Here is a 57,671-nt window from a genome sequence, read left to right as displayed (position 1 = left end):
GCTCTGTAACGGCTTTCGCTGTAAGTGTATTTGCACCATCCTCCAGCGTAATATCTGCGGAGAACGTTCCTTCATCTGTTGTTGCCACACTCGCAACTTCTTCTCCACCGTTATAAATTTCAACCGTTGTTGTTGGTGCAGCTGTTCCCGAAACAGTTACGTTTTCTACATTTGTAAACGAACCATCTGCTGGAGACGTGATGACAGGAGCCGTCACCTCGTAGTTAACCGTTGCACGGATCATGTAGTTCCCTTCATCTTCAGGAGACTGTGACCATGAACCGCCTACCAGCTGATAGCTTCTGCCTGACCATTCTCCGTCTTCATCTGTTCCAAGTCCTGGTGTGTTCGGATTCGGATGACTTTGGATGTACACCATGTAGAAATCTCCTTCTACCATGATTCCATGCTCACTTAAGTCAACATGTGTCCATTCTCCGTTACGAAGTGCTGTTGCATCAAACGGACCTGCAAGTTTCTTTCCAGGTGTGCCGTCAGGACCGCTTGCATCGTAAACAGCTACTTGGAAGTCAGTTCCGCCTGGTACTGGCCATTCTGTATCCCAGAATCGGAACAATCCGCCAGTGACAGCTGCTTTTTCATTTCCTTCAGCAAGTGACATTTTCACTGCCCATCCATTGCCTGCATCATAGAATGCACGTGCGTTTTCAGCGGTTCCATCATCATACCCAATCTCGCCAGGATATCCGATGAAAGGTTTTAATTCGAAGTTCTGTTCAGCAGACTCACCGCCTGTAATCGTAACAGATGCTTCTTCGCTGTAGTATGAAGGCGCAACGACTTTAAGCGTGTACTCTCCTTCATAAGCTTCAATCTCATATGAACCATCTGCATTTGTTTCAACTGGTGCAATAGCTGCATCTTCCATAAGCATTACAGTAGCACCTGCAACTGGTTCTCCTGTTACTTCGTTCGTTACTGTACCTGATACTGTACCTCTTGGAATTTCTTCTAATGTAAAGTTTGCAGTGGCGGTACCATCTGCTTCAACATTTACAGTTTGTGTTGCGGAACGGAATCCATATGCTTCAGCCTGAACTGTGTATGTTCCTGCAGCATGCGTCAACCCGTAGGATCCATCTTGAGGATTTGTATAAACGGATCTGCCAGTCTCAAGTACACTTACTTCTGCACGCATCGGTAGTGCCATTGGTGCAGCTTCACCGTCTTTTGATGGTTCTTTTTCATCAACCGGTTTCATTGGTAAAATTTTTGCAGGATCCACTTTTGGCTTCGCTTCTAATGAAGGAGCCTTATCCAAAGAACCTTTGCCTAAGGTTGCCTTTTGCGCAGGTGCTAATTGCTGATCCATTAATTTCACATCATCTAAATACCATCCGGCTTTTAGAACAGAGCTGTCCGTTGTAACGTTGAATGCTACATAAACGCGCTGACCCTCATACTCACTTAAATCTACTTCTCCATCGATCCATCCGCCTGAAGTAGAGTTAACACGCAGTTTTTGTGTCCAGTTTTCCATATCTGTTGATACGAAAACATGTCCATAATCATAATTTCGCTCTAGATCATGCCATTGTTTGAACTGCAGATAGCTGTTGCCCTCTGGCAGGTCAACTGGAGGCATTACGAGTGTCATGTTAGCACTATTTTCATAGTTTCCTTCTAGATTCGTAGCATAGACCTTTTCTCCTGAATGTGCAGCACCTGGTCCACTTGTAGGTACACCATGCTCCCAGCTGTTTTTCGTACCATATGAAGTCCATCCAGTAGGGCTGCCTTCAAAATCTTCCTCGTAGCCAACTGAAATACCTGCCAGAAGGGCTACTGTATAGTTATCTGTTGAAACTTCATTTCCGCCAAAGTCATTTACGATCCACTTATAAACGATTTGGTCACCGGTTAATGCTGATCCCGGAATAGTTGCTGTATACGTACCAGACTTATAATCACCGCCTAAACGTTCAGCCGCTGCTTCTGTCCAGCTTCCATCTTCGTTCTGGTAGCTTAATAGAACAGAAGTCACACTGATATTATCTGAAGCTTGTGCCTCAAGAGTTAAAGGCATTTCTTTGTAAGACTCGCTTGGTGCTTCGTGTGTAATTGAAGGAGCTTCTGTGTCCTCTCCTTCTTTCGTAACTGTTCCTTCGATTCTTCCTAAACCTGTTACGACAGAAGATACAGCTGAAAAGGCATTTACCAATCCATGTCCGTATCCATTGTTAGGAGAATCAGGGAATGTTGCATCTGTTAGCGGTGTTGCTGTTGATAATAAAATTTCTTCTATTTCTTCAACTGTTAAACTCGCATCAGCTTGTCTTAACAATGCAGCAACTGCTGATACGTGCGGTCCAGCCATTGAAGTACCATTCCAGCCGCCTTCATAGGCACTTCCTGGAACAGAAGAACGAATATTCACCCCAGGAGCTGAGATTTCAGGCTTCGTTTCATCATAAGGCGAAGGGCCTTGAAGTGAGAAACTAGCTAAACTGTCATTGATGTCTGTAGCACCTGTTGCAAACGATTCAGGATAGTTTGCAGGTGTCGCTACAGATCCAGGACCGCCTGGGTTAAAGATGGTTGTGTTACCAGCTGAAAATTCAGGGAAGATTTCAGCCGCACGCCATGCTGCAACCATCTCGCGGTACCACTCATCAAGTCCAGGTCCGCCGCCCCATGAGTTGTTAACAACGTCTGGTGCTTTTTCAGGGTGAGGATTTCCAGCAGCATCTTTCGGAGCAAGGATCCACTCACCTGCTTCAAGCAAATCAACATCTGATCCGCCGTTTGCAGAGAATGCTTTTACAGCAATCCATTTAGCACCTGGCGCCACACCGATTTGGTTAGCTCCGTTAGCTTCAGAACCTACCATTGTACCTGTAACGTGTGTACCATGGCCCAGATCATCATATGCAGCAGCTTGTCCGCCAACTGCATCAAACCAGTTATACTCATGGTTTGCAGTGTCAGGGTTTGCTGGATCAAAACCGCGATACTTCTCTTTCAGGGCTGGGTGATTCCACTGTACACCCGTATCAATGGATGCAACCACTGTTCCAGCGCCATCTATTCCCATATTCCAAACGGCAGGAGCTCCTACACGTTCGATATTCCATTCTATGGATGATGTTTCATTTTTCGGTTCAATCTGCAATGCAGATTTTTGCTGTGGTTTTTCAGGAAGTTTAACAGAACTTACAGGTTGAATTAGCTGTCTTGTTTCGTTAGGAAGGACTTTTTCTACTTCCGGGAAAGCTGCAATTTCTTCCATAACTTCTTTTGTAGCCGTTACTGCCATACCGTTAACGACATAAAAAGATTGGATATCTGCTGCCTTTCCAGCTTTTTGTTGTTTTTCTAAGTAGGTTTTTGTGTGCTGTTGGGTTTCAAGCGCTTTTGCGCGAAGAGAGGATACTACTGTGGAACGCTTCATTAATTTTGATTGATTCGCTGTTAATTTTTGTGCCTTTGCTTCTTTAGCAGCTTTTTTAGCTACTTCGGCTGTGTTTACTTGATCTTTGAACTTGATAAGGAAAGTGACCTTATCCTTTTTGCTGAATTGTTCATTTAGTTTTTTGGAGACCTTACTTTTAGTACCTTCTAATGCTGCTTTTTTTGCCGAAGTAGAAGGTTTGTCTTTCGATACGGCATTAGCTTGAGATGGGAACATCAATGGGACAACCATTAAAAAAGCTAAAAATACGGATAGCCATCGTACTTTTTTTCGTTTTTTACTCATGTTGCTTTTCCCTCCCTATTCTTTTTTGTCGTACAGATCAAACCAGTAAAAGTAAATCCCTGTCACACCTCCTGCTTTTTTAGATAAAAATCTAGTAATTCTTTGTTGCTATTTAAAGGATAATGCATAACACCTGTAAATTAATGTAATAATATGTCACTTTTTTACCTGAATATTGGAAAATAAATCCTTTGTCTGAGACAATCTACGCATTTCCGTGACTATTGGACAAGAAAAATGTTAAAGCCTTTAATTATCGTAAATAATACAGTCATATGACTCAGGACAAACTGACTTATTTGAGTAAAATAAGAAATCTTTGCAAAAAAATGTGAATTACGTCCCTCTTTTTTTGTTACAAATCATCTATTTATCTTCCAAATTTTTCATCACACTTTCACATAAGCCTTGGAAAACCAATAATGAACGCATTCCTGTTCATATTTCCCCCTTCAGATTGCCCATAAGTATTTCAGGCAAAACGATAGATAATACCCAAAAGAGATATATAAATATTATCCCAAAGGATTTATAACAAAGGACTCATTGTTATACTCAGAATTATGTTTGTCGTTTTTTGACACAAAAAAATCTCCCCCTTTAAAGAGAGAGACTTCATTAATTATTCTGGCCGGTCTAATGAGAAGGTTTCTCCCAATTTTGCGTAATTAGTTCCGGCAAGCCTTCCAACGGGCCGCAATTTTTCTGCATCTATTCTACCGCCGCTATATAATTCTTCAGCAATATGATAATGAACCACTCTTCCGATAAGAAGGTCGGTTGCTGGCTGATCAGGTGTTCCCCCTAACGGTAAGATTTGTTCCACAACACATTCCATCCGGATTTTTGCTTCAGCAATCCCTGGAACCTTTACTTTTACAGAATCCACAGCTGTTAATTTTGCAAGATCCACTTCACTTTCTTCTGGACCAAGGTTAGCTGCTGTGAGGTTTACTGCTTCAATATAGGTTTCATCTGGAATATGAACAACAAACTCACCTAGTGCTTCTGCGTTTCGTGATGTATCTTTTTGAATACCTTTCTTTCTGCCAATAGAAATAGCGATCAAAGGCGGATTAGAAGTTAGAGCATTAAAATAGCTGAATGGTGCCGCATTTAAGACACCATCGGTTGATAAGGTACTGACAAAAGCAATAGGCCTGGGGATAATGCTTCCTGTTAAAAATTTATAGTTCTCTTTTATGGAAAGAGCGTCAGGATCGATTGATTTCATTCTCTCACCTCTTTAGCTAAAATTTGTGGCAAACCATTCTGCCGCTTCTTCTACTTCAGCTCTGGAAAGCTGATGCCCCATGTTCTCCCATTTCACATGTACTTTTGCACCAGCATTGGTGAGCAAATTCTCAAGCTCTTCCGTTTCTGCAGCAGGACAGATCGGATCATTCTTACCTGCTCCAATGAATACAGGAAGATTAGTAAGATCGGGCAGATCAATACCTCTTCTTGGCACCATTGGGTGATGAAGGATAGCTCCTTTTAACGCATTTTTATAATGGAAGATCAGACTTCCTGCAATATTGGCACCGTTAGAGTATCCGACTGCGACCACGTTATTTCTATCAAACTGATATTTATTTGCGGATTCATCAATGAATTCGTTAAGTTCTTTTGTACGGAAAATCAAATCTTCCTCATCAAAGACGCCTTCTGCTAATCTGCGGAAAAACCGAGGCATACCATTTTCGGAAACATTGCCCCGTACACTTAACACTGCAGAGTCAGGTGAAATCATATCTGCGAGAGCTAATAAGTCTTCTTCATTTCCTCCAGTACCATGCAATAAAAGAAGTACTGGCTTTCTTTCATCAGAACCTTTTTTAAACAAGTGTTTCATTTATTTGTCCTCCTCTAAGATTCTTGCCTCTGCAGGCAGCAGGTGACTTTGTATTTGGTCTCGATGAGGTTCAAGCCATGGTGGCAGAAGCAGACTCTTCCCAAGTTCCTCTTCTGTCTCATCCCGTGTAAATCCAGGAGGATCTGTTGCGATTTCAAATAGAATCTGACCTTCTTCACGGAAATAGATGGCATTAAAATATTGACGGTCAATTATCTCCGTTACATGAAAATCATTTTCCTTCACGTGCTTTTGCCACATTTCATGTTCATCAAAACTGCTGGCGCGCCATGCAATATGATGGATAGTGCCTACCCCGCTCACGCCTCGAACTTCTGGTGATAATTTGATATCAATGACATTTCCAAGATCACTTGCTGCTTTAAAACGAAGGTAATCCCCATCTTGACCGATTTTTTCAAGCCCCATAACGTCTGTTAATACCTTTTCCGTCTTATGAGGAGCTGCTGAATATAAAACAGCACCGCCAAAACCTTTTATGGCATATTGTGGTGTTACTTTACCGAACGACCACGTGCTGTTTTCACCTTCACTTCTTGCAACAATCTCTAGCTGCAGTCCATGCGGATCAATGAATTCAAGGTATTCTTCCTTAAAACGTACAGTTTTCTTATATTCTATATGAAATTGAAGAAGCCTTTCTTCCCAAAACGGAAGTGTCCCTTCAGGAACTACGAATGAAGTAGTACCTACCTGTCCGGAACCGACACGCCCTCGGTAAGCATCAGGCCAAGGAAAGAAGGTCATAATTGTTCCAGGCTTTCCACCTTCATCACCGAAATATAGGTGATATGTTCCTGGATCATCAAAGTTAACGGTTTTCTTAACTAACCTAAGACCAAGTATTCCAGCATAGAAGTCCACATTTTCCTGAGGATTTCCTACAATCGCTGTTATATGATGAATTCCATCTGTATGCATCGTCATAAAGATAACATCCTTTCAGTTAACTAACTTATTTTTTGTAAGTTAAGTATATAAAAATCAACTTACTTTTGTCAAGTAACTATATTTGATTGGAGTTTGGATTATAATTAGCTCAGCTTCCTCTTAATTATGTACGATAAACTCTTTACTTAGCCTTTACCCTTAATGAGAATGCGGAAACGGGCAGGTTAATAACAACCAAAAAGTCCACGTGGAATGTATTCTCCACGTGGACAAACAGTGAGGTTTTGTATTTGTATGGGGTCAGACCCCTTTTAGAAGTCGAAGTTATCTGGGTCTGGACCGATGCGGCGGTCTTCATTAAGACCATCGATCTTTGCCATATCCTCAAGAGATAATTCAAAATCAAAGATATCTGCATTCTCAACGATACGGTGCTGTTTAATTGATTTCGGAATCGTTACAACTCCATTTTGAAGATCCCAGCGAAGGATAATCTGTGCTACGGATTTTCCGTATTTTTCTGCAAGTTCAACAAGTGACGGTTCATCCAGTAATTCTCCCTGCATAAGCGGGCTCCATGCTTCCATCTGGATTCCATTATCTTTACAGAATAAAAGCAGTTCTTTTTGAGCAAGACGCGGATGGTATTCTACCTGGTTCACCATCGGCTTGATCTCACAATCAGCTAGAATGTCTTCTAAGTGATGCACCTTGAAGTTAGATACTCCAATCGCTTTTACTTTTCCATCTTTATACAACTTTTCTAATGCACGCCATGTTTCTTTGTACTTTCCTTTAACTGGCCAATGAACCAGATAAAGATCTAAATATTCAAGCCCCAGCTTTTCCATGCTTGTTTCAAAAGCTGCAAGTGTACTCTCATATCCTTGGTCCTTATTCCAAACTTTAGTCGTAATAAATAGTTCTTCACGTGGAACTCCAGCTTCTTTGATGGCTTGTCCAACGCCTTCTTCGTTTTTGTAGATCGCAGCTGTATCAATACTCTTGTATCCAGCTTCAATTGCCCATTTGACAGAATCAATGACTTCTTGTCCTTCTTCTACTTTAAATACCCCAAGGCCGAACCAAGGCATCTTTACTCCGTTATGCAAAACGGTAGTATCCTGCAATGTTTTAATAGCTGTCATCTGTTTATAGCCTCCATTTCTACATCTGTTTTTTCTTTAGGCTCTTCTCTAAAAGATTGTTGCTTTTGGGTCATATTTTTATCTCTTCCGTGGCCAGTTAATTGGAGTGCAAGATGCGAGACTCCTGCGGGATCAACGGGACAGGTGAGACTCCTAATGGTGCAATGCGCCGAGGAGACTCACCGCACGCCCCGCAGAAAGCGAGCATCCTGGAGCGGAAGTTAACCACTTTCAAGAGCAACAAAGTTTACGAAAACAGCCTTTCCTTATAAAAAGATATTGTCATATTCTGCTGTAGAAAGGAAACATTTCGACTTTTAGAAGGGATTTTAACCCTTCTATGGAAGTAGTATCCAACACATTATATAAAATGGGGTGTTATCGTGAAGGACAACTTGATTCATTTTAAATCGAAAACCGAATCACTAAAGCATATGCCTGAACAAGAAATTACCCTTATTCAGGAAATTAGAGAATTGTTATCGGAATTTCACTGTAATTATCCTTTAGTAACAAAAAAGGCCATTTTACTCCGCATCGATCAACTAACAGATGAACTCATCTTCAATAAACGCTGATTAAAAAGAGGCTTGTCTTTGAATAACATTTAATAATACATCTAATTCTTGACTGCACTTTACAGTTTCCTTGCTGGTTAATCCTTTACGGTCTGCAACTTCTACCAGCTTTTCTTTTTTTTCTTTTATGCATTCCAATAGAAGAGAGTTATTCCATTCTTTTTTCTCCACGAAAATCGGCTCCTCTTTTGTCATTTTAGTACTTCTCGATTATTATGACGGCTTTTTGCCGACTTGAAAATACTTTCCACAAAAGAAGAAGTAATGTTACAAAACCGGACATTTTTTTACACGTTTAATCGTCATAAAGACCTAAGATTTCATACAAGGTTATGCATAATTCAGCCGCATTCTGCTTTTTATGTTTAAATATTAAAGAGGTAATCTACATTTAAGGGGATTCAATAGAAATGAAAAAGTTTACTAAAGAAACAAAAGAAGAAATGATCGGAAGAATACAGTTTTTCTTTCTAAATGAACGCGGTGAAGAAATAGGAAATTTAGCAGCTGAACAATTTCTCGACTTTATATCTGATGAGATGGCATCTTATTTTTATAATGAGGGAATTGAAGATGCCATTAAATCACTACAATCTAGAATGGAGAACTTGGAGGAAGACCTTTATACACTTAAAAAAACTCACCACAAGTAAAGAAAGAAAAAAGGATGGGTTCCCCCATCCTTTTATTGTTTCCGATTGTTATAGTAATTTACAGAGTACATAGCTCCCTCTTCCACCATCTTATTATCATCGACATCCATTGGATCTGGATGACCCGCTTTATTAATTGGCAGCTGAGTCCGTTCGATATGATCCGGACGCACTTTTCGTTTAAGATCTTTAATTTTCATTTTAGTTTTTATACGGTTTGGTTTAAAAGAGAGCCAGACCAATGCACCTGTACCAAGACCGATCAAAGCCCATGATTGAGTTTTTAATAATCTGCTTGTGGTTTTCATTTGAGTTTGGGTTGCAGTTTGCATATATAACGCCTCCTTTGCTTTAAGTTACCCCAATCCACTCAAAACGTAACATGATTTTCTTTGCAAAAATATTACATATCGCCTAATTCCAAAAAAACTAAGCTTTTGTCCATACACGCTTAATACCTATCACATATACTGTATCGAAGTAGAAAGCACAAATCGTAAGGAGGAGTTTTAGAATGTATGCAAATTCACCGGTAAATGCTTCACTAGCGAACGCACCAATGTATGGTGGCGGATATGGTTATTGTGGTGGCGGAGGTTATGGCAAGAGTTTTGCGATCATAGTAGTTCTATTCATCCTTCTCATTATCGTTGGTACTACGTGGGCGCACAAAGGCAAAGATTGCTAATTTGTACGCTGCAAAAAAAGGGTGCGGTTTTTATAACCGTACCCTTTTTACATATATTGCTTCGCTTTTTTCTGAAATTGTGCAGTTCTGACATAGTCAATGATCTTTGTACTGATCCACTGACATATGACAGCAAACAAAATAATCGAAGCTCCAACGGTTAGAGCAGTGAAAAGCAGCACGATACTGTTGATCCAGAATAAAATAATACCTGGTTTCTTGCCTGTCCACTTCGCAAAAATCAAAGCAAGAATATCCATTCCTCCAGATGAAGCTCCATAACGGAACAGTATACCTACCCCTATTCCAAAAATTAAAGCACCATAAATTACATCAAAAAGTATATTATTTACAGGATTTTGAATCAGAGAAGCCAGCCAATCAACCGTTATTGAAGTTATAGCCACACAATATATCGTCCACAATGCCGTTTGTTTTCCAAGCTTCTTTACTGCAAGCAGCAGTAATCCAAAATTAATAATCCATAATGTCATGACTAGTGGTATCTGAAAGAAAAAATCGTTTAAAATCGCTATGCCTGCGACTCCGCCTGATGGAACAGCGTGTGGAAATAAAAATACCGCCATCGCAAGTCCTTGTAAAAAAGCCCCGATTGTTAACCAAATTACTTTATGCAAACTTTATCCCTTCTTTTCCTGAAGCGTCGTTTCAACTATCCATTTTAGACTCTTCTCATCGGATTGCAAGGGGGATTGCATGTATTCAGTTTTGATTTTGAAGTTTAATCAAACATATTTCGATATGATTGTGCATAGGTTTATTTTAATTTCTCCTTTTTAGAGGAATAGGGCCCTGTTCATCTCTTTTGCGGAAATAACACATTTTGAAACAGCAGAAAGGTGGACAATATATTGAGTCATCACAATTTAAGTGATATTAAAGCAATTGAACAAAAAGCAAAAGAAGAACATAAGGATGCAGACCTGGCACGATCAGCTGTGCAAGAAGTCCTTTTGCAAAAACTAGTCCAAACAAGCAGAAGCGGCAAAGATAAAAAATAAAGAAGGCTGGCTTGGAAGGACGCTTCCAATAAGAGCCAGCCTTTGACTTTTTGACTTAACAAACTAATTTAAAACTTTGGTTCCTAAACTGCGCAGTGCATCAACTGCTGTCCTGCTGTTTTCGCCATGTGCAGAAACACAGCAAACTCCTTGCATCCCATTTAATAAGCTCATGCTCAGCTGACTTTTTGCATTAATCCTAAGTGCGTTGCATTCCAAATATATCTGGCACTTTTCAAACTCATTTGCCTTTATTACCATTTCCTGAATCCAAGCTGGTTTAATTTTTTCCTGAATCATAAAGTACGTCTTCATTTTATATTCCCTCTTTTCAATCCGCCTCATTTTAATCGTACAGATAAAATGTAAACTCCGTTTAAACACTGTGTAAGATTTTTGTGGCTTATCGTTTTATCTTTATGAGAGAAATGAAAAATAATGGTATGAAAAAAGCACTAAATTGCAACATTATGTGTAGAACTATCATTTAAGGAGTTATTACAATGGCGTACTATATTGCATGTGATTATGATGAACCCGACCGTCAGACGTACAGGGGAATCGTTATCATTGATACTTTAACGAATGAAGTAGCACACCGCTTCTACTCGGGTAATTTCGATCATGATTTTCAAGAGTATCAAAGCTGGCTCGAAGATACTGAGCCCTATTATTATGAAGGAGAAAGTCTATTGAATTACATTGGAGATCTGCATGATCCTTCCCTCAATGAGGGTCCTGATATTTACCTCTTTTAAATAACTGATGTTTCGCAATCCTTGTTGTTTTATGTAAAGCAGAGGGACTTTGAGCGAAAAAGGAAGATTTTGAGCGAAAATAAAGGCAGTTTGAGCGTAGCAAGAAAATCTTGAGCGTAACTCAATAAGTCTGAGCAAACGCGTAATAAATATAAGAACACGTACCGTAAAGAGCCAAATAAAAACGCCAGAAATGGTTTACATCCTAGCGTGTTTTCAGTTTAATCTTTATTAGTAAAATCGATAATGCGGATCGGGTTGCCTGCCTCATCTTTATAGATCGCATATCTTCCTGGAGGAATGCTGCAAGGTGTTTTAACAAAATGGAGCCTTGTTTCGTTGTCATCATAGAATTGATCAACACTGTCAACAACAAATACTCCGCCTGGTCCAAGTTCCAGTTCATCTTCTTCAATCATTAACTGAACTTCACAATCAGGCATAGATAATCCCATCACTTGATTGCCTTCACGCCAGGCTTCAGTCATTCCGAGTCCTTCATAATATCGTTGAGATTCTTGTAAATCTTTTACCGGGTGAAACAAAAATGCCAGCTTCATTCCCAAACCCCCTCGTAAAAAACTCTATAGTATGTCTTAAATTGTATTCGTATCTAGTTTGTTTATACGTTACTTTCCATCTATGCTATTTATTTTCCTGCCATACAGTGAAAAATGATAAAAAAGGCTTTTTCCCAAAACTTTTTTCTCTTAGTAGTTGTAATGTCCGCATCCAAAAATGGTGAAGACTTATAAATTTTTTTGAGGACTTATATAAAAATTTGAAGACTTATAAATTTTTTTTGAAGACTTATAAGTGCTTGTTTAGGACTTATAACGGTTTCATTTCTGTTTTTTGAACCTCATCTATTAGTAGTTACTCGGCTCAACTTTATTTCTTTTATGTAACCAGCGAGTATTTTCTATAACAAAGCTTTTTAACAAATAAAAATCAGGAGAAATATGATTATTCTCCTGATTTTTATACTCCTTTATCTTTTTAAAAGGTACTTTCTAAAAGATTGTTACTTTTGATTCTTTTATGTTGAGACACTTCGTTGACAATTTTTTTTGAGAGCAAGGTACGAGACTCTTGCGGGACAGGTGAGACCCCGTCATTGGGAAGCGATAGGGAGGCTCACCGCACGCCCCGCGGAAAGCGAGCAGCCTGGAGCGGAAATCAACCACTTCCAATAGCAACAAAGTTTGCGAAAACAGCCTTTAAAAAAGACTGACCTTTTAAAAAGTCAGTCTCTTCACTAATTAGTAATATGGATACGGCGGATATGGCGGGTAAACAGGATAGATTGGATATGGGCGTGGTGCCAATGCTAATCCAGCGATGGTTCCAAGTGTTAGACCTATTAGAGCAGGAGCAAAGAAACGGTCGTTGCTCTCATCCTGCTGGTCTGAACTATAAGGCAGAATGTATGCCTTTTTCTCATCTACATGCTTTAAGACACCGTGATACCTCGTTCCGCAATGGCAATCGATATAGACAGATCTGCCAATATACCGGCGGCACAGGTGGTACGTGTGGTATGACAAAGGGTAAACCTCCCAGCTTGTTTTTGCCTTTCTCTACACCATATGTCCAACCATGTATTTTGACAGAGACAAGTGTCCTGCTGCTGTTAATTTTCTTCAGATGGCTGTAAAACGAGGCGTCTGCTTTCTTCCTCTTTTTTCGTTTTTAATTCTGTAATATGGTACTTGCCAGTTGCCCAATCTTTTACTTGATCGCTATACCATGGACTTAGGACATGCCCTGATTGACCTGGTCCTACTACATGATATGCCTTTGATGTGTCAGACATATCGATGACCATTCTCCACGCGCCGCCATGAGTAATGTTTCCTGTTTCACGATTCCAGCCAGCTACTCCGACTGTAATACGGCTGCCTCCCATCTCTTCTGTATCTGGGTTAAACAAAAGATTCAAAGGTTTAATAGCAGCTAATGGATGTTCGAAGGTTAGAGAATGAAATTTGCCCCATCTCCAATCGGAAATTTCTTCTCCATATTTATCGGAGAGCTCTGTGATCATACTTGAAAAGGATTTCTGAGCTACTTCTTCCAGACCGCCATTCTGTTCGATCCAAGGTCCAGGAGTCCCTTCATATGCTTTTCTAATAAGCTCATCAACTATTTGTTCCCGTCCGTCAAACATCTTCATCATTTCTTCACTGATCTCATCCTTAAAGAGTTCATTACTGAACGATTCCATCCAAATATGAAAAATAAGAGGAGCTGCACTGTCCTTACTGTCATTTTTGTTCCATTTTTTCAAGGCTGTTACGACTTCTGTTTCTTTATCTGATAACGGTTCGTTCATTACCTGTTCTAAAAGAATCGGAAGCATTTCCTCAGCTTGTTTATTCGCCTGGTCGAACTGAAGAGCTTTCATATCATCTATCGTCAATTTTTGATTTGTTCCTAGCACTTCAACGATTCTTTTCTGTCTGTAAGGCTGTGCGAAAGTGTCTGATATGTGATAAGGATACGAATCAGATGCTACTTTGTTGTTAGCTGTTGCAATAAACCCTTTTTCGGGATTTACGGTTGTCGGGAGCTTATCCCAAGGGATATATCCGCTCCACTCATATTGATCCGTCCAGCCTGGTACAGGAAGTGACGTATAATCTTGTTTCCTTATCGGTATAAGACCATTTGCCTTATATGCTATTGTTCCATCTGTGCTCGCAAAAACAAAGTTTTGAGCAGGAGTGTGAAATGATTCTAGAGCCTTTTCAAACTGCTGCCAATTTTTTGACCGATTCATTTGAATGACAGCTTCTAATTCCTTTGATGGCTGAAGGGCTGTCCATTTTAAAGCTAAAGCTGTTCCCGGTTTATCTTGATGAGCAAATTCTGAGATCACCGGTCCGTGCCTTGTGATCACAACTTCATGCTCGACATCGGGTTTATCTTTCACTTTAATTACTTCCTTTATCACATCGGCTTTTTCCCAGTTGGCCATGTACTGAAATTCATAAGGATTATCAGGATTCCTCTTTTCTACATACAATTCCTGAACATCAGGGCCAACATTTGTTACACCCCAAGCAATTTGTTTGTTATGACCTACAATAATTCCTGGAATCCCTGCAAAGATAACACCGCTCACTTCATAATCTGGTGCTGTTAAATGTGTCTGGTACCATATTGATGGAGTTCCAAGCTGCAGATGCGGGTCGTTTGCCAGCAATGGTTTACCCGATTCTGTTTTACTCCCAGATACCACCCAATTGTTGCTGCCATTGTGAAAGTTTGGAATCACTGCATCTGCGAAACTTTTATCGAAATCAAGACCGCTCACTTCTAAATCCTCTAATATAGACGGGGCGTCAGCCGGATAACCTGGGAATAGATCCAGTGCTTTTTCTTTTGAGAATTTCTCCATTAAATAGTAGCGAAAAGCTTGCCCTTCCCAATGTCCACCGAGATCAAAAGCCATATATTTTCCGATTACCAGTGAATCGATAGGTGTCCATTTTTCAGGTTTGTAGCCAACCAGCAAGAATTCAATCGGCAAAGTATTTTCCCCTTTTGCCTGGTCCATATAAGCATTTACTCCATCTGCATACCATTGAAGGTATTGTTTTGTTTCAGAAGAATATTCGCTATAGGAATCTTCAGCCGCTCTTCTCAATCCAAGGGTCCTGAAAAATTGGTCACGCGGAAGTGTTTTTTCCCCAATGACTTCACTTAGCATCCCAGAAGCTTGTCTTCGGCTAAGATCCATTTGAAACATCCTGTCCTGCGCGGTTACATATCCCTGAGCCATAAATAGATCCTTCATAGAGTCTGCCTTAATATGCGGAACACCATGACTGTCTCTGTACACATCTACTTTTGAAGTCAATCCATTTAAGACAAGCGTACCATTTACTTTAGGTTCACTTTTTTGCAATAAAAAATATGCCGTACCAGCTGTCGCTCCTAAAATAACAATAAGTGCTGCTCCCATAATCATTAAACTCTTTTTCCAAGATATCCTTTTACGAATGCTTTTCCTCTGAAGTGCTCCGTCCACACAGATCCCCCTTTATCTGACAAACTACCTATTTAAATTCTCCGAAAGAATGGTATTACCTGTGAAAAAAGTAAGAAAAGTACAAATGCAGAAGGAATCTACGATACTTTCCGCCTGATTTTCTTATAAACAGACAGAATTTTCAGAAATATGTCGAATGTATCAACAAGCAGTTTATTATGGAAACACTTCGTTGACAAGTTGATTGGAGCTGAAGGATGCGAGCACGTGTGAGCGGAAATCAATTACTTCCAATAGCAACAAAATATATATATAAAAGGAGAGATTTATAATGGCTAAACTTCTAGTAGATTTTGAACTCAGCCATGGCCAGGAGAAAGTCACTCAAGGCAATATTGTTATTGTGAATATCAACCCTGGAAAATCGAATCTCCATGATCAAGTAAGGAAACTGATTGCTGAACAATTTAATTGCTCTGCCGGAATCATTTCTATCAAAGAAATTAAAATGAACACATAGACGAAGAGATTCGGGTTTTTTCAATAGATTGTTGCTACTGAGAGATTATGACGAAGTTCTTCAATGAAAAGTTAATTGGAGTGGAAGGACGAGACTCCTGCAGGATGAGTGGGACAGGAGAGACCATTTAATGTCGCATGGCGACAAATGGGCTCACCGCACACCCTGCGGAAAGCGAGTCCTGCAGCAGAAATTAACCTCTTTCAAAAGCAACAAATTTTACGAAAACGGCCAAATAAAAAAAGAGGTGCTTAATCAAAAGCACCTCTCTATGTATAGGGGACTTTATTATCTCACCTATACCAAGGTAAAAAAAGTTCCATAAGTCATATAACGGTCGACCTACTTCCATACCTTTTATCGGTAATTTTTAAAAAGAAAGGCCACGCTATAAAACTTTTGGCATGTTAGAAATGAGAGCAAATAATACTCTCAATCTCGTCTTCTTTCATTTTTCCTGAAATCCCCGGAGTTTCTGCAAAATATTTCACAGCCTCTTCACAGCTCAATCCTATCTGACTGAGTCCCTTTGCGATTGTCGTCAAATAAGTTGCTGGCGGCGGATTTAGGTTCTGCTCATTAAGATCCAAATTACATGTGAATGTGACCATGGGATAACCTTCTTCCTCACCTAGATAGACCATCCTGCTGTACCATCCTGATCCAAAATGAATATACCCTTTCTCAATTACTTCTTCCAGATCTGCCTCTATTTCATCACAGCTGTTTTCTTGTGCCGTCACATCTAGGAACTGCTCAACTGTAACCAGATATTTTCTTCCATATGTTTTATATTTCTCATTTTTTTCGTGACCGATAAAAGCTACTCCACCCTCGCCCCATTTTGTACGTTCTCTTGCAAAATATAGAGGGAATGGCAGAACAGCTTTTCCATTTTTCAAAGGCATCGCTGGATTTCTGCAGCCTCTTTCTTTTTGTGATGAACCTTCAGGCTGATCGCCAAGAATGTAGCATAAAAAGCGATGCTCCATCAGATTTGATCCATAACTTACATACCATACATAAGATGTATCCAAACCTTTTTCCTCCTCGAAATTTTCCTTGAATAACTGTCATGAAGTCCCCGTTTTTTTTATACATTGGAATACACAAGGGGGATTGAATAAAATGACTAGAAAATGTTTAGTTGTCTTACTTGGTGTGTTCATTTTCCTTCTGACTCTGTTTATTGCTACTCCCGTTATATAAAACAGAATTGTATTATTTCTAGGTAATTCTGACCATTTGAAATTGATATAGAAATTATGAATAGAAATTCTTCAGGATAATATTAGGAAAATAAACCTATTGACCTAATTCAATTTATTAGAAATAGTTATTCCGATTCTTGTACGAATAACGCATTCGGGATAAAATGGAAAACATACAATACTTTTCCTTCTCTAATTCTTGTACGAGTCTTGCCTATTATAAAAAGGGGGGATTGGGATGACGGTATTTGAAGCAATGTCGCTCATGATTGGTTTTTCAATGCTTGTTCTTACCATTATCCGCTCCAAAGACAACTCCTAAGAATAGAGAGAAGTTTTTTGTTTAGATTATGCCATGCAGGCGCATGGCTTATTTTTTCGGGATATACCATCTATGTAATAGAATTACCTTCTATTTAAATTGTAAAACAAAAACCTTGCTGGAGATATACTCAAGCAAGGTTTTTCTGTTTTACGCTTTTTTCACTATTATTTGTCCATCGACAACATTTACTGCCAGCTTTTCTACATTTTCTTCATCTAGAAGTACGTCAGCAATCTTATCTTCGATGTGTTCTTGAATGATGCGGCGGAGCGGTCTAGCACCAAATGACGGGTGGTACCCTAACTTCGCCAGTTTTTGCTTAGATGCAGATGTTACTGTTAAAGTAATATTTTGTTCTTGCAGCTGTTCAGACAGTTCTTTAAGCATCAGGTCAACAATTTTCACAAGATGTTCTTCTTTTAATGATTGGAATTGAACGATGCTGTCAAAACGGTTAAGGAACTCAGGTTTAAAATATCCGCCTAATGAATCAAGGATGTGAGTTTCTTTTTCCAATTGTTCAGCGTTAAATCCAAGTTTCTTTGTTTGTTTAACAGATGCTCCTGCGTTACTTGTCATGATGATTACTGTATCTTTAAAGCTTACTGTACGCCCTTGGCTGTCTGTTAATCTTCCATCTTCCATGATTTGAAGGAACATGTGCTGAACGTCAGGATGTGCTTTCTCAATCTCATCCAGTAATAGAATGCTGTATGGTTTGCGGCGCACCTGCTCTGTTAATTGACCAGCCTCTTCATGTCCTACATATCCTGGAGGTGAACCAATCAACTTAGAAACTGCATGTTTCTCCATGTATTCACTCATGTCCAGGCGAATCATGCTGTCTTCATCCCCGAAGAGCTCTTTCGCCAATGTCTTCGTTAATTCAGTTTTACCAACACCAGTCGGTCCTACAAACAAGAACGATCCGATTGGACGTTTTTTCGCTTTTAGACCTGCACGGCTTCTGCGAATTGCTTTTGCGACTTTTTCTACCGCTTCTTCTTGTCCGATAACTTGTGATGATAACTTTGAAGCTAGCTCTTTCATTTTAGATTGTTCATCATTTTGCAGCTTGCGAACCGGAATTCCCGTTTTGAGTTCTACAATGTTTTGAATATCTTCAACTTGAATGATTGCTTCGTTTTTATGTTCTTCCTGTGTCTTCAGTTTATCCTCGAGCATTAGTTCTTCCTGTCGCAGTTTCGCAGCTAATTCATAATTCTCATCAGCAGCTGCTTTTTCTTTCTCTTTTACGATCTCTTCCAATCTCTCTTCAATGGAAGACTTTTCAATCTTAATGTGCTGAAGATTGCTCTTTGAACCTGCTTCATCCATTAGATCAATCGCTTTATCAGGTAAGAATCTGTCCTGAATATAACGGTGTGACAGCTGGACACATGCTCTTAAAGCATCTTCAGTGAACTTAACTTGATGATAGTCTTCGTATCGAGGTGACAGACCTTTTAAGATTTCAATCGCTTCATCTACTGTAGGCTCATTGACGATGATCGGCTGGAATCTGCGCTCCAGTGCAGCGTCTTTCTCGATCTGGCGGTATTCTTTAATTGTAGTTGCACCAACCATTTGAAGTTCACCGCGGGCTAGTGCAGGCTTTAAAATGTTCCCGGCATCCATTGAACCTTCTGCCGAACCTGCTCCTACGATCTGATGGACTTCATCTACAAACAGAATGACATTTTTTCGCTTTTGAAGTTCAGCAATCAGCTGCTTCATACGCTCTTCAAACTGGCCTCTTACCCCTGTATCTGCTACTAATGAAGCAACATCTAACAGATAAACTTCTTTATTTAACAGCTTACCCGGTACATTGCCTTCTACAATCTTAGAAGCAAGTCCTTCTGCGATTGCAGTCTTACCGACACCAGGCTCACCAATTAGTACCGGATTGTTTTTTGTACGTCTGTTCAATATCTCAATCACACGGCGCACTTCTTTTTCACGCCCGATAACAGGATCAATAATGCCTGCTTTAGCAGCGTCCGTTAAGTTACGGCCGAATTTATCCAAAAAGCCTCCGCCGCGTTTTTCTTTTTGAGTTTGCTGATGCTGATGATTGTCTTGATCAGAAAATGCCTGACCACTCATCATTTGCTGAAATATATCATCGAAAGAAGAGAAGTTCATGTTCATTCCTCCCCCAGTATTCATCTCTTGTTTTACTTTATGGTAACAATCAGAGCAAAGTACAAATTGCTTCTTCTCTTTATTCATGGAAATACTCATTTGGATTGTAGCAGGATTAACTTCACATTGTTCACAACGCATATTTGTAACCCCCTCAAATTATTTTATTTAGTTTGCGATACATGCTTTGCAGATCATAATATTTGATGAAAGTTTGACTTTGACTTTCTTTGACCTTTCATCTTTATTCATATTATACTTTGACCTTTTTTGACTTTCAAGTATTTTGTTTTTTCATTGAATTGAAGAAGTTGATTTCCGCTCCAGGTACTCGCTTTCCGCGGGGCGGGCGGTGAGCCTCCTCGCGCTTTGCGCCTTTAGGAGACTCACCTGTCCCACTTCATGGAAGTATTCTTGCTCCTGCGTCTACAAGTAAATGCTAACGATTTGAGCTTCCTCGTCGCATGCCTAGCGAGAAGCTTCTCATGTAATAGGCACGCACCTTACGCTCCAATCAACTTGCCAAGGAAGGGTCTTCACAAAAATCTTTTAGAAAGGAAAAACAAAAAGAGATGAGCTCTTAACTCATCTCTTCCCCAATTTAGTTCCAATTAAAAGTAATTTTTTGACGATAATCTTCTGTTTCGCCTTTTGGAGTCAGCCAGACTTCTAATTCATATGTTCCTGCTTCTAAATCTTTTACTAAAATGTCCTGTTTAAACGTATCCGCCTGCTTTAACTTTAAAGAAGATAACACCTGCATAAACATATGGTTTTTCGAATACTGGTAGACGATTTTGCCATTCTTGTCCTTGATCACGTAATCAAACTTCTGGCTTGTCGAAAATTGAAATACTTTTTCTTTCTCTGTTTGATTTTTCAATTCATAACGAAATAAAATTCCTTTTTCATTTTGCGGCTCTAACACTTTAATTGAAGACTCAATACTTCCTGCAACGATTCCATTCTGGTCTTCTTCAGGACGATCTTTCTTTTGATTTTGTTTCCCATCACCCATCACCGACTCTTCTCTCCCCTCAGATTGGTTCGGGCTGTCAGTCTTTCCGCAGCCCGTTATGGCTATTGAAATACATATTGTTAAAAGTATAACACTCAACACATTTGTGCGTTTTGTCACGATGATCACCTCATCCGTTAGTTTGGGCATATTTGCTGATTTTCATGTTTAGAAAGGATTTTTGGATATGTTTATGTAAAATAGAACTATAACAACAAAAGGGAGCGTGTTTTTCTTGAATATTGCACAAGCGGATCTTTTGCTCGAAATGAAAAAACGAACATCTGAAAAACGTGCCACACAAAATGAAACAATCCTTAGACAGCATAGCAGTGATGAATCTTACCACAGTCCTGTATTGCCTGATGTAGTAGTATACCCTTCTTCAGCAGAAGAAATTTCATCTATTATGTCATTCGCAAATGAAAACAAAATTCCTGTCGTGCCTTTTGGCGCAGGCTCCAGCCTGGAAGGTCATTGTATTCCGGTTAAAGGAGGTATCTCTCTTAACTTTCAGGAGATGAATGAAATACTTGAAATTCGCCCTGATGACTTTTTAGTAAAAGTGCAGCCAGGCGTTACACGTACTCAGCTGAACCTTGCTCTAAAAAAATATGGGTTGTTCTTCCCTGTCGATCCCGGTGCTGATGCAACCATTGGCGGTATGGCAGCAACGAATGCAAGCGGAACAACAAGTGTTAAATATGGAATCATGCGTGATCAAGTCCGAAACTTGCAAGTTGTTTTAGCAGATGGACAAATTATTCAAACCGGCGGGCTTGCGGCAAAGTCATCAGCGGGCTATCACCTGACTGGCATGTTTGTAGGTTCAGAAGGAACACTCGGGGTTTTTACCGAAATAACCTTAAAAGTATACGGAATACCTGAAGCTTTGCTGGCAGCACGATGTACGTTCCCTTCTGTCCAGTCAGCAGTTGAAGCAGCTTCTGCCGTTCTTGGGTCTGGGACAGGAGTAGCGCGTATTGAGCTAGTTGATGAGCGTTCTATTGTCCAGGTAAACAACAATAGTGATACTTCTTATACCGAAGCACCTACACTTTTTTTAGAATTCCATGGAAACCCTGCAAGCGTTACATATGAAGCTTCTCTTACAAAAGAACTTTTAGAGAGTTTCGGAGGTGTAGAATGGGTAGAGGAACGAGATTCCAAAGCACGTGCAAAACTTTGGGAAGCACGTCATCATTTAGCTTATGCATTTAAACACGGCTACCCAGGTAAATCCATGATGTTCACGGATGTCTGTCTTCCTTTGTCTGAATTGTCAGGAGCAATTGTTCACGCAAGAAAAACGATGGATGCAATCGGTGTGCCTGGAGCAGTTTTGGGCCATGTGGGAGATGGAAACTTTCATGCTATCCTGATGTACGACCCTTCACTATCAGAAGAACGGGAAAAGGCGGACAAGGTTAATTCAAGTATAGTGGAGTACGCCTTAAACAAAGGCGGCACCTGCACTGGTGAACATGGAATCGGCATTGGAAAAGCGAAGTATCTGGCAAAAGAACACGCAGATACCTTGCCTATTATGTCAGGGATAAAAAAACAATTGGACCCAAATGACATTTTGAATCCAGGTAAAATCATAGTATAGATAATGAAACTATAGGCTTGTATTTTTCGTTTAAAGAAGTATTAAATTTAGGGGGATATCATTATGATCGTTGTCACGACAGAAAACATTAAAGGGTATGAAATTAAAGAAGTTAAGGGATCTGCATTTGGTATTGTTGTACGTGCCCGCGGAATTGGCGGCGATATCATGGCTGGACTTCGAGGAATTTTGGGCGGCGAAATCAAAGAATATACAAGCATGCTTGAAGATGCTCGTAAGCAAGCGGTTGACCGCATGGTGAAAAACGCATCTGAAATGGGTGCTAACGCAATCGTAATGATGCGCTTTGACTCTGGTGAAATGGGCAACAACATGAGTGAAATTGTCGCTTATGGAACTGCCGTTGTTGCTGAAAGACAATGAATTGGATAAATATTTTAATCGGATGGCAAGTGCTCTCCATTCTAGTGCTAATCGTTCTTGCGATTTTATCTTGGCTTTATTACGATAAGCGTTATAAAAAAAGCGAGACCAAAGTCCCTTCAGGCTATATTTGGACCGAAGAAATATCAATTGATCCATCAACGGGCAAAAAAGAACGGGTCTATTATAACCCGGATACTGGAGACAGGTTTTATAAAGAAGAATAGTGTTAAAAATGCTGGCTGTAAGGTGAATTGCCTTACTGAGCCAGCATTTTTTGTTGTTTGGATTGTGATGTTAGGTTTTATAATCGACCTGGAAGGATTTATGAGCGCCATACGAATGTTATGATAAATTAAAAACCGCCTGAATTGGCGGCTTCTTTCATCTTAAACTCTAAACTTATTAATTGTTTCGTTCATTTCTTCTGCCAGCTGCGAAAGTGCATTTGAAGATGACGAAATCTCTTCCATGCTTGCAAGCTGTTCTTCTGCAGATGCAGAAACTTCTTGTGTAGAAGACGCTGCTGTTTCAGCCATTGATGAAATTACATCGATCGCTCCTGCAACATGCTCTGTACTAGCAGACATTTGCTGAGTGGCTGCAGATACTTCTCCGACTTGATTCGACACTTCTGCAACACTATCATACAGACTCTTGAATGCTTCACCAGAACGGTAAACAAGCTCACGTCCGCCTGTTACTTCCTCTGTTCCGCTTTCCATCGCCTCTACAGCTTTCTCTGTCAGTTCTTGAATCGCAGTGATAAGCTGGCCGATTTGCTGTGCTGATGCAGAAGATTGCTCTGCAAGCTTTCTTACTTCATCGGCAACTACTGCAAACCCTCTGCCTTGCTCTCCAGCTCGTGCAGCTTCGATCGCTGCATTTAATGCAAGCAAGTTCGTCTGACCAGAAATGTCTGTGATAACATCTACGATTTTTGTGATTTCTTGCGATTGTTCCCCTAAATCTTTTACTACCTGAGATGTATTTGTGATTGATGCATGGATAGCATCCATTTGCCCAACCGTTTCCTTGATTGTTTCATTGCCGCCTTCAGCAACAGAAAGGGATCTCGATGATGACTCTGACATGTTCTGCATGCTTACTGCTATTTGCTGAATACCAGCAGATAATTGATTCATCGCTTCAACAATATCTTCAACTGTTCGAACTTGTTCCTGTGACCCGCCTGCAACTTGCTGAATAGTACCTGCAATTTGTTCAGTAGCAAGGCTCGTCTGCTCGGCGCTTGCTGTCAATTCTTCTGAAGATGCAGCCACTTGTTCAGATGTTACTCTCACTTGTCTGATAAGGCTGGCAAGGTTCATCCCCATATGATTGATTCCGTCTGCGAGCATTCCGATCTCGTCTTTATTTTTCACTTTGATCGGATCCATTGTCAGATCGCCATCTGCAATTTCATTTAGCATATCTGCCATTCTTATAACTGGACGTGAAATATTTCTTGAAATGAAATAGCCAATTAAAAGAGCAGCGATTACAATAACAATGCCTAATATTGTTACTAATGTAACGACAAATTTTTCTTGAGATTTAACTGTGATCTCACCCTCATCCATAAGATTAGCTTGTCTTTGAGCCATTTCTGCTGTGACATCACGCATTTCTCTTCCTATTGGAAACAGTGAACTTTTTGCATATTCATTTGCCGCTTCCATGTTGCTCATGGAATTCTGCAGCACTCTTTCAGATTCTGTACGATAATCGTTGTTTAGGTAATAGATTTTTTCAAGTCTTTCCTTATCCGCATCAACCTTAACCAATTTCATAGTTGCATTAACTAGGGCATCTATTCGATCCGTAGATTCCAGCAACTTTGCTTTACTGTCTGATGACTGCTCAAGTAAATACTCACGCACACTATTGTTTTGGATTGTAGCATTCAGCTCAATCTCTTTCGCATTTTCATGAATGACTGCTCTTCTGTCTAAAAGCTCGCTATATGTATTCTGCATGTCTTTTAAGAAATAAAAGAAAATACCGCATGTCGCAGCGAACAACACGGAAACGATTAAAAATGAACCTACTAATTTTTTTCTTAATGTTAGTTTCATGTGTCACCTCTTCTTAAATATTGGCTGTTTTCGTAAATATTGTTGCTATTAGAAGATGTTCATTTCCGCTCCAGGATGCTCGCTTTCCGCGGGGCGTGCGGTGAGCCTCCTCACGCTTTGCGCCTTTAGGAGTCTCACCTGTCCCGCTTATCCCGCTGGAGTCTCGCACCTTCCGCTCCAATAAACAAGTCAAAGAAGCGTATTCAACAAAAAATGTTCAAATGCAACGATATTTTAGAATTGAGCCTAAAAATTTCTATTATTAAAAATCACCGGGCAGTTTAAAACGACAATCAGACGTTCGTTATGTTTAGCCACGCCTTGTATCATCGAATCTTCTTTTTGTGCAAAGCTTCCTGGAGTCTGAATCGATGCTGTGTCAATATCAATGACATCTGTTGCTGCTTCAGTCAGCAGGCCTAAAAAGTTATCATCCTTTTGCAGAACAACAATTCTTGAAGAATCCGTCCTTAATGACTTTTGGTTTTCAATCAGCTGTCCGAAATCAATTATCGGAATAACATTGCCTCTTAGATGAATAACCCCTGAAACTTCTTGAGGCATCTCTGGCATTGGTGTAATCTCCATAACACGTTCAATGGAAGCAACATATTGAATCGGCAGACCAAATTCTTCATCTCCGTTTGAAACAATAACAATTTTCAAAGTTTGAGTGCTAAGTGACATCTCACTTGCTCCTTTTCTAGGTATTTCGGCTTAACGATTAGTCTCAAGTCCCATACTTCTTATCGGTTAAAGATTGATTTTATTTTAGTTTTTAAATATGAAAATGGAAAAACCGCCCAGGCATTAACCTAGGCGGTTTTAGATTTCATTTTATCGAGTTAATTCAATATTTTTCGTGCTGTTAGCAGGCACGGTGATTTGTACTTCTACAAACTGCTTCGTGCCATAAAGCTGAGTCTCTATTATTTCACCTGCTGATGGAGTATAAGTCCCTTGCTTCATATAAAATGGAATGTTTACTGTTACAGGTTTATTTAAACGATTAGTCAAAGTCGTTGTTTGTGTAACCTGTGATCCATCATTCGGCAGCTTAAAGGCATTCTCAAATGAAACTACTCCCGCTGATGTGTTTCCATCTTGATAAACAGGCATCGATTTATCCGGACCTTCAAACACGTAAGAATTGAACTTATCTGCTGCTGCATCTTTTTCAAATAAGCGATAACCTACCCAAGGCTTTGCGGATAATTCGATCGATGCAGTTGTTGAATATAAAATTCCGTCTTGCTCTGTAACGTTATCGATATGTGTGTGGCCATGAAGTGAAATATCAACATCGTTCTGTTTCATCACATCAATCAATTCGTGTGACCCTTCCCCATGCCATTGCTGGTCATATTCTATACCAAGCTTTTCACCTTTTAAAAGTGTGCTTAAATCTTGCGGGTCATGTTTAGCATCATACTCTTTCCAGTACTCCTCGACATTTGGATCAGTCGATGGCCAGATGTCCCTGTCACGCCAGATTGGATTATGATGGGAAAACAATCCTGAAGTCTGACCTTCCTGAGCAGTTGCCTTGTTCTCTGCTAAGTCTTTTTTAATCCATTCCATCTGCTGATTCCGGATTTGGCCGCCCCATGTTGGCACTGAAACGGTTCCGTGCCCTTGACGGTCAAACTTATGCCAGTCATATGAATTATATCCAATCATATGTGCATATGGACCGTAATCAAATGAGAAATACTGTGGTCCAAAGTATTGTTCCCAATATTTTGCCCCATCAGCTAAAGTTGCATCTTGGGCATAATAATCATGGTTTCCTGGAACGATGTACACTGGGACATTAAATTGTTTCAGCATACGGTACGTCTCTTCATATTCATAAATATATTCTTGAGGATTCATCTGACCGTACATTAAATCCCCCGTCATCACAACAAAATCAGGTTTTAACAGGTTTACCTGCTTAATTGTTTTTTGCAGATAAAGCCATCTTTTTGATTTATCTGGATCCCACATTCCTGCTTCTGCTGCATTAGCAGGGTCTGCAATATTTCTTGGAGATCCAACATGTATATCAGTTAAATGCATGAATTTAAAATCTTTTTTATACTCTTTAACAACTTTTACTGAATTCGGTTCGTCATCTGTAATTCGTGTACCATCCCATGTATAAGAAACTTCCAGGTCAAAAAGTTCCTCAGGTACATCTTCTGGAATCGTTACTGTGACTTCATAAATAGAAGAGCTGTCTTTCCAATGGGAAGATCCTTTTTGAACACTCTTAACAGGAAGGTTATATTTTCCTTCCACCTGTGCAGCTTCGGTAGGGTTAAGAGAAATGTCCCAGCCTGCTGGCTCTTTTCCTTTAGAATCTACTTTAACGGTAAGTTCTGATCCATTTTTCTTAATAGCTGGTGTAGCCATAAGAGGGTAAATAATATTTTCGACTTTTGGATCAAGTGAAATATTTGGTACCTCATCTAAATAGTTCGTTGTATTCCCTATTCCGCCGTCTTTTTTATCAACGCTTGTTAAAGCGTTAGCATGTCCTGCAGGAATTGATAAAGCAGAAGCTATTGCAAAAGCGGTTAGCTTTGTTTTCCATCCCATGTGCTGCACTCCTTTCAATATATGAAACAACTTTCATATTAAAAGTAACAGCACAAAGTAAACTTAATGTGACAGCAATTTAAACTTTTTATTAACGAAACATTAATTTATATTTCCTTTAAACGCTCACGAGCTTCCTTTTCATCAAAAGAACTGTAGATTCTATGGTTGTTATTATCGAGAATCCGGTAATGCTGACTGATGACATTTTGCTGCAATCTGCAGCCATTTTGAGATTGTACTTCCTTCCACCATACATGACCGCCCCAAGTCTTTTCTTTTGGCGGTGCCACATATTCATGTACAACAACTTCCATCACATCCAGCGGATCACCGCCAAGCGAGTTATACAGAATTTCAGAGTTTCGGAAAAGAGCACATAAAGCTACAATGACTGTCCAGCTAGCTTTAATTCTTTCTTTTTCAATTTGAACCAATGTTTTCTTTGAGATCCCTAATATATCCGCCATTTTATCTTGAGTGTATCCGAGTTCTGTCCGAACAAGTTTAATCTTGCCTGTTAACAGGTCGACAATTTCATCCTGTGTCATCTGAAGATCTCCTTTTATTCTTTTAGGAACATTTTACACAAAAAAACTCCTTTCAACAAAATTGGAAAGGAGTCTAACTATACGTATACGGTTCCCAATGGGCTAGATCGTAAAGCCCGGCATTAATACGGCCGCTCTCATTCTTGAGGACAGAAAGAAGTTCTTCTGGCAGCTGTTCATGATGATTATCCACGTCGATGCGGTCGTCTGGCGATGAAACGAGAACTGTAAACAATTTTTTGTTTTCCATGTTCATTCCATGAACATGAACGTAATTTAGATCTTTAATCCTGTATACAAAAAAGATACGGTATTTTCCCACAATCTCCACACTCCCTTAGTAACAGTGTGGTCGGCTTTCCTATGGAATAAACCTCTAATTTATATGAACCGGAGCTGTAGGCAACTCAATCTCAACACGAGTTCCCTGCCCTTCAACAGAAGAAAAATGAATGGCACCGCCGTGTTCGTCAATGATTTTAAAACACACCATTAAGCCTAAACCTGTTCCCTTTTCTTTTGTTGTATAAAAAGGTTCTCCTAATGTCTTTAATCTGTCTGCAGGAATACCGCAGCCTTGGTCATTCAGTTCAATAGTGACTCTCTCGTCTTTTGTACCAATCTTTATGTGAATTTCCCCATCTGAATCCATACTTTCAATTGCATTCTTCAGCAGATTTATGAACAGCTGTTTCAGCTGGTTTTCGACACCATAAACTGGAGGTATATCATCAGCTATATTCACCCAGATTTGAATATTCCTCATGATTGCCTGGGTTTCTAAAAGCCTTACGACACTAAAGATCAGATCTCTTATGTTTGTATGTTCGAAACTTACCGCCTGTGGTTTTGCAACGAGCATCAATTCTCCGACAATATCATTGATCCGGTTAAGCTCAGATTCCATAATACGTAAATACTCTAGTCGAATTACATCGTCAGCATCTGACAAAAGCTTCGTAAACCCTTTTAATGAAGTAAGCGGGTTTCGAATCTCATGTGCAACACCGGCAGCCAATTCGCCTAGTACAGATAATTTCTCTGATTTAAGCATCAGCTCTTCTGTCTGCTTAGCTTTCGTGACATCTCTCGCGAATGTAACCAGACTCTCTACATGACCTTCTTTCGTCATGACCGGAACTCCTCTTGCTTCTAAAAGAATCCAATCACCGTTTTTATGACGAAGCCTAAATTCAGTCTGAAAAGGAATTTTTTTAACGAGCGCCTTCATAAACTGGTCTGACAGCCCTTCCATATCATCAGGATGCACGAGATCAAGGATAGCTCCCTTAATTTCTCCCTCCTCATAGCCTAAGACCGTAAAGTGTGAAGGAGATACATACTGAATCAGTCCTGATGGGTCAATAACAGTGATTAAATCCGTCGAATGTTCTGCGATCAAACGATATTTCGCCTCACTTTCCCGTAGAGCCCGCTCTACTTTTTTCTGTGAAGTAATATCACGATAAACGATAACAAACCCCATTATTTTCCCTTCCATATCACAAATATTAGAAAAGGAAGCAGACACGTCAAATACTGTTCCATCTTTATGAATTCGCTGCGTTTCATGTAGAGGAACAGACTGACCCTGCTTTAATAGGTTGATAATCTCTATCGATTCATCTTGCAAATGAGCCGGTGTAATGACTGGAATAGTATCATTTTCTTCAGAAAAGTCCTCTTCTTCCCAGCCAAACATTTGTTCAAACGCATCATTTACTTTTATTACTTCTTGTCTCGTATTTAATATAAGAATCGCATCTGTAGTACCTTTAAGAACGGATTCCAAAAGGTCTAAAGCAACGCTTAGTTCTTCTTCCTTCTGTTTATGCGGAGTGATATCCCTTCCGGTAACGACCAGCATTTGCGGGTTTCCGTCTTTTGTAAAAGTCGGCTGTTTAATCAGTTCGAGCATAACCACTCGGCCGTTCTTCATTTTTATCTTTTCAGCTGTTTTAGTAGGTTTCTTCGTTTCCCAAGCTTTCTGGTCTGACAGATTGCATCTTTCAACAACTTCACTCGAGAGTCTGGTCTCCATTTCCTCCAGACTTTTTCCTTTGTAGTCATTATCGTATATTCCGTAGATATTTAACGCGAACCGGTTTGCTTCTGCCCAAGTTCCATCAGGATATTTAATACATACAAATTCAGGCAGGACATCGATCATTTCTTTAAAGGTAGCTACTGCAAGAAGATCGTCCTGGCTTGTTATATTCATTTTTTATCCACCCTTTTTACTAAAACTTCGTACTGTTTATTATTAAATAAAAGGGGCTGGTTTCCTTTAAATTTTTTGATAATTCGCACGTCAAATTATTCTGTTTTTCGTCTAAATATGACAAAGAATACTTAACAGCGACAAGTTTTTATTTAATTTCTTTGCTGAACTTGTACGATATTCTTCAACTTATTACAACGTCGCTCTTCTATATGTCGAAAAGTTTTGATAGCCTGCAATGCAAAAAGACGCTTTCAAAATTGAAAGCGTCCTTTGTATTTACTTACAATTAAACTGCTTTTACAGCTTCTTTCAGCGATTTCCCTGGCTTAAATGCAGGAACATTGCTTGCCTGGATCATGATTTCTTCACCAGTAAGCGGGTTGCGTCCTTTTCTCGCATTACGGTTGCGTGTTTCAAATGTTCCGAAACCGATTAGCTGAACGCTCTCACCATTCTTTAAAGCATCTGTAATTGCGTTTAATACTGCATCAACAGCAAGTGCTGATTCCTTTTTGTTCATACTTGTTGCATTGCGTACTGCATCTACTAAATCCATTTTTTTCATTATTGATATCTCCCTTCAAACATTAAAAATTATTGCTTGTGTAGCACCATTATTAACGGATAATGAAGTTTTCATACAGGAAGATACAAAATTCCGAAAAATATTTATATAGTTTAGTAATTCGTTGTTTAAAAACCTTGAATCGTCATCCCGCCATCAACAAACAGCGTCTGACCATTAACATAGTTAGCTGCATCACTTGCTAAGAAAACTGCCGGTCCCACAAGATCAGGCAGCTCTCCAACCCTTTTTTGAGGTGTTACAGCTAAAATATCATTCAAGTAATCTTTGTCCGCGAGAAGCTTCTCAGTCAGAGGCGTTTTGAAGTACCACGGCCCGATGCTGTTTACATTTATGCCGTACTGCCCCCACTCAAGCGCAAGGTTTTTCGTCATCTGTATGATAGCCGCTTTCGTAGATGCATAGACTACGCCTGTCCGCAGTGCCACATGACCTGCAACGGAAGAAATCGTGATGATTTTTCCTCCGCCATTTTCCTTCATTCTTTCCCCAGCTTTTTGTGAAAACCAGAAAGCTGAACGAAGATTCGTATTCATGATCGTATCCCATTCGTCATCTGAAACCTCAAGTGCCTTAGATCGAATATTCATCCCGGCATTGTTGACGAGAATGTCGACTCTTACGTTTTGGGTATCCAGCTTCTCAAAGATTGTTTCGATATGGCTTTTGTTTGTCACATCTGCTTCAAAGGTATATGCTTTTTTACCCGCTTGCTTGATGTGTTCAGCGGTTTCTTCTAGATCTGATTGCGTTCTTGATACGATCACAACGTCAGCTCCTGCTTCTGCATAACCGATTGCGATCGCTCGTCCAATTCCTCTGCCCGCCCCTGTAACGAGCGCAGTTTTTCCATTTAGCGAGAATGATGGTAGATACATGTGTGCTTCCTCCTGCTCATTTGAGAGTTCTTTTAAGATATTAATTCGCTTTTTTTTGTGTATTTGATGATAGTTTATCAAAAATGAAGATTTAAAACTTTTTATTTGTTTAAAAGAGGTTAGTTTTGAAATTTAATTCTTAATCCCAGCTAATCCCAGCGAGTTTTGTGTCCAATCTTAGTAGACAGGTAAATAATTTCACCAGAAATGAACTTAATTTGACGAAGCTGGATCATAATTTGACACATATGGTTAATAATTTGACGAAGTTGAATGATAATTTGACATACCCCAGTAGTACAACTAAAAAAAGACATGCAAGCAGCATGTCTTTATATCCATCAAGTCTCTACCCACTCTTTGCGCAGAGTAAATAAGTCTTTCAGCTCATCAGTTGATAATTCCGTAATCCAGTTTTCGCTCTGGATCACTTTCTCTGACAGCTCTTTTTTACTTTCGAGCATCATGTCGATCTTTTCTTCGAGTGTGCCAAGCGTGATCATCTTATGCACCGTAACAAACTTCTTTTGCCCGATTCGATGAGCACGGTCAGTTGCCTGGTTTTCAACTGCAGGATTCCACCATCTGTCATAGTGGATGACATGATTTGCTTCTGTCAGATTCAAACCTGTTCCGCCTGCTTTTAACGATAAGATGAATATAGCGTTATCCCCATTTTGGAAACTGTCTATCATCTCATCACGTTTTTGCTTTGATAAGCTTCCATGTAAGAACAAAACAGGTTTTCCAAACTTCTTCTCTACGTACTTCTTAATCAGCTCACCCATAAAGATAAACTGGGTAAAGATTAAGCATTTTTCATCTTTTTCTAAAATGGCTTCTAGGAGCTCAATCGTCTTAGAAAATTTAGCTGATTGATCCTCTAGCTTTGTTAATTTGTCATTCTTCGTATAAAGGGCAGGATGATCACAAATCTGTTTCAGTTTGCCTAGCATAGCGAGCAGCAAACCGCGACGCTGCATGCCCGTTACTTTTTCAAGCTGTTCGAATGTATCCTGAACAAGTCTTTCATATAAAGAAGCCTGCTCTTTTGATAGAGGACAATATTCCTTGATTTCTTGTTTTTCAGGCAGATTCAGCTGAACAGCAGGATCTGCCTTCGTACGCCGGAGTAAGAATGGCTGAACAAGTCTCTTTAATTGCTGCAGCCTCACATTATCGTTTTCTTTTTCGACCGGCAGGACAAACTTCTTCTGAAAAGAAGGCTCACTTCCTAAATAACCAGGATTAAGAAAATCAAATATCGCCCAAAGTTCAAGCAAACGATTTTCAACAGGTGTTCCCGTTAATGCAATCTTGTGTCGCCCGTTCAGCTTGCGTATACTTCTGGACTGTTTTGTGTAGCTGTTCTTGATATTTTGAGCTTCATCGAGGACGATTGTCTCCCAAAACGTTCCACCCATTTCGGTAAAATCAAGCTGACACGTTGTATATGAAGTAATGACAACGTCGTAATTCTTATACCATGCCTCGAAGTCTTCTCCCTTTTTCCGGTTAGAGCCGTAGTGCAAACCAACTGTTAAGGAAGGAGAAAAATGCTCAAGTTCTTTTTGCCAGTTCCCAATAACAGATGTAGGACACACCAATAAAAAGGTGCCTTCCAGCTCCCCTTTTTCTTTTACCTTTAAAAAATAATCGATAGTCTGGACTGTTTTACCGAGTCCCATATCATCTGCAAGGCATCCGCCAAGCCCAAACTTTCGAAGAAAATACATCCAGGAGCTTCCTGTCTTTTGATAATCTCTAAGTGTTCCTTGCAGATTTTCAGCTTTTGGCTCAACAGGTATCGTTTTGATTTCGGAAAGCTGATCCATCCATAGATTGAGCGGCTCACCCCATTCCATATCAAGCATTGGCCCTTCAAAATCAATACCATCAAGTTCATCATCAGCAGGGTTTGTTTCCATATTTAAAAGATGCTGTTCTAATACATCTTTTAACTGAATGCCAGTACGGTCCACGTTTTTGATGAGGTGCCGGACTTGTTTCATCCATTCAGGATCTACTCTGTACCATTGACCATTCCTGCGAACAAGCCTTCTGCTGCCATCGACCAGCTTGCGGAATTCCTCCTCCGATAGCTCTTCATCTCCAGTTGAAAGCCTCCAGTCAAACTGCATAATTGCATTTAACCCTAAAAAGGACGGTGCTCCGCCACCAGTTTGTGGTTTAGTCTTAATTTTTGCTTTAACTTTCGGCTGCAGTTCCTGAACCGTCTGCCACCATTCGGGAAGAATACTTGATATACCTATCTGGCGAAGCATATCACTTTTTAAAGTAAGGAAATCCCATGCTTCTTTTTCCGTAATTTCTTCTCTAATTTCTTTGCGGCTGCCAACCTTAAGCCAGGAAATAAGCTTAGAAACAAGCTCCATATCACTTTCCAGCAGAGCTTGATAAGGTTTCCATTCATCAGGCAAGAGAGTGCTTTTTCCTTTGTAAGGAACACGAATACCTTCTTCTTTTTCCTGAAGAAAGACATTCAGGTTCCATATATCTTTATCTTCCTCATCAGCAGGCTCGGATAATTCAAAAATCAGTTTAAAAGGCTTAGGATCTTCCCTCCAGCCGATTTTGATCAGCCATTCTTCTTCATCCAAGTGCCCTAAGGCAGAGATTATCTGTCTTGAATTACCTCTAACCAGTTCTTTGTTAAAAGATGACGGCATTGCTGAATAGCCAGCATCAGGCAAAGTTGAAAGAGCCTCATTTATCCAAGGAGACTCGATGCGTTTACCCTCAGCTTTCCAGGACCAATCACCTGATTTCCATGCTTCAAAGTCAGGAGACACGAGATCGGATTTCATTAATTTATCAAAATGATTTGCCTCTTTCACCACTTGCCAAGCATCTTTTTCCCACGTATTTTCAGAAAGAAAAAAATCCGGATAGCGATTGAACAGCAAAAAAGCTTCTCCCGCGTTTATATATATATTTTGATCGTCATCTATATCGAGCAGCGTCCCATAAAAAGATGGCTGATGCCACGTAAATAAAAGAGGTTTCCAATCGTTCACATGCACTCTTTTCTTATCTTTAGTGGCCCATAAAACCATATTTCCATGAAGCCATTTTGCGTGAAGTAAAAGATTGCTTGTATCGATCATGAAATAAACTTTCCTTTCCTTAACTCTTCCTGAAACGCTCTTAACCGTCCATAGATCGTTGCAATTTGTTCAATATATAGAGAAAATCGTTCTTCTTCACCAATATCAAAGTAAATTGTCCGGAGCGTTTTTAAATGCTTAATGGCCGATTGATATGATTTTCTCGTCCGTTCATTAATCAGCCTGTCAATCGTTTGATGATAGATCGGCAAAACCGTTTCCTTTTCAAAAGAAAGAACTTCTTTTAAATCCTTTCGCTGAATGAGCTCTGGTGAGTAGCCCATGATCACTTGAAGCTCCACCCATCTCTCATGTTCACCGATTACCATTAAATATTCGCCGTACTCATAGAAAGTGATCGGCAGAAACTCAATAAGCATTTCTTCATATTGTTCTTCGTCACCAGTGTGCTGGGCATACTTCCAGAAATAATTTAAGTATTCGTGGAAAAATTCACGAGCGTCTGAATGATAATAATAAGAACTGACACCATCCAGGAAATTTGGTTTCAAATAAAGAAGCCATGACAAAAGACGCTCCCATTCCTGCTTATCAACCAAAAGTTTCATCCAGACAAGGTAATGCACCATTTCCACTTTCTTATCATTCTGACCCAAACGTTCAAAAGCAAGATCATCCTGCTGGCGTGCAAAAGCAAAATGCACGAGAGCAAGCTCAAGCATTTGAGATGCTTTGCCAGATTCTTTTTCTTCCAGCAATTGTTTTTCATATTTTTCGATCCATGTTCTCTCAGAATAAAGAAGAGACCAGCTGATCTGAAAAAGATAAAATAATAAATAACCCCATTTAGGAGGGATCTCATAAAGACTTTGAAAGTTTCGGAGACTCTCTTCGATGAGTTTCTTGTTTTCATTTAGAAGTTTTTCACTATTCATTTCTTTTAATGCCACATAGATTTGATCGGATAATTTTTCAACTGTAGCATCAAAGTTCGCCTGCATATAAGTAGCTATCCCATATTGTGCTTCAAACGAAAATAAGCGGATAAGCGTTTCAATTTGTACATGATATCTATATAGCAATGCGATATCTTCATCAAAAAATTGTCCAGCATTTAAGAGTGCGGGATAATAATCGCGGTAGATATGTACAAATGTGTAGCTCGTATCTTTTCCGTCAGCAAGATCCCGAAAGGAGACGGTTTGCATTTTCCGTTTTTCGAATGTCTCGAATCGTTCTGAAAAATACTCACGCCACAACTGAACCGAATGTGTATTTTGAACTTTCTTCTCAGGGGAATCATATTGTGTACGATTTCTTTCATCGTCTTCCTCTGGTTGCTTCATTCCGTCTCCCCTCCTTCAAGTTGTTATTACCAATTATAGCAAATTAGTCGTTTGCTCATTCATTGCATATCATTTCTATTTTAAAGGAAATTCCTTAAGTTGACCAAAAAAACAACTTTGTTCCTCTTAAACTAGACTGTTTTCTTAACCTTTGTTGCTATTGGAAGTAGTTGATTTCCGCTCCAGGACGCTCGCTTTCCGCGGGGCGTGCGGTGAGCCCCTTAGGCTATCAAGCCTGCCAGGGTCTCACCTGTCCCGCTGCTCCCGCAGGAGTCTCACACCTTCCGCTCCAATCAACTAGTCGAAGAAGCATTCTCCAAAAAATCTTTTAAAGCAACAATCTTATAGAAATGAGCTTAAACTTATAAATGTCTCGTCCGATATTATTAGTAACAGGAATGTTTTTCACTTACGAAAAACTCTACTGTTGTATTATTTTGTAATTATTTGTAAAAAGTTGCTGTCGTTATGCTATACTTATAAAATCAATCGACGAAAGGGCAAACTTTTCGAAAGAGAAGGACGCAAAGCTACAGGGGCTAAGTCTTTTAAATGATATGCCAGCCAGTTGCCGAATGAACTCCTTCGTCGGTAATAATTGCAAGGGAGATATACATATGAAGGAGCATACGATTCAAGACCGAATTAGCCTATTAAGAGAAGAGCTGTATCGCACTTCACTCCAGCTGAACCATGAACTGGCACATCCAAAAATAGTTAAAGTCAGTCAGCAGCTCGATCAGCTTCTCAATCAATTCACTCTTTCAAGACAAGAAAACATATAAAAAATGGCCTATTTTGGCCATTTTTTAAATTTCTTCTTCATAATATTTATTTTTCTTCTGTTCAATATGATCAATAATCCGCTCGATTTCTTCTTCTGCAAGCTGGCTGGATATCATATCTTTTCTTAGCAATCTTTCTATTGCCTCATGTTCTGCATACAGAGCCTCAATTGAAGCAATATATTCTTGTTTCTTCCTCCACTCGGGGTGCTCCTCATACATCACATCCAGTGTTTCTTTCGCTTCCTTTTGTTTATGATCATACAATGCTTTCATTCTTTCAAAAACGATTGTGGAAATAACAGCCTCGTTCTTTAACTTATGAAGTCTTTCTATTGCGTAATCATATCTATGAACAGCGGTCATTGCCTCTTCATATTCTGTTCTTTCTTTATTAGGGCCCTTTATGTTCAGTTTGTTGATTAATGAGGAGATTGTCATCCCTTGTACTAACAAAGAAAAGAAAACGACAGAGAATGCTAAAATAATAATATTTTCCCGACCCGGAAAATCTCCTGGTAAACTTAGCGCAAGAGCGATTGATAAAGATCCTTTTAGTCCACCCCAATTAAGCACATGCTTCCATTTTGCTGGTATACCTTTTAAAGGAAGCATCGAGGTGTATACTGCCACCGTTCTTGCAGAAAGCACTAAAAGAATGCTTGCTGCAATTAATCCCCATTTATCATTGATATCGATATAGGCGATTTCCAATCCTACAAGCAGAAACACTAGTGAATTCGCAAACAGCGCCAAAACATCCCAAAAAGAATGTATGTTTATTTTAGTAGTTGGACTCATCCCTATTTTGGCACCATAATTTCCGAAGACGAGACCTGCAACTACAACAGCAATTACCCCCGATACATGTATGGACTCTGCGATTAGGAAGCTGCCATAAAATAATAGTATAGAAAACAAAATCTCCAGCGGGTAATCGTCGTACCAGCTCGTAAACTTTGAAAAAATATATCCTAATCCTCCACCTACAATAGCTCCGCCGATCGCAACTTTAAAAAGCATCAGAACAGCAGCCAGTATTCCCTCTGCACCCATTTCAATATAAGAAGGCAGGTAGATTGAGGCAATCATAAAAAACACAACTGCTAATCCATCATTAAACAAACTCTCTCCTTCAATTACAGTTGAAAGTTTTCGGTTCACTCCAAGAGTTTTAAAAATGCTTAAAACGGATACGGGATCTGTCGCACTCATTAAAGCAGCAAATACAAAAGCCGTTTGAAGACTCAAATCTAATATGTAATAAGATCCAGCACCGATAATCAAAAAGGTAAGAAAGGTTCCTCCAACTGCTAATGCACCTATAGCTTTTACATTTTCCCTCAAGTGGCTGAATGGAAGTTTCAAACTTGCTTCTCCTAGTAATGTAGGCAACAAAAGCGAAATGATAATAAATTCAAATGTGTAACCCTCTTCAACAAATTCTTTTAAAGGGTCCATAGCCGGAAGAGGTACAAGACCGATGATCGCTCCTACTACCACTAGTGCAATTGGATAAGGTTTTTTTATTTTCTTTGCCAAGGCAGTTACACCAACCGCTACAGCCAATAAAATGAACGCAATATTCAACGAGTGATGCATAATGTTCTCCTCTCAAACTATTTCTCTAGCTATATATTTCCCTCCCCCTTCAAAAAATAGTCAACAGGATACTCAGATAAATCGACATATTATCATCGATTGTTGTTGAATCTTGTAACATTATCACTTCTTTCCACGAAACCCTTTTTCTTTTCTTAAAAATAATGCATATTTATTGAGACAAAATCTTTCATGAAAGTTGTGAATAATCCATGCTGCTACAATTAATTGAAGAAAAACGCGAAGTCTTGCTTTGTCTTGGAAAAACGTATGGGCTTACAGCGAAGGAAACAGTTATATGCAGTCAAGAACTAGATCAGTTATTAAACCGTCTTGATGAATGGAATGATGAAAGGAACGATAATTAACAATCCTTGTCTATTTCCTGGGAAATTTGTCGAGAACCGCAAAAACCTCTATCATTTTTTAGCTTACTCCACCTCTCATCCGTATACTTACTAATTTACCTATTATTATATAAATATAATATTGTAATCTCTTTGTTACCTTCTCCTAATGCTTCTGTCATATTCGATTAGTATAATTGGCAACCGAGGCGTATTTAACCAATTATACATATTAGGAGGAGTTATTATGATAAAAAAATGGGTAATTACAGGAGCTATGGCATTCGGATTGCTCGTTTCTGCTCCCGTTAGCGGATTTGCAGCAATGGGTGATCACACTCTTCGACCAGGTACATGGGACAATGATGTTTATGAACTTCAAGGCAAATTAAAAGCCATGGGATATTTTGATTTTGCTGTAACAACAGGATATTATGGTCCAGTCACTAAGGATGCAGTTATTAAATACCAAAAAGCTAAAGGGTTATCAGTAGATGGTATTGCAGGGCAGCAAACTTTTAATAGTATCCAAAACAATATTCAAAGAAAAGGTATGACTGTCGCAGCAACAGCTTACACAGCAAATTGCGAAGGCTGCAGCGGAACTACTTCAAGCGGGACAAACCTTAAAGAGATTCCTTACGCAAAAGTAATAGCAGTTGATCCAGATGTAATTCCAATGGGTTCAGTTGTATATGTACCAGGCTATGGTTATGCTGTAGCAGCTGATACAGGCGGAGGCATCAACGGGAACGAAATTGATGTATATATGCAGAACTACTCAGACGCTGTCAACTGGGGCAGAAAGAACGTAAATATTACAATCATTAACTAATGAAGATGGGGTTCTCTTCCCCATCTTTTTTCATTTGTACAAAATCTTACATAATTAACTAGAAAAAGAATATGACAATACTCTTCTTCTCGACTATAATAGATTTCATGAATTTAAAATAAGTGAAGGTGAATGTATGTTTCTTTGGGTTGCAATCGTAATGGGTATTATAGAAGGTATTACAGAATTTCTTCCGGTTTCGTCAACTGGTCACTTAATTGTTGCGGGACATATGCTAGATTTTACGGGAGACAAGGCAAAGACTTTTGAAATTGTTATTCAGCTTGGTTCTATTCTGGCTGTAGTTGTTCTGTACTGGAATCGCCTTTGGAGTTTACTGGGTGTCGGCAAAATGGCTAAAAAGGAAAATAGCTTAAACCTCGGACATATTTTTATTGCAATAATGCCAGCTGTAATTATTGGACTTCTTGTTCATGATTTTATTAAGGCGCATTTGTTCTCTCCTAAAACAGTCATTGTCGGGCTCGTTATCGGCGGATTTTTAATGCTGTTTGCTGAAAAGGTACAGAATAAAAAAGGTGTAAATGCATTAGACCTTGATGACATGACATATAAACAAGCTTTGAAAATTGGATTGTTCCAATGCTTGTCTTTATGGCCAGGCTTTTCACGTTCTGGAGCAACCATTTCCGGCGGATTGATCTCAGGACTCAATCACCGTACAGCGGCAGATTTCTCTTTTATTCAAGCAGTTCCGATCATGATCGCAGCTTCCGGCCTCGACCTTTATAAAAGCCGAGACATTTTAAGTGCAGCCGATCTGCCATTCTTTTTAACTGGTTTTGTTACAGCATTTTTAGTAGCAGCCGTAGCTATTCTTTTCTTTGTAAAACTCATCGCAAAAGTGAAATTAACTCCTTTTGCGTATTATCGATTTATAATAGCTGCAATATTGGCTGTTTTCTTCTATCTTTAAAATGCAAAGCTTACCGTTTTCTTTGTGCGGTAAGCTTTTTATTTTGGCTCTTTTCTAAAAGATTGCTGCTTTTGAACATTTTCTTGAGTATGCTTCATTGACTAGTTGATTGGAGTGCAAGGTGCGTGCCTACCAGAAGCTTCTCGCTAGGCATGCGACGAGGATGCTCACATCGGTAGCATATACTTGTAGACGCAGGAGCAAGGAAACTTCCTTGAAGCGGTCAGGTGGAGACTCCTAATGGCGCAAAGCGGCAGGAGGCTCACCGCACGCCCCATGGAAAGCGAGTATCTGGAGCGGAAATCAACCACTTACAAGAGCAACAAAGCTTGTGTAAATATCCTTATTTTTCATTACAATGATTTCAAAAATATTACAATTGTTATTTTCTAAATATTGTAATAATGGTATGGTTAATTTATCTAACCATTGAGAGGAAGATAATGATGACTATATTGAACCAAGTTAACCTCGTTAAAAACGCTATCGCTGGAGTATTAACCGGAAAAGATAAGCTTGTTGAATTAACGATGATCGCTCTAGTTAATAAGGGACACCTTTTATTAGAGGATGTACCAGGAACCGGAAAAACTGTGCTTGCTAAAAGCCTTGCACGTTTAATAGACGGAGAATTCAAACGTATACAATTCACTCCTGATATCCTTCCTGCAGATATTACAGGGATTCAGTTCTTTCATCCAAAACATCAAGAATTCGAAATGCGGCCAGGCCCAGTTATGACGAACATCTTATTAGCCGATGAGATTAACCGTGCTACCCCCCGTGCTCAATCAAGTTTATTAGAAGTAATGGAAGAACGCCAAGTAACCATTGACGGAGAAACATTGAAGCTGCCTTCCCCTTTTTTAGTAATAGCAACACAAAATCCGATTGAGTCACATGGTACGTTCCCGCTGCCTGAAGCACAGCTTGATCGATTCTTTATGAAACTGCCTTCAGGTTATCCAGACTTTACTCAGGAAAAAGATATGCTTCATATGTATCGTGCTCAAAACCCACAAGAGCTGCTCGAACCTGTCTTTACTCTAGAGGACATTATAAAAATGCAAGAAGAAGTCCTACAGATTTTTGTAAGTGATGAAATTGAAAATTATTTATTATCCATCGTCCATGCTACACGCCAGCATGAGTTTATCGAAAACGGTGTTTCTCCTCGTGGAACACTTGCTTTCATGAAAGCTGCTCAAGGTGCTGCTTATGTAAATGGAAGAACTTTCGTTACACCGGATGACGTTCAACGTGTTGCTCCTTATGTTCTATCTCATCGTTTAGTTCTTTCAATGGAAGGAACAATGAGAAAAACAAAAGAACAGATACTAAAAGATATCCTTGAATCCATTGATGTCCCTGTTGAATCTGAGGCAGGAAGATAATCATGCAATGGAGTAATCAGATCTGGATCAAGCCGATCTTTAAAGCGCTTGTTTTATTTAGTCCATTAATTCTCCTAATCGGATTTTATCGAAATATATCCTTTCTTTTTGTTTTAGGTCTGGTCATTTTATTTTTGTATGGTGCTACGTTATTACAATTCAAATCAGCTGCTCAAGATTTAAAACTGGATTCAACTAAACAGATTTACCGTCTGTTTCCTGGAGATTCAGATGAATTTTATATAAAACTGCTTCATACGGGAAGATGGCCATCATTCAGAGGTGAGCTCTTTTTAACTCATCGAGATGTTATTTCTGAATCGAACATAGATGAAATTGAGAGTTCAAAAGGAAGGATTGAGCTGAAAAGGCCTTTTGCTATTTATAGAAAAACGGCGTATACACAAACAATACCTTTTACAGCAAGAAAGAGAGGTATTACAAGAATTTCTAACCTTTTACTGCAAATCCATGATCCGCTTCAGACCAGTGGTCAAGCTTTAGCACTTCAGGAACTTTTTCCTGCTGAGATTATTGTTTATCCTAGACCACTTCCTGTTCATAAGATTGAACATCTTTTCCATCAAGGAAGCGGTGAAGCAGCACGTCCATTTGCATTGTTTGAGAATGTCTCACTACCTGCTGGAAACCGTGATTATGCGTATGGTGATTCCTTTCACAAACTGCATTGGAAAGCGACTGCTAGAACAGGAACTCTTCAAACAAAGGTTTTTGAAAAAACGGTAGTCTATCATTGGACATTCGTATATACCATCTTGCCTGATCATAAAGATATGAAATCTTCTGAGCAAATGGAAAACGAAATAAGTTTTCTTGCTTATATGTGCCAATTTGCTGCCGAGAAGAACATTCCATTTGAAGTTTACATCAACTTTAAAGTACCTGGTCCATTAGGAATGTATCATGTAACAACCGGAAGCGGTCCGCAGCACTTAAGTAAGGTACTAGAAGGACTTGCTCGTATTGACCGCTCAAATGTTACTGTCAAACCGAACATTATGTGGACAAAAATGGATCGTAATTTTGCTGGATCTGTTCCTTTTATTATTCTTCTAGGGATTATTCCAAATGATACAAATACACAATTCATTACGAATAAATGGATTAAGTCCGGCGGTAAGGTCTTTTTGGTTAATCAAACCGGGACGGAAGCATACTTGATGCCTTACTCTTCTAAGGAGGTCGTTCCATGTTAAATAGCCAGAAATTGATTTTGTATGGAATGAACTTAACCTTTGATGCCATGCTTCTCTTTTTATTTTATGTTCTCCTTGTACAAGGAGCTTCATGGCTGGATCTAGCCTTTTACACAGCAGTATTGCTGCCTATTATTGCTGTAAGTGGAGCTTTATATGTTTACAAACCCAATCTATTAAAACTTACATTGGTATGTACTATTCTCATATCTACTTTGTCATTTTGGTTCATTACGTCTTCTATCCTATTTTCTGCAATACTTGCTGTAATCATTGCTTGGAGAAGTTCAGAAAATTGGCAGGACCCTTTTAAAACCGATTTGGAAATCATCTTAACAATTAGTGCGGTGTTTGCACTCGTCCTTTCTTTCTTTTTCAAAGATGGATTCACAGTCATGTATGGAGCAGTTTGGATACAATTCATGCTCATGCTTGCAATAAAAATGACTGTTCACTATTTTAAGAATTCAGATGGTGATAAAGTATGGAGAGACTTTTCTGTTCCGCTTTTCCTTGTTGCTTTGAGCGGTGTCGTTTTTGCTTTTTTAGGACCTCTTAAACAATTTATCTACTGGGTTTTAGATGGTGTTCTATTTTTGATGTATTACATTGTGGCAGTTCCTTTATGGAAATTATTTAGTTTGCTGGCTATACCAATTGCTTATTTAATGAAACTCTTTAAAAAAGATGATGACGATGGTAATTCAGAAGTGGGGATAGCCGAAGAGATTCTCGAACAACAGCCGCAAGAATTCGTAAATGATTACTCACTTCTCTGGTGGACTGCTGCTGCCTTACTTGTGCAAATAGTAGTCATTTATATCTGGAGGAAAAAATTATTATTTAATCTTAGAGCAGACGCAGCTTTAACTGGAAATGTTTCAGCATTAACCAGCTCAGATTTAAACGGAACTGCTTTTGGTAGGAGAAGATGGCTTCAGCCAAAAGACAGAACGAGAAAAAAGTTTCTGCACTTTGAAAAAACGATGGATAAACGAGGGTATGGACGTTTACCTGGAGAATCAGCTCCTTTATGGTTTGAACGCCTAAAACTTTCTGGTGATGAAGCCGAATCCGTTTTACAGGTCTATGAAAAGGTGCGTTATGGCGAGGAAGAAATAACAAATGAGGATTTCAGCCTTTACGCAAAAGCGATAAAAAAATTCGAAAAATCAGAGCATCTTCAGAAAAAGAAGTCTAAATAAGGCTTCTTTTTTGTGTACTTTCTTTTCATTCTAAACCACCTATATTAGACTAGGTATATAGAAACAGTCGGAATTAAGTTTTAAGGAGGATTACAATGGTTCCAAAAATATATGTTATCCACGAAAATAGCGAATGGACTGCACCTTTATTCCAGCGCTTTGAAGAATTAGGTCTTCCCTATGAAGACTGGCACATGTCAAAAGGATATATTGATTTAACACAAGCTCCTCCCGAAGGCGTTTTTTATAATCGGATGAGTGCTTCTTCTCATACACGGGGCCACCGTTACGCGCCAGAATATACTTCAGCTGTTTTAGCATGGCTTGAAAGCTACGGCAGAAAAGTGTTCAATAACAGCCGGGCACTTCAGCTTGAGATCAGCAAAGTAAATCAATACAGCGCATTAAAGGCGTTTGATATTCCTGTACCCCGTACTATTGCAGCTTATGGAAAAGAAGAACTTTTAAAGGCCACGGCACACTTTGATGGTCCATTCATTACAAAGCATAACAGGGCTGGTAAAGGGCTTGGGGTACAATTGTTTCAAACAAAATCCGCTCTCGAAACTTATGTGAATGGAGAAGCTTTTGATGAATCCATAGATGGGATTACTCTGCTGCAGGATTATATTGAGGCACCTGAACCTTTTATCGTACGCTGCGAATTTATAGGCGGGAAATTTCTTTATGCCGTAAAAGTAGATACTTCAGAAGGATTTGAGCTCTGTCCAGCAGATGCCTGCCAGATCGGGGATCAATTTTGTCCAATTACCGATCAGCCCGAAGAACCTGAACCAAAGTTTAAAATCCTAGACAACTTTACCGTGCCTTATCAATCAAACTTTGAGGCATTCTTAAAAGCCAACGGCATAACATTCGCCGGGATTGAAATCATTACCGATAAATCCGGAAGCGTGTATGCATATGATGTAAATACAAACACGAATTACAACCGTGAAGCGGAAGAGAAAGCTGGCATATTTGGTATGAAAGCCATCGCAGAGTTTTTAGGAAAAGAATTGAATCAATAAATACAAAACGAAGGTGAAGAACTCTTGAAAAGCTCTTCACCTTTTTTACGTAGACTGTTCTGAAAAATTGTTGCTATAGAGATGTTTTTAAGAACTTCTTCATTGATTAGTTAATTGAAGCGGAAGGACGAGACTCCAGCAGGATGAGTGGGACAGGTGAGACCATTCATTGACGCAAAGCGGCGAATGGGCTCACCGCACACCCTGCGGAAAGGGAGTCCTGAAGCGGAAATTTACCTCTTTCAAAAACAACAAAGTATGCGAAAACAGCCTTTATGTATGATCAACAACCTCTGGCGTTTGATTCAAACTTTCCCATAAATAATACGTTATATAAGTTCTCCAAGGTTTCCAATCCTCAGCTAATTGTCTCACTTCATCTTCAGAAGGCTGATTTTCAAGACTCCAGACATTACGAACAGCATTCCTTAAACCGATATCTGCAGCAGGCAAAATATCAGGGCGGCCCATCCCGAAGATCAATAGACACTCAATCGTCCACTTCCCGATCCCTCTTATTGGAAGAAGTATTTGAATAATCTCCTCATCAGACTTATTCCACAAAGCTTCTAAATCCAGTTTGCCATCAGTTATCATTCTTGCAAGGTCTATGATGTATTCTGCTTTCCGCTGACTGAACTGAAGTTCGCGTAGATTGTCATAAGTTAATTTTGCAGTACTTTCCGGCGAAGGAAAGATTTGAAAGACATTCCCTTCTACCTCTATCTCTTTCCCGGCAAGTTTGATCAGCCGATCTGTTAATGTACCCGCAAACGTTAAGTTTACCTGCTGACCGATTATGATTTTAATAATTGCTTCGAAAAGATCGGTTTCAGTTAAAAGCTTCAAACCTTTAAAACGGTTAAGCACTAAACCTAATTCTTTATGATCAGAAAAATGGTGATAAAGCGGTAATAGATCCAATTCTGTAGAGAAGAGCTGTTGAATTTTCATCTTTGCTTTTGATTCTGAAATTTTTTCGTCTAAAGGTATGACATGACACGAAAGAAGCGGTTTCTCAACAGAACCTTCTGCGTTGATTTTCACATAGCAAGATACATTTTCAATATGAACAATCTTTTCATACTGAGTAAAATCATCAGAGAGTTTTAAAACATGTGTTTTTCCGGTGACTGTTAAACGCTTCATCATTTTTTGAAAATCAAATGGCGGCTTAGGTGAAATCGTAAAATTCATACTTCGCTCCATCTCCTCTAAGACTTTCTAAACTATTTGTTTGTTTCTTCTGGTTCTTTTTGATTAGCATCATTTTTTTCATTTTTACTTTGTAAATAAGGATTGTCTTCCAATTTGTCTACAGTATGTTTGTATGAATACCCTTTTGTTATCGCAGCTGCAAAAATAATGATTACAAACACGATAATCACTAGTGTAATAAGTATTGATATCGTTAACGTGCTCATAGGTGCTCCTTTTTCAAAAAATTGACTTTCTATTTGTATAATAGCATATCTTGCAAATAAAAAAGCAGCCTAAGCCATGGTTATGACTATAGACTGCTTGTACGTTTTAAAGTTTTTCTTCGTACTTTTCATGCATGATTAAACGGTTAATATCAAAGCGTTCCGTTGGCTTTGCTGGTCCGTCTGCATAACCTAATGTAATCATCATTACAGGAATGAATCGTTCAGGAATACCAAGTGCAGGAAGAATAGCTTCGTGATCAAAGCCTGTCATCGGACATGAATCAATGCCTAATGCTTTTGCCGCCAGCATAAGCTGCATGGCACCTAGTGAAGCATTTTTAAGAGCTTCTCTTTCACCTAATGGGCGCCCTTGTGAATAGGCACTTTTGATATTCTTTAATAAAATGTTTCTTGCTTCTTCAGGTGCTTTTTCAAACACTTCTGCAGCCACTTTATCCGCTTCAGTGTCACCTAGGACTATCACAACTGCAGATGCATCAAGAACATGCTTTTGATTGTAAGCGATCGGAAGCAATTTTTCTTTTTGTTCTTGTGAAGTAACCACGATAAAGCGCCAGTGCTGAAGATTCCATGCAGATGGAGCCTTTCCTGCCATTTCTAAAATTTTATGAAGAGTCTCATTAGGGATCTCTTTATCCTTTTGATAAAGTCTTACCGATGCTCTTTCTTCCATTACTTTAAACGTTTCGTTCATTTTCTCTCCACTCCTTAAGACACTAAAAGGTGTCTAAACTTCAGACACCTTTTTTAGAATTCCTCTTAAAACGGTTCGTTATCAGTGTAAAATTTATGCGTTTCGTTTAGCAGATGCTAATTCTTTTGCCAGTTCTGATGCAGTCTCTCTTGCTGCATCCAGAATATCTTCAGCACGATCTGGAGCAGCCGCCATGCCTTCAGTGTATACATGGTGGTAATCTGTAATCCCTATAAATGCCATTACCCCTCGAAGGTAGCCATTTGTAAATTCAAAGCTTTGAGCAGGTCCTTCAGAGTATACTCCGCCTCGTGATTGAATGTGTACAGCTGTTTTTTCTCCAAGAAGTCCTTGTGGTCCGTTTTCCGTGTATTTAAAAGTCTTTCCAGCCATTACAACGTTATCGATATAAGCTTTAAGCATTGGCGGATAGCTCAAGTTCCACATAGGCGTGTTGAAAACATACATATCAGCAGAAAGGAATTGCTCTAAAACCTCACCCATTCGAGTTGTTTTCTCTACTTGTGATGGTGAAAGCTCAAGACCAGCAGCTAACTTGCCCCAAGCGTCTAAAACATCTGCATCGATTAAAGGGATATTTTCTTCATAAAGATTAACTGTTTCAATCTCAATGTTTTCATTTTGATTAGTAAGCTCATTTAAGAAATGACGCCCTAAACGAAGTCCGAATGATTGATCTAATGGCTTCGGATTTGAATTGATGTAAAGTACTTTCATGTGTAGTTCTCTCCTTTGAGTTATATGGTTATTTGTATTTTTAGTAAACTTTTAGAAATCAACTTCTCTTTAGTAAGTTAATTCTTTTTATATCTTAATAGTTTAACTTACTTTTGTCAAGCAATGAACTTTTTAATATTACCGAATAATTATTTAGTAATTATTTCCATTAAAAAACGCTCTCCAGTTTAAAACCAGAGAGCGAAAAGGGGAGCATAGTTAAAAAGAACTCGTTCCTTTAAAAAAGTTATATTCTTCGAGGCCGTCAAAGCATTGCAAACGGTCCCCTATCGTTAAGCCAAAGTCAATATAAGCATGACTTTTTGCAGTTAGTAAGTTTTTGTCTTCCACGATCTGTTTAGACACATAAGTGCCATTCAGCCAGTTTGCTGTTTTTGCAAATTCTTCTTCACGCAAAGAAACGGTATATGATTTGCCGTTAAGAATGCCAGCTCGTCCTAAAATGGCAGCTCCGTTACCAATCGCCGCTATTTTAATTCCCTCTCGATCAAATACTTGCAGAAGATGCAGAAGCCTCGGATTACCTTGAGTAAAAGCTTGTTTCCCTCCTGGGATAATAAGCATTTCATAATCCATCGGGCTTATATTTTTCATTTTGATCGTAGGCTGCATCATTAATCCGCATTCACTAGTAACTGTTCCCGGTAAAAGCGAAAAAGGGAGCACTTCATATTTCTTACCTATAATAGATAAAGTTGTCATGATCTCCACTTCTCTAAATTGCGGATATAAATAGACAAGTACTTTCTTTTTCACATCATTCACCCGTTCCTGTTACCAATTTCCCCGTCTTTCGTTTGAAAGTGGGTGTAATCCTATTTTAACAGGGAGCTGGCTAGCTTTGTATTGGGAAAATTGAAGGAGAACATGTGCTTTCTTTTTAGTATAAAACAAGCAGTTTTCCCAACTTATGATGGTATGAAGTCTTCGGAAACCATCAATTTGCTTGATGAAAAGCATCTGAATCTCTGTTTGTATGTGATACTTTTCGGTTAGTATACGCAATAATAAATGAGAGTAAAAACATAGTGCTGACCAGTAACCGCTCGTAAATCTCAATAACCGCTCGTCCAGCGAGTATAAATCTCGCTGGACAAGCAAAAAACTGACCCACATCCTCGTGGGTCAGCTCTAAAATCCGCTTATTTATGTCCTTTTCCTTTTGTAAGATGGCACGCTACGCCTTTTCCTAGTGCCCCTGGCTTTGACATTCGTTCCATATAATCCAAACCTCTTGCGCATTGCGTTTTGCAGGCAATGCATGTTTCACTTGTGACCATCTTCAGCGTGTGCTGATATTTGTTTATTGCGCTATCATATTTATTAACTTTCTTTTTCGCACTTTTTTTCGCCATTTTTACGCCCTCCCCCTGAATCCTAAACACATTGTATGTAGGAGGGTGGGCTTTTGACATAAGCAAAATAAAAAACTACCCGATATACAGGTAGTCCTCGTCAAATTCCAGCTTAAAATCTACAGAGTTACGAACTGCAAGCGAATAAATATAATCACTGTCAAATTTGTCGTATGACAGCAAAAACTCATGCAAAGGCATATTATACTTGTTCCATACCATTTCCATGAGCCACTTCTGGCTGATCTCAAAATACTCGCCGTTATAGCGGTTAACCTTAATGGTATTGCCTACATACATCCATAACACTCCCTTTCAAAGAGGTTAATTATGCATTAGGTCTACACGGTTGTACCTTCATTATAAGACTTTTGTCAGAAAAGTCAAAATTATTTTTGCGGCAGTTTACGGTTAGAATTACTACTTGTCGCAAATAGTGGAAACCCTTTTTACTGCCTTACTGGGAACACTACAAATAGAGTCAAAAAAAGCAGAAAAATTTTTATGAAAATACGCCTCAATTCCTATGACAAAACAACCATATTATGGTAATGTCTAAAAGGTATATTAAAAACGTGTAAAACATTGTTAATCGGGTATAGAATTAAAAGCTGATGATATAGACAAAGGAGTAGTTCGTATTGCGTATCGTAAAAGAAAATATTTTAGCATTATGTCTTCTCCTCTCTATCCCTTTGCTGAATATCATCTATCAGGTGTTAAATGATGGGGAACGTGGAGCGAGACAACTCATTACAGCAGTAGATCATCAAATACCTTTTGTAGAAATTTTTGTAGTACCGTATCTGTTATGGTATGCGTTTATCTTTTTAATGTTTGTTTATTTCTGTATATACGACAGAGCTATTTATTACCGGACACTTTTGAGTTTTTGTGTAGGCATGCTGGGTTGCTACGTTATTTATTTCTTTTTCCAAACTACAGTTCCCCGGCCAGAACTGGTGGGAAATGGGATATTAACGAGTATGGTCAAATATGTATATGGAGCTGATCAGCCTTTCAACTGTTTCCCAAGCATTCATGTATTAAGCAGTTATTTAATGATATTGGGCATACGCCATAGCAAACTTTGGACCATTAAAAAAGATATTATCGTTTCAACCATTGCTTACAGTATTATCTTATCCACTCTTTTTGTTAAACAGCACGTTGTACTGGATGTAGTTGCTGGTGTTTTATTAGGAAGTTTATTATTCAAGCTGTTCTATTACCTGGAAGCTGAAACAGTGGCTAGCTTCTTTAAACGTATGTTTAAGACCAAACTTCAAAGTACAGAAAAAAGTTAATTCAGAAAAAGAACTGCAGTCATTCGCGGTTCTTTTTTTTGCGCAAAAATATGGATATTTAGTTATGCATAACAAGTAAAAATTAAAAATAGAAATAAAATGGGAAGGAGTGATAACAAATGAGCAATAATCAAAATGAATTTGAAGAACAAGTACGCGCTAATAATATGCACCAAACATGCCAGCATCATATGTATTACCATGTGATTGTTAAAACAAACGATGGCCAGCAAACGGAAGGAATCATTACGGATTTAGACAAAAAAAATGTGTATATGCTTGTTCCACAGGAAATGATGCCTGCAGATGAACAAGAAAGTCCACAAATAGGACCGGGACAAGTAACAGGCCAGCAAGCTGCTGGACCTCAGCAGATTATGCAGCAGCAAGGAACTCAGCAACAAAATCAGCGTCAATGGTATGGAAGACCGCGGTACAGGAGATTTTACCGCCAAATCTTTCCGCTGGCAACACTTGCAGCTCTGTCTCTTTATCCTTATTACCCGCCTTATCCATATCTGCCGTACCCTTATCCCTACTATCCTTACCCATATCCCTATTATTAAAAATGACCGCCTGAACACTCAGGCGGATTTTTTTATGATTTCCCAAATGAATTTTCGGGAAGAGTATTACAGTCATAACTTTAAAGGAGGAAACATTTTGGCAAATATTTTGGTTGTATACTACAGTTCATATGGACATATTTATGAGATGGCACTTGCCGCTTCTGAAGGAGTTAAACAAGTAGATGGTACTGAAGTGAAAGTCGTAAAAGTTCCTGAGTTTGAAGTGACAAAACAATATATGTCTCAGCAAGACGCTTATGTAAAAGCGCAAGAAGCACAAAGTGACATTCCTGAAGTGACTTTAGACGATTTAAAATGGGCTGATGGTATCGTTTGGGGGATTCCAACAAGATACGGCATGATGCCAGCACAAATCAAACAATTATTGGATTCTGCCGGCGGTCTTTGGGCTAATGGTGATCTTGAAGGAAAAGCGACGGCGGTTATTACTAGCTCAAACACAATACATGGAGGCCAGGAATCTACAGCTATTACCTCTTTCGTTCCGCTAATGCACTTTGGAATGATTTATGTTGGACTTCCATATGGTGAAAACTCTGAAATGATGACAGATGAAGGCATTGGCGGTTCACCATACGCGGCTTCAACCGTTGCAGGAGCAGACGGAAGCAAACAGCCTGTTGATGCTGAGAAAAAAATGGCATCTCGTTTAGGAGCTCGTGTAGCAAAAGTTGCTAAAGCATTAAAGGGTAACATTTAAATTTGGACAACCTGTCAAACTTCATAAAATAAGCCTCCCCGATCCGGGGAGGCTTTTCACATTATGCTTTTACGTCATACCCTTGTTCTTCAATCGCTTCACGCATCTCTGATTCAGACACTTTTGATTCATCTACTTCTACATCTACAGTTCCTGTTTCAAGGTGTACAGTAACATTCTTTACCCCTTCAAGTTCTGTCAATGCATTTGTTACCGCACTTTTGCAATGTCCACATGTCATACCTTCTACTTTTAATGTTTTCTTTTCCATTATTCATTCCTCCTGTTTTAAATATCGGTTTTTTCGCAAGCTTTGATGCCCTTGGAAGCAGTTGATTTCCGTTACAGGATGCTCGCTTTCCTCGGGGCGGGCGGTGAGCCTCCTGACGCTTTGCGCCTTTAGGAGTCTCACCTGTCCCACTCGTCCCGCAGGAGTCTCGCACCTTGCACTCCAATCAACTTGTCAATGAAGCAAAATCTAAAAAAATGTGCATCAATCTGTTAGAAATAAGTCTAAAGTTTTATTCTTTTTAATCGTAATGCGTTTGAAACTACGGATACTGAGCTGAACGCCATCGCGGCACCTGCTACCCATGGCTCCAGCAAACCGAATGCCGCGATAGGAATTCCGGCAGTATTATAAAACAATGCCCAGAACAAGTTCTGTCTGATGTTTCTCATCGTTTTTCGGCTTAACTCGATCGCCTTAGGAATATGATTCAAGTCCCCGCCGACAAGCGTAACATCTGCTGCTTCTATCGCTACATCAGTCCCTGTTCCGATTGCCATCCCAATATCCGCTGTAGCAAGGGCTGGAGCATCATTAATGCCGTCACCAACCATGGCAACTTTTTTTCCTTGTTCCTGCAGCTCTTTTACTTTGTTCGCTTTTTCTTCTGGTAGTACTTCTGCAAGAACACCTTGGATACCGACTTGTTTTGCAATTGCTCTGGCTGTTCTTTCATTGTCACCCGTGATCATATATACATCAATACCCATATTAAACAACCGTTTAATCGCTTGTTTAGATGAATCCTTCACCGTGTCTGCTACGGCAATGATACTTACCAGCTCACCATCTGCTGCAGCAAGCATAGCCGTTTTCCCTTCAGCTTCAAGGTTACTCATGGTTTCTTCATGCTGATCAAAAGAAACAGCTTTTTCTTTCATCAGCTTTCGTGTCCCGACCAGAATGTTTTTTCCATTAACAACAGCTTCAATTCCGTGTCCTGGAATAGCTGAAAACGATTCTGCATCAAGCCAGTGAATTTCATTTTTCTTTCCATATTCAACAATAGCTTCAGCCAATGGGTGTTCCGAATTTTTCTCAGCGGAAAGTACTTCAGCTATAAATCCTTCTTTTAATTCAATGACGTCTGTTACTTCTGGCTTTCCTTTTGTAACCGTACCCGTTTTATCTAGAAGAACTGCATTGATTTTATGTGCACCTTCCAGGTACTCTCCGCCTTTAAAAAGGATTCCCTGTTCTGCCCCCTTACCCGTTCCAACCATAATGGAAGTTGGTGTTGCGAGCCCTAATGCACAAGGACATGCGATTACTAATATAGCAATAGCAACTTCAAGAGCCTGTGGCAGGTCTCCAGGCGAAACAAAGAAATACCAGACAAGGAATGCAGTAATCGCAATACCAACAACAATCGGTACAAAAATCCCAGAGATATAGTCCGCCATTCTTTGGATCGGTGCTTTAGATCCTTGTGCTTCTTCAACAATTTTAATAATACCGGCAAGTGCGGTCTCTTTTCCCACCTTCTGGGCTTCCATACGGAGTGTTCCATTTTTGTTGAGAGTTGATCCGATGACTAAATCACCTTCCACTTTTTCAACAGGAATGGATTCTCCCGTAATCATGCTTTCATCTACAGATGAGTTTCCTGAAATCACCTTGCCATCAACGGGAATCTTTTCACCTGGTTTTACAATCAATGTATCCCCAACAGCAACTTGATCTAAAGGAATCTTCACTTCTTCGCCATCCCGGATAATAGTTGCTTCCTTCGCCTGCAGGTTCAATAGTTTTGAAATTGCTTCTGTCGTCCGTCCTTTAGCGAGGGTCTCAAAATATTTACCTACTAAAATCAATGTGATAAGCACCGCACTCGTTTCAAAATACAGCTGCGGCATATATTCAGGGTTGCCGATCGTCTTAACTGCTTCTGCAACACTATAAAAGAATGCTGCTGATGTACCTAATGCTACGAGCACATCCATATTGGCACTCTTATTACGAAGCGCACGATATGCCCCGACGTAGAATTGACCGCCTATATAAAACTGAACAATAGATGCCAGCACCAGCTGGAACCATGGGTTCATTAAAAGATGGGGCATCGGGAGCCCTGTATCCCAAGGCATATGAGCCAGCATCGTATAGAGAAGAGGAAGCGATAAAAGAATGGAAAGAAACAGTTTTCTTTTCTTTGAAGCGATTTCCTCTTCTTTCTTCGACTTTTTTGTTTCCCTGTCTTGTTTAATTGAACCTTTGTAACCCAGCTTCTCAATTTTCGTTAACATATCTTCTACCGATACAACAGCTGGATTATATTCCACTGTACCAGTTTCACCTGTCAGGTTAACAGAGGCGTTGGTGATACCTTCCATCCGGTTGAGACTTTTTTCAACACGAGTTGAGCAAGCTGCACATGTCATACCAGAGATATCAAGTTCCACTTTTTCCTTCGTGACTCCATAACCCAGCTTTTCAATTCTCTGTTCTATATCTGTTAGTGATGTTACATCTGGATTATATTTTACTGAGGCTTTTTCCATGGCTAAGTTAACGTTTGCGTCAACACCATCCATTTTGTTTAAAACTTTTTCGATTCGTACTGCACATGCCGAACATGTCATTCCGGTTATATCTAAATTCGTTTCCTTTTGGCTCATGGTGTTCACCAGCCTTTTCAAGATTTGGAAAATTGCTTAATCACTTTCATCAGTTCATCAATTGATGCTTCACCGTCACCTAACTTGATCGCATCAGCCACACAATGGTGGGTATGATTCTCCATTAGTTGAAAGCCTACCTTTTTTAATCCCGCATTAACCGCAGAAATCTGAACAAGAACATCAATACAATAGCGGTCTTCCTCAATCATTTTTTGCAGTCCGCGAACCTGGCCTTCTATCTTTTTTAAACGATTGTTTAAATCCTGTTTGTCACTTTCACACCGATGTGTTTTTTTATCCATTTTTTTATCATCCTTCCATTCAGGGATGCTTTCTTAATTATAATATACTATACCCCCCTATAGTATGCAAATAATTTGATTATGATCTTATTTTTTTCACAATTGCATATATACCTGCGGCTGCTATAATGCCTAAAATAATCTTGCCTTCCGTATTCCATGCTGTAACGTTATAAACAGAGTAGGCTTCTAATAGCAGAGCAGGAACTTTCCCGATTGAACTGGCGGCAACGAATACAAATGGTGAAACTGCTCCTATCGCTCCTGCAAAGGTCACGAGACCAGAAGGAACAAACGGAAGCAGACGCAAAGAGAAGATGAGAATAAATGCTTCTTTCCCTTTCGCTTCAAGAAGCTTTACCACCCGGGGGTACCCCTCTAGCTTCTGCCTTGAAACTTTTTTAAATCCTTTTCTATATAAAAGAAATGATACCGCTGCACCCGCTGCTTCTCCTATAAACGATATAAGGGTACCGTTCCAAAAACCAAAGAAAAGAATATTAGCAGCGGTTAAAAATACAGATGGAACAACGCCCAATATTGCGATAATCACATTTAATAAAATGGAAATGGGTATTGCCCATTCCCTGTATTCTTTGAAAAACGTTAAAAGCGTTTCAGACATTTAATAAATCCTCCTAAGAAACTCTCCCTTATCCACATTAATCGTACTAAAAAAGCCACGCAAATGCATGGCTTAAAACTTTTTGAGGCTGTTCTCTTTAGAAAAGCACATTCTTCAGAATCTTCATTGATGAATAATAGGATCAAACTCAACCACTTTCCGAATGCAGCAATGCTTACAAAAGGATTTACTCTAAAAGGTTGTTGCTTTGTTATCATTCTTTATTGCTAAGTTGATTGGAGTGTAAGGTGCGAGACTCCTGCGGGATCAGTGGGACAGGTGAGACTTCTAATGGTGCATAGCGCCAAGGAGGCTCACCGCGAGCACCTGAAACGGAAATCAACTACTTACATAAGCGTCATTGTATACAAATACAACCTTTATTATCTTCTGTTGTGAAGCAATACCGTTAAGCTGATCAGTGTAACAAGAATGGTTGCTCCCATATCTGAAAGAATAGCGATCCATAGCGTCAACCAGCCTGGAATTGTCAGCAGAAGGGCAAACAATTTCAATCCAATTGAGAGGCCAATATTCCACTTAATGACCGTGTTCACTTTGCGAGATACCTCTACTGCATCAGGCAGTTTACCTAAGTGATCCTGCATGAGCACGATATCTGCTGTTTCAATAGCGCTGTCCGTTCCTTTACCCATAGCGATTCCAAGATCCGCTGTGGCAAGTGCCGGCGCATCATTGATTCCATCTCCGATCATGGCTACTTTATGCTTTTCTTTTAATTCTCTAACCTTTTTAACCTTTTCTTCTGGCAGAAGTCCGCCAAAGAAAGCAGATACCCCTGTCTTCATTGCCACTTTTTCTGCAACTATAGGATGATCTCCTGTTAGCATGACCGTTTCTTTTATACCGTTTCTATGAAGATCACGAATGATATTTGCACTTTCTTTACGAATTTCATCAGCGATAGCAAATATGCCTAATATCTCTCTATCTTTGGCAACAAGCACTATGGTATTGCCCTCTTGTTTGTATTGTTCAATCACTTTTGCAGACTCTTCATCTGCATCCGTTTCACCAATTATCTTTTCATTGCCAAGTCGGTACGTGAAACCCTCTATCATTGCCGAAATACCTTGCCCTGATACCGTTTTGATCTCATCAACCTCGACTTCTTCTGTACCTAGTTCTTCACAGCGCTTAATAACAGCTTTCGCTAAAGGATGAGACGAAGATTTTTCAATGGCATATGCGACTTTATAAAAGTCATGATGAAATGATGCGTCTGCAACAACATGTGGCTCGCCTAATGTCAACGTCCCCGTCTTATCAAAAGCGATTACTTCAATTTTGGAAAGCTGCTCTAAATATGCTCCGCCTTTAATCAGAATACCGTTTCGGGCATTCACTGTAATCCCTGATAGGATAGCGATAGGAGATGATAAAATAAGAGCACAAGGACATCCGACAATCAATACAGCTAATCCCTGATAAAACCATTCACCCCATGCTCCATTAAATAAAAGAGGCGGAACAAGCATCACAAGTGCTGAAATAATCATGATTACCGGCGTATAGTAGTTTGCAAACCGGTTGATAAACAATTCAGTAGGTGTCTTGGATTCTTGCGCTTCCTGAACTAGAGCAAGGATTTTAGAAAGAGCGGATTGCTTATAGGTTTTCGTCACCTTAACATGAAGAACTCCTTCATTATTGATGCTTCCGCCAAAGACCGGTTCCCCGCTTTCTTTTTCGACAGGCAGAGATTCTCCGGTAATCGTTGCTTCG

General features: G+C 39.4%; 59 protein-coding genes and 1 riboswitch (2 of these 60 running past the window's edge). Of the genes, 21 read left to right on the top strand and 38 right to left on the bottom strand.

Going from position 1 to position 57,671, the window contains the following annotated elements:
- The 5 genes from ACFQ4X_RS01485 to ACFQ4X_RS01465 all read right to left on the bottom strand — a co-directional run.
- Window positions 1–3,718 carry the 5' portion of a S8 family serine peptidase gene (locus ACFQ4X_RS01485; RefSeq protein ID WP_379832798.1) on the bottom strand. Its footprint begins 629 nt before the window's first position, so the window shows 3,718 of its 4,347 coding nt (coding positions 1–3,718); the start codon lies at window positions 3,716–3,718; its stop codon lies beyond the left edge, outside the window.
- Window positions 3,719–4,340: 622 nt separating this feature from the next.
- Window positions 4,341–4,952 carry a flavin reductase family protein gene (locus ACFQ4X_RS01480; RefSeq protein WP_379832797.1) on the bottom strand — a complete coding sequence of 204 codons (612 nt, stop codon included), beginning with the start codon at window positions 4,950–4,952 and terminating at the stop codon, window positions 4,341–4,343.
- A gap of 12 nt (window positions 4,953–4,964) precedes the next feature.
- On the bottom strand, window positions 4,965–5,573 hold the full coding sequence (locus ACFQ4X_RS01475; RefSeq protein WP_379832796.1) for an alpha/beta hydrolase: 609 nt from the start codon (window positions 5,571–5,573) through the stop codon (window positions 4,965–4,967).
- Window positions 5,574–6,521: a ring-cleaving dioxygenase gene (locus ACFQ4X_RS01470; RefSeq protein WP_379832795.1), complete on the bottom strand. Its 948-nt coding sequence runs from the start codon at window positions 6,519–6,521 to the stop codon at window positions 5,574–5,576.
- A 275-nt stretch (window positions 6,522–6,796) separates the two neighbouring features.
- Window positions 6,797–7,633 carry an aldo/keto reductase gene (locus ACFQ4X_RS01465; protein ID WP_379832794.1) on the bottom strand — a complete coding sequence of 279 codons (837 nt, stop codon included), beginning with the start codon at window positions 7,631–7,633 and terminating at the stop codon, window positions 6,797–6,799.
- A gap of 383 nt (window positions 7,634–8,016) precedes the next feature.
- Between ACFQ4X_RS01465 and ACFQ4X_RS01460 the strand changes: the two genes are divergently transcribed.
- The gene (locus ACFQ4X_RS01460; RefSeq protein ID WP_379832793.1) at window positions 8,017–8,211 is read left to right on the top strand and encodes a hypothetical protein; all 195 of its coding nucleotides are present in this window, start codon (window positions 8,017–8,019) and stop codon (window positions 8,209–8,211) included.
- Here the strand turns inward: ACFQ4X_RS01460 and ACFQ4X_RS01455 are convergent, their stop codons facing one another.
- Window positions 8,212–8,382: an aspartyl-phosphate phosphatase Spo0E family protein gene (locus ACFQ4X_RS01455; RefSeq protein ID WP_379832792.1), complete on the bottom strand. Its 171-nt coding sequence runs from the start codon at window positions 8,380–8,382 to the stop codon at window positions 8,212–8,214.
- Window positions 8,383–8,621: 239 nt separating this feature from the next.
- On the opposite strand from ACFQ4X_RS01455, the gene ACFQ4X_RS01450 reads away from it, so the two are divergent.
- The gene (locus tag ACFQ4X_RS01450; RefSeq protein WP_379832791.1) at window positions 8,622–8,864 is read left to right on the top strand and encodes a DUF2164 domain-containing protein; all 243 of its coding nucleotides are present in this window, start codon (window positions 8,622–8,624) and stop codon (window positions 8,862–8,864) included.
- Window positions 8,865–8,896: 32 nt separating this feature from the next.
- Here the strand turns inward: ACFQ4X_RS01450 and ACFQ4X_RS01445 are convergent, their stop codons facing one another.
- The gene (locus tag ACFQ4X_RS01445) at window positions 8,897–9,196 is read right to left on the bottom strand and encodes a hypothetical protein (protein WP_379832790.1); all 300 of its coding nucleotides are present in this window, start codon (window positions 9,194–9,196) and stop codon (window positions 8,897–8,899) included.
- Window positions 9,197–9,378: 182 nt separating this feature from the next.
- Here ACFQ4X_RS01445 and ACFQ4X_RS01440 point away from each other — a divergent pair, with 182 nt between their 5' ends.
- Entirely contained in the window at window positions 9,379–9,552 is a 174-nt protein-coding gene (locus ACFQ4X_RS01440; protein ID WP_379832789.1) for a YjcZ family sporulation protein, read from the top strand.
- A gap of 47 nt (window positions 9,553–9,599) precedes the next feature.
- On the opposite strand, the gene ACFQ4X_RS01435 is transcribed toward ACFQ4X_RS01440, so the two are convergent.
- Window positions 9,600–10,190, bottom strand: a complete 591-nt coding sequence (locus tag ACFQ4X_RS01435; RefSeq protein ID WP_379832788.1) for a YitT family protein — start codon at window positions 10,188–10,190, stop codon at window positions 9,600–9,602.
- A gap of 234 nt (window positions 10,191–10,424) precedes the next feature.
- Between ACFQ4X_RS01435 and ACFQ4X_RS01430 the strand changes: the two genes are divergently transcribed.
- Window positions 10,425–10,574 (top strand): hypothetical protein, encoded by a 150-nt coding sequence (locus ACFQ4X_RS01430; RefSeq protein ID WP_379832787.1) that lies wholly within the window; start codon window positions 10,425–10,427, stop codon window positions 10,572–10,574.
- Window positions 10,575–10,637: 63 nt separating this feature from the next.
- Here the strand turns inward: ACFQ4X_RS01430 and ACFQ4X_RS01425 are convergent, their stop codons facing one another.
- Window positions 10,638–10,889 (bottom strand): HPr family phosphocarrier protein, encoded by a 252-nt coding sequence (locus ACFQ4X_RS01425; RefSeq protein WP_066286878.1) that lies wholly within the window; start codon window positions 10,887–10,889, stop codon window positions 10,638–10,640.
- Window positions 10,890–11,077: 188 nt separating this feature from the next.
- On the opposite strand from ACFQ4X_RS01425, the gene ACFQ4X_RS01420 reads away from it, so the two are divergent.
- Window positions 11,078–11,332 carry a hypothetical protein gene (locus ACFQ4X_RS01420; RefSeq protein ID WP_379832786.1) on the top strand — a complete coding sequence of 85 codons (255 nt, stop codon included), beginning with the start codon at window positions 11,078–11,080 and terminating at the stop codon, window positions 11,330–11,332.
- A 221-nt stretch (window positions 11,333–11,553) separates the two neighbouring features.
- Here the strand turns inward: ACFQ4X_RS01420 and ACFQ4X_RS01415 are convergent, their stop codons facing one another.
- The 3 genes from ACFQ4X_RS01415 to ACFQ4X_RS01405 all read right to left on the bottom strand — a co-directional run bounded on the left by ACFQ4X_RS01415 (window position 11,554) and on the right by ACFQ4X_RS01405 (window position 15,308).
- Window positions 11,554–11,892 (bottom strand): VOC family protein, encoded by a 339-nt coding sequence (locus ACFQ4X_RS01415; RefSeq protein WP_066286875.1) that lies wholly within the window; start codon window positions 11,890–11,892, stop codon window positions 11,554–11,556.
- A gap of 702 nt (window positions 11,893–12,594) precedes the next feature.
- Window positions 12,595–12,879, bottom strand: a complete 285-nt coding sequence (locus ACFQ4X_RS01410) for a hypothetical protein (protein WP_379832785.1) — start codon at window positions 12,877–12,879, stop codon at window positions 12,595–12,597.
- An 86-nt stretch (window positions 12,880–12,965) separates the two neighbouring features.
- On the bottom strand, window positions 12,966–15,308 hold the full coding sequence (locus ACFQ4X_RS01405) for a penicillin acylase family protein (protein ID WP_379836990.1): 2,343 nt from the start codon (window positions 15,306–15,308) through the stop codon (window positions 12,966–12,968).
- A gap of 352 nt (window positions 15,309–15,660) precedes the next feature.
- Here ACFQ4X_RS01405 and ACFQ4X_RS01400 point away from each other — a divergent pair, with 352 nt between their 5' ends.
- A complete protein-coding gene (locus ACFQ4X_RS01400) occupies window positions 15,661–15,849 on the top strand; it encodes a hypothetical protein (RefSeq protein ID WP_379832784.1) in 189 nt (62 codons plus the stop codon).
- A 407-nt stretch (window positions 15,850–16,256) separates the two neighbouring features.
- Here the strand turns inward: ACFQ4X_RS01400 and ACFQ4X_RS01395 are convergent, their stop codons facing one another.
- On the bottom strand, window positions 16,257–16,886 hold the full coding sequence (locus ACFQ4X_RS01395) for a hypothetical protein (protein ID WP_379832783.1): 630 nt from the start codon (window positions 16,884–16,886) through the stop codon (window positions 16,257–16,259).
- Window positions 16,887–17,298: 412 nt separating this feature from the next.
- On the opposite strand from ACFQ4X_RS01395, the gene ACFQ4X_RS01390 reads away from it, so the two are divergent.
- Window positions 17,299–17,382, top strand: a complete 84-nt coding sequence (locus ACFQ4X_RS01390) for a putative holin-like toxin (protein ID WP_226536613.1) — start codon at window positions 17,299–17,301, stop codon at window positions 17,380–17,382.
- Between the two features lie 150 nt (window positions 17,383–17,532).
- On the opposite strand, the gene ACFQ4X_RS01385 is transcribed toward ACFQ4X_RS01390, so the two are convergent.
- Both ACFQ4X_RS01385 and ACFQ4X_RS01380 read right to left on the bottom strand, forming a co-directional pair.
- On the bottom strand, window positions 17,533–19,674 hold the full coding sequence (locus ACFQ4X_RS01385) for an ATP-dependent Clp protease ATP-binding subunit (RefSeq protein WP_379832782.1): 2,142 nt from the start codon (window positions 19,672–19,674) through the stop codon (window positions 17,533–17,535).
- A 460-nt stretch (window positions 19,675–20,134) separates the two neighbouring features.
- A complete protein-coding gene (locus tag ACFQ4X_RS01380) occupies window positions 20,135–20,671 on the bottom strand; it encodes a BsuPI-related putative proteinase inhibitor (RefSeq protein ID WP_379832781.1) in 537 nt (178 codons plus the stop codon).
- Between the two features lie 148 nt (window positions 20,672–20,819).
- Between ACFQ4X_RS01380 and ACFQ4X_RS01375 the strand changes: the two genes are divergently transcribed.
- The 3 genes from ACFQ4X_RS01375 to ACFQ4X_RS01365 all read left to right on the top strand — a co-directional run bounded on the left by ACFQ4X_RS01375 (window position 20,820) and on the right by ACFQ4X_RS01365 (window position 22,774).
- Window positions 20,820–22,163 carry an FAD-binding oxidoreductase gene (locus ACFQ4X_RS01375; RefSeq protein WP_379836988.1) on the top strand — a complete coding sequence of 448 codons (1,344 nt, stop codon included), beginning with the start codon at window positions 20,820–20,822 and terminating at the stop codon, window positions 22,161–22,163.
- A 63-nt stretch (window positions 22,164–22,226) separates the two neighbouring features.
- The gene (locus ACFQ4X_RS01370) at window positions 22,227–22,547 is read left to right on the top strand and encodes a YbjQ family protein (protein WP_379832780.1); all 321 of its coding nucleotides are present in this window, start codon (window positions 22,227–22,229) and stop codon (window positions 22,545–22,547) included.
- Window positions 22,544–22,774, top strand: a complete 231-nt coding sequence (locus ACFQ4X_RS01365; RefSeq protein ID WP_379832779.1) for a hypothetical protein — start codon at window positions 22,544–22,546, stop codon at window positions 22,772–22,774. The genes ACFQ4X_RS01370 and ACFQ4X_RS01365 overlap by 4 nt, the downstream gene beginning before the upstream one ends.
- Window positions 22,775–22,936: 162 nt before the next feature.
- On the opposite strand, the gene ACFQ4X_RS01360 is transcribed toward ACFQ4X_RS01365, so the two are convergent.
- From ACFQ4X_RS01360 to ACFQ4X_RS01315, 10 genes are all read right to left on the bottom strand, one after another.
- Entirely contained in the window at window positions 22,937–24,625 is a 1,689-nt protein-coding gene (locus ACFQ4X_RS01360) for a methyl-accepting chemotaxis protein (protein WP_379832778.1), read from the bottom strand.
- A gap of 246 nt (window positions 24,626–24,871) precedes the next feature.
- Complete coding sequence (locus ACFQ4X_RS01355; RefSeq protein ID WP_379832777.1) at window positions 24,872–25,312, bottom strand: chemotaxis protein CheW; 441 nt, start codon at window positions 25,310–25,312, stop codon at window positions 24,872–24,874.
- Window positions 25,313–25,462: 150 nt separating this feature from the next.
- The gene (locus ACFQ4X_RS01350; protein ID WP_379832776.1) at window positions 25,463–27,208 is read right to left on the bottom strand and encodes a metallophosphoesterase family protein; all 1,746 of its coding nucleotides are present in this window, start codon (window positions 27,206–27,208) and stop codon (window positions 25,463–25,465) included.
- 107 nt (window positions 27,209–27,315) lie between these two features.
- Entirely contained in the window at window positions 27,316–27,759 is a 444-nt protein-coding gene (locus ACFQ4X_RS01345) for a helix-turn-helix transcriptional regulator (RefSeq protein WP_379832775.1), read from the bottom strand.
- Between the two features lie 73 nt (window positions 27,760–27,832).
- On the bottom strand, window positions 27,833–28,081 hold the full coding sequence (locus tag ACFQ4X_RS01340) for a hypothetical protein (RefSeq protein ID WP_379832774.1): 249 nt from the start codon (window positions 28,079–28,081) through the stop codon (window positions 27,833–27,835).
- A 54-nt stretch (window positions 28,082–28,135) separates the two neighbouring features.
- Window positions 28,136–29,980 carry a PAS domain S-box protein gene (locus ACFQ4X_RS01335; RefSeq protein ID WP_379832773.1) on the bottom strand — a complete coding sequence of 615 codons (1,845 nt, stop codon included), beginning with the start codon at window positions 29,978–29,980 and terminating at the stop codon, window positions 28,136–28,138.
- A 289-nt stretch (window positions 29,981–30,269) separates the two neighbouring features.
- Window positions 30,270–30,548 (bottom strand): HU family DNA-binding protein, encoded by a 279-nt coding sequence (locus ACFQ4X_RS01330; protein WP_066286854.1) that lies wholly within the window; start codon window positions 30,546–30,548, stop codon window positions 30,270–30,272.
- Between the two features lie 128 nt (window positions 30,549–30,676).
- Window positions 30,677–31,447, bottom strand: a complete 771-nt coding sequence (locus ACFQ4X_RS01325) for an SDR family NAD(P)-dependent oxidoreductase (protein ID WP_379832772.1) — start codon at window positions 31,445–31,447, stop codon at window positions 30,677–30,679.
- Between the two features lie 341 nt (window positions 31,448–31,788).
- On the bottom strand, window positions 31,789–34,575 hold the full coding sequence (locus tag ACFQ4X_RS01320) for a DEAD/DEAH box helicase (RefSeq protein WP_379832771.1): 2,787 nt from the start codon (window positions 34,573–34,575) through the stop codon (window positions 31,789–31,791).
- On the bottom strand, window positions 34,572–35,882 hold the full coding sequence (locus ACFQ4X_RS01315; protein WP_379832770.1) for a hypothetical protein: 1,311 nt from the start codon (window positions 35,880–35,882) through the stop codon (window positions 34,572–34,574). Before ACFQ4X_RS01315 ends, ACFQ4X_RS01320 begins: the two co-directional genes overlap by 4 nt.
- Window positions 35,883–36,371: 489 nt before the next feature.
- Window positions 36,372–36,458: riboswitch (cyclic di-GMP riboswitch) on the top strand.
- 41 nt (window positions 36,459–36,499) lie between these two features.
- Here ACFQ4X_RS01315 and ACFQ4X_RS01310 point away from each other — a divergent pair.
- Entirely contained in the window at window positions 36,500–36,667 is a 168-nt protein-coding gene (locus tag ACFQ4X_RS01310) for an aspartyl-phosphate phosphatase Spo0E family protein (protein ID WP_083207653.1), read from the top strand.
- Between the two features lie 24 nt (window positions 36,668–36,691).
- Here ACFQ4X_RS01310 and ACFQ4X_RS01305 read toward each other — a convergent pair whose 3' ends face one another.
- Window positions 36,692–38,269, bottom strand: coding sequence for a cation:proton antiporter (locus ACFQ4X_RS01305; RefSeq protein WP_379832769.1), 1,578 nt, complete (start codon window positions 38,267–38,269; stop codon window positions 36,692–36,694).
- Between the two features lie 212 nt (window positions 38,270–38,481).
- Here ACFQ4X_RS01305 and ACFQ4X_RS01300 point away from each other — a divergent pair, with 212 nt between their 5' ends.
- From ACFQ4X_RS01300 to ACFQ4X_RS01270, 7 genes are all read left to right on the top strand, one after another.
- Window positions 38,482–38,637 carry an aspartyl-phosphate phosphatase Spo0E family protein gene (locus ACFQ4X_RS01300; protein ID WP_083207652.1) on the top strand — a complete coding sequence of 52 codons (156 nt, stop codon included), beginning with the start codon at window positions 38,482–38,484 and terminating at the stop codon, window positions 38,635–38,637.
- Window positions 38,638–38,863: 226 nt separating this feature from the next.
- Window positions 38,864–39,451, top strand: coding sequence for a 3D domain-containing protein (locus ACFQ4X_RS01295; protein ID WP_379832768.1), 588 nt, complete (start codon window positions 38,864–38,866; stop codon window positions 39,449–39,451).
- Between the two features lie 136 nt (window positions 39,452–39,587).
- Window positions 39,588–40,388 (top strand): undecaprenyl-diphosphate phosphatase, encoded by an 801-nt coding sequence (bacA, locus tag ACFQ4X_RS01290; protein WP_379832767.1) that lies wholly within the window; start codon window positions 39,588–39,590, stop codon window positions 40,386–40,388.
- 404 nt (window positions 40,389–40,792) lie between these two features.
- The gene (locus ACFQ4X_RS01285) at window positions 40,793–41,782 is read left to right on the top strand and encodes an AAA family ATPase (RefSeq protein ID WP_379832766.1); all 990 of its coding nucleotides are present in this window, start codon (window positions 40,793–40,795) and stop codon (window positions 41,780–41,782) included.
- A 2-nt stretch (window positions 41,783–41,784) separates the two neighbouring features.
- A complete protein-coding gene (locus ACFQ4X_RS01280) occupies window positions 41,785–42,999 on the top strand; it encodes a DUF58 domain-containing protein (RefSeq protein WP_379832765.1) in 1,215 nt (404 codons plus the stop codon).
- Entirely contained in the window at window positions 42,993–44,204 is a 1,212-nt protein-coding gene (locus ACFQ4X_RS01275) for a DUF4129 domain-containing protein (protein ID WP_379832764.1), read from the top strand. Before ACFQ4X_RS01280 ends, ACFQ4X_RS01275 begins: the two co-directional genes overlap by 7 nt.
- A 95-nt stretch (window positions 44,205–44,299) precedes the next feature.
- Window positions 44,300–45,235, top strand: a complete 936-nt coding sequence (locus tag ACFQ4X_RS01270) for an ATP-grasp domain-containing protein (protein ID WP_379832763.1) — start codon at window positions 44,300–44,302, stop codon at window positions 45,233–45,235.
- 273 nt (window positions 45,236–45,508) lie between these two features.
- On the opposite strand, the gene ACFQ4X_RS01265 is transcribed toward ACFQ4X_RS01270, so the two are convergent.
- The 7 genes from ACFQ4X_RS01265 to ACFQ4X_RS01235 form a co-directional block, all read right to left on the bottom strand.
- Window positions 45,509–46,432 carry a DNA-3-methyladenine glycosylase family protein gene (locus ACFQ4X_RS01265; RefSeq protein ID WP_379832762.1) on the bottom strand — a complete coding sequence of 308 codons (924 nt, stop codon included), beginning with the start codon at window positions 46,430–46,432 and terminating at the stop codon, window positions 45,509–45,511.
- Between the two features lie 32 nt (window positions 46,433–46,464).
- Complete coding sequence (ytzI, locus tag ACFQ4X_RS01260) at window positions 46,465–46,659, bottom strand: YtzI protein (RefSeq protein ID WP_379832761.1); 195 nt, start codon at window positions 46,657–46,659, stop codon at window positions 46,465–46,467.
- 106 nt (window positions 46,660–46,765) lie between these two features.
- Window positions 46,766–47,377: a nitroreductase family protein gene (locus ACFQ4X_RS01255; RefSeq protein ID WP_379832760.1), complete on the bottom strand. Its 612-nt coding sequence runs from the start codon at window positions 47,375–47,377 to the stop codon at window positions 46,766–46,768.
- A 93-nt stretch (window positions 47,378–47,470) separates the two neighbouring features.
- Complete coding sequence (locus ACFQ4X_RS01250; RefSeq protein WP_379832759.1) at window positions 47,471–48,115, bottom strand: FMN-dependent NADH-azoreductase; 645 nt, start codon at window positions 48,113–48,115, stop codon at window positions 47,471–47,473.
- Between the two features lie 219 nt (window positions 48,116–48,334).
- Complete coding sequence (locus tag ACFQ4X_RS01245; RefSeq protein WP_379832758.1) at window positions 48,335–48,892, bottom strand: DJ-1/PfpI family protein; 558 nt, start codon at window positions 48,890–48,892, stop codon at window positions 48,335–48,337.
- 386 nt (window positions 48,893–49,278) lie between these two features.
- On the bottom strand, window positions 49,279–49,491 hold the full coding sequence (locus ACFQ4X_RS01240) for a hypothetical protein (protein WP_379832757.1): 213 nt from the start codon (window positions 49,489–49,491) through the stop codon (window positions 49,279–49,281).
- A 75-nt stretch (window positions 49,492–49,566) separates the two neighbouring features.
- Entirely contained in the window at window positions 49,567–49,791 is a 225-nt protein-coding gene (locus ACFQ4X_RS01235) for a hypothetical protein (protein ID WP_379832756.1), read from the bottom strand.
- Window positions 49,792–50,132: 341 nt separating this feature from the next.
- Here ACFQ4X_RS01235 and ACFQ4X_RS01230 point away from each other — a divergent pair, with 341 nt between their 5' ends.
- The 3 genes from ACFQ4X_RS01230 (at window position 50,133) to wrbA (ending at window position 52,088) form a co-directional block, all read left to right on the top strand.
- Window positions 50,133–50,798: a phosphatase PAP2 family protein gene (locus ACFQ4X_RS01230; RefSeq protein ID WP_379832755.1), complete on the top strand. Its 666-nt coding sequence runs from the start codon at window positions 50,133–50,135 to the stop codon at window positions 50,796–50,798.
- 119 nt (window positions 50,799–50,917) lie between these two features.
- Window positions 50,918–51,364 carry a hypothetical protein gene (locus tag ACFQ4X_RS01225; RefSeq protein WP_379832754.1) on the top strand — a complete coding sequence of 149 codons (447 nt, stop codon included), beginning with the start codon at window positions 50,918–50,920 and terminating at the stop codon, window positions 51,362–51,364.
- Window positions 51,365–51,461: 97 nt separating this feature from the next.
- Window positions 51,462–52,088: an NAD(P)H:quinone oxidoreductase gene (gene wrbA / locus ACFQ4X_RS01220; protein ID WP_379832753.1), complete on the top strand. Its 627-nt coding sequence runs from the start codon at window positions 51,462–51,464 to the stop codon at window positions 52,086–52,088.
- Between the two features lie 61 nt (window positions 52,089–52,149).
- Here wrbA and copZ read toward each other — a convergent pair whose 3' ends face one another.
- The 5 genes from copZ to ACFQ4X_RS01195 all read right to left on the bottom strand — a co-directional run.
- Entirely contained in the window at window positions 52,150–52,359 is a 210-nt protein-coding gene (gene copZ / locus ACFQ4X_RS01215; protein WP_226536566.1) for a copper chaperone CopZ, read from the bottom strand.
- A gap of 242 nt (window positions 52,360–52,601) precedes the next feature.
- Window positions 52,602–54,995: a heavy metal translocating P-type ATPase gene (locus ACFQ4X_RS01210; protein ID WP_379832752.1), complete on the bottom strand. Its 2,394-nt coding sequence runs from the start codon at window positions 54,993–54,995 to the stop codon at window positions 52,602–52,604.
- A 17-nt stretch (window positions 54,996–55,012) separates the two neighbouring features.
- On the bottom strand, window positions 55,013–55,300 hold the full coding sequence (locus ACFQ4X_RS01205) for a metal-sensing transcriptional repressor (RefSeq protein WP_379832751.1): 288 nt from the start codon (window positions 55,298–55,300) through the stop codon (window positions 55,013–55,015).
- 79 nt (window positions 55,301–55,379) lie between these two features.
- Complete coding sequence (locus tag ACFQ4X_RS01200; RefSeq protein WP_379832750.1) at window positions 55,380–55,925, bottom strand: TVP38/TMEM64 family protein; 546 nt, start codon at window positions 55,923–55,925, stop codon at window positions 55,380–55,382.
- A 383-nt stretch (window positions 55,926–56,308) separates the two neighbouring features.
- Window positions 56,309–57,671, bottom strand: the 3' portion of a protein-coding gene (locus tag ACFQ4X_RS01195; protein WP_379832749.1) for a heavy metal translocating P-type ATPase. The gene runs 692 nt beyond the window's last position; 1,363 of the gene's 2,055 nt are visible here — the last part of the coding sequence; the start codon falls outside the window, past its right edge; its stop codon occupies window positions 56,309–56,311.

The organism is Fictibacillus halophilus (assembly GCF_042680145.1).
GTDB lineage: Bacteria > Bacillota > Bacilli > Bacillales > Fictibacillaceae > Fictibacillus > Fictibacillus halophilus_A.
This window is presented reverse-complemented; position numbering and strand designations above follow the sequence as displayed.

Coding starts and splice junctions, on each gene's coding strand:
- ACFQ4X_RS01480 (WP_379832797.1), bottom strand. CDS start 4,952: ATGAAATCAATCGATCCTGACGCTCTTTCCATAAAAGAGAACTATAAA.
- ACFQ4X_RS01475 (WP_379832796.1), bottom strand. CDS start 5,573: ATGAAACACTTGTTTAAAAAAGGTTCTGATGAAAGAAAGCCAGTACTT.
- ACFQ4X_RS01470 (WP_379832795.1), bottom strand. CDS start 6,521: ATGACGATGCATACAGATGGAATTCATCATATAACAGCGATTGTAGGA.
- ACFQ4X_RS01465 (WP_379832794.1), bottom strand. CDS start 7,633: ATGACAGCTATTAAAACATTGCAGGATACTACCGTTTTGCATAACGGA.
- ACFQ4X_RS01450 (WP_379832791.1), top strand. CDS start 8,622: ATGAAAAAGTTTACTAAAGAAACAAAAGAAGAAATGATCGGAAGAATA.
- ACFQ4X_RS01445 (WP_379832790.1), bottom strand. CDS start 9,196: ATGCAAACTGCAACCCAAACTCAAATGAAAACCACAAGCAGATTATTA.
- ACFQ4X_RS01440 (WP_379832789.1), top strand. CDS start 9,379: ATGTATGCAAATTCACCGGTAAATGCTTCACTAGCGAACGCACCAATG.
- ACFQ4X_RS01425 (WP_066286878.1), bottom strand. CDS start 10,889: ATGAAGACGTACTTTATGATTCAGGAAAAAATTAAACCAGCTTGGATT.
- ACFQ4X_RS01420 (WP_379832786.1), top strand. CDS start 11,078: ATGGCGTACTATATTGCATGTGATTATGATGAACCCGACCGTCAGACG.
- ACFQ4X_RS01415 (WP_066286875.1), bottom strand. CDS start 11,892: ATGAAGCTGGCATTTTTGTTTCACCCGGTAAAAGATTTACAAGAATCT.
- ACFQ4X_RS01405 (WP_379836990.1), bottom strand. CDS start 15,308: ATGATTATGGGAGCAGCACTTATTGTTATTTTAGGAGCGACAGCTGGT.
- ACFQ4X_RS01400 (WP_379832784.1), top strand. CDS start 15,661: ATGGCTAAACTTCTAGTAGATTTTGAACTCAGCCATGGCCAGGAGAAA.
- ACFQ4X_RS01390 (WP_226536613.1), top strand. CDS start 17,299: ATGACGGTATTTGAAGCAATGTCGCTCATGATTGGTTTTTCAATGCTT.
- ACFQ4X_RS01385 (WP_379832782.1), bottom strand. CDS start 19,674: ATGCGTTGTGAACAATGTGAAGTTAATCCTGCTACAATCCAAATGAGT.
- ACFQ4X_RS01375 (WP_379836988.1), top strand. CDS start 20,820: ATGAAAAAACGAACATCTGAAAAACGTGCCACACAAAATGAAACAATC.
- ACFQ4X_RS01370 (WP_379832780.1), top strand. CDS start 22,227: ATGATCGTTGTCACGACAGAAAACATTAAAGGGTATGAAATTAAAGAA.
- ACFQ4X_RS01365 (WP_379832779.1), top strand. CDS start 22,544: ATGAATTGGATAAATATTTTAATCGGATGGCAAGTGCTCTCCATTCTA.
- ACFQ4X_RS01360 (WP_379832778.1), bottom strand. CDS start 24,625: ATGAAACTAACATTAAGAAAAAAATTAGTAGGTTCATTTTTAATCGTT.
- ACFQ4X_RS01355 (WP_379832777.1), bottom strand. CDS start 25,312: ATGTCACTTAGCACTCAAACTTTGAAAATTGTTATTGTTTCAAACGGA.
- ACFQ4X_RS01350 (WP_379832776.1), bottom strand. CDS start 27,208: ATGGGATGGAAAACAAAGCTAACCGCTTTTGCAATAGCTTCTGCTTTA.
- ACFQ4X_RS01345 (WP_379832775.1), bottom strand. CDS start 27,759: ATGACACAGGATGAAATTGTCGACCTGTTAACAGGCAAGATTAAACTT.
- ACFQ4X_RS01335 (WP_379832773.1), bottom strand. CDS start 29,980: ATGAATATAACAAGCCAGGACGATCTTCTTGCAGTAGCTACCTTTAAA.
- ACFQ4X_RS01330 (WP_066286854.1), bottom strand. CDS start 30,548: ATGAAAAAAATGGATTTAGTAGATGCAGTACGCAATGCAACAAGTATG.
- ACFQ4X_RS01325 (WP_379832772.1), bottom strand. CDS start 31,447: ATGTATCTACCATCATTCTCGCTAAATGGAAAAACTGCGCTCGTTACA.
- ACFQ4X_RS01320 (WP_379832771.1), bottom strand. CDS start 34,575: ATGATCGATACAAGCAATCTTTTACTTCACGCAAAATGGCTTCATGGA.
- ACFQ4X_RS01315 (WP_379832770.1), bottom strand. CDS start 35,882: ATGAAGCAACCAGAGGAAGACGATGAAAGAAATCGTACACAATATGAT.
- ACFQ4X_RS01310 (WP_083207653.1), top strand. CDS start 36,500: ATGAAGGAGCATACGATTCAAGACCGAATTAGCCTATTAAGAGAAGAG.
- ACFQ4X_RS01305 (WP_379832769.1), bottom strand. CDS start 38,269: ATGCATCACTCGTTGAATATTGCGTTCATTTTATTGGCTGTAGCGGTT.
- ACFQ4X_RS01300 (WP_083207652.1), top strand. CDS start 38,482: ATGCTGCTACAATTAATTGAAGAAAAACGCGAAGTCTTGCTTTGTCTT.
- ACFQ4X_RS01295 (WP_379832768.1), top strand. CDS start 38,864: ATGATAAAAAAATGGGTAATTACAGGAGCTATGGCATTCGGATTGCTC.
- bacA (WP_379832767.1), top strand. CDS start 39,588: ATGTTTCTTTGGGTTGCAATCGTAATGGGTATTATAGAAGGTATTACA.
- ACFQ4X_RS01285 (WP_379832766.1), top strand. CDS start 40,793: ATGGTATGGTTAATTTATCTAACCATTGAGAGGAAGATAATGATGACT.
- ACFQ4X_RS01280 (WP_379832765.1), top strand. CDS start 41,785: ATGCAATGGAGTAATCAGATCTGGATCAAGCCGATCTTTAAAGCGCTT.
- ACFQ4X_RS01275 (WP_379832764.1), top strand. CDS start 42,993: ATGTTAAATAGCCAGAAATTGATTTTGTATGGAATGAACTTAACCTTT.
- ACFQ4X_RS01270 (WP_379832763.1), top strand. CDS start 44,300: ATGGTTCCAAAAATATATGTTATCCACGAAAATAGCGAATGGACTGCA.
- ACFQ4X_RS01265 (WP_379832762.1), bottom strand. CDS start 46,432: ATGAATTTTACGATTTCACCTAAGCCGCCATTTGATTTTCAAAAAATG.
- ytzI (WP_379832761.1), bottom strand. CDS start 46,659: ATGAGCACGTTAACGATATCAATACTTATTACACTAGTGATTATCGTG.
- ACFQ4X_RS01255 (WP_379832760.1), bottom strand. CDS start 47,377: ATGAACGAAACGTTTAAAGTAATGGAAGAAAGAGCATCGGTAAGACTT.
- ACFQ4X_RS01250 (WP_379832759.1), bottom strand. CDS start 48,115: ATGAAAGTACTTTACATCAATTCAAATCCGAAGCCATTAGATCAATCA.
- ACFQ4X_RS01240 (WP_379832757.1), bottom strand. CDS start 49,491: ATGGCGAAAAAAAGTGCGAAAAAGAAAGTTAATAAATATGATAGCGCA.
- ACFQ4X_RS01235 (WP_379832756.1), bottom strand. CDS start 49,791: ATGTATGTAGGCAATACCATTAAGGTTAACCGCTATAACGGCGAGTAT.
- ACFQ4X_RS01225 (WP_379832754.1), top strand. CDS start 50,918: ATGAGCAATAATCAAAATGAATTTGAAGAACAAGTACGCGCTAATAAT.
- copZ (WP_226536566.1), bottom strand. CDS start 52,359: ATGGAAAAGAAAACATTAAAAGTAGAAGGTATGACATGTGGACATTGC.
- ACFQ4X_RS01210 (WP_379832752.1), bottom strand. CDS start 54,995: ATGAGCCAAAAGGAAACGAATTTAGATATAACCGGAATGACATGTTCG.
- ACFQ4X_RS01205 (WP_379832751.1), bottom strand. CDS start 55,300: ATGGATAAAAAAACACATCGGTGTGAAAGTGACAAACAGGATTTAAAC.
- ACFQ4X_RS01200 (WP_379832750.1), bottom strand. CDS start 55,925: ATGTCTGAAACGCTTTTAACGTTTTTCAAAGAATACAGGGAATGGGCA.